We start from the raw sequence: 57,671 nt of genomic DNA on the forward strand, positions 1-57,671 counted from the left end.
CATGAGTGTGTGAATTTTTGAAATAATCTGAATTGTGTTGAAAAAGTCGCTCTTCTAGATTTTCAGTCTGCCCAATGTAATAACGGTCCTTGGAACCTGAATAAAGGATATAAACAAAAAATAATACTGTCATTTGAACAATATAAAACAAAAAAACCACTCGGATTAGCGAGTGGTTTTTGTCGTTTCAGAGCCTCCTATCGGGATCGAACCAATGACCTACTGATTACAAGTCAGTTGCTCTACCAGCTGAGCTAAGGAGGCTTGTTCCTTTAACGTGCTGCAAATATAGGCCATGCTATATTTCGCTCCAAACCCTGTTAAAAGATTTTTTCTATCTCCTTAATTATGAGAGAGAAAAATTTAAAACTCTCTTATGATGGAAAGCTTTTTCTTTAATTTATCGATTTCTTCTTCTGCTTTTTGGATCTTCACATCAAATTGATCTTTCAACTTATCTGCAGTTTTGGAAGCGGCAAAAAACTCAAGATTGTTTTTCCACAAAACAATGTTGTTTTCTAAGTCAGCAATTTGTTTACGGATTCCGTGTTCTTTCTTATTAAGCGTCTTAGAAGCATTAGGATCAGATTGAATCTTGTTCAAGTTCAATCTGAATAAGAAATCTTCCCTGTCAAAATCTGGATCTAACTTCTCCAAATACACGTCCACCGCTGCTTTGAACTGGGCTTGAACTTCCTTCATATTTTTTCTAGGAACAAATCCAAGCTCATTGAACTTACCAACTAAAGCCGTCAGATTATCTTCAGAAGCATCTTTCGCAGATTCAATTTCCTTGATCACTTCTTGTTTCTTCTGCAAATTGGATTCAAACTCCGCATTATTCTGCTTATTGGCATTTCTTCTATTATCAAAGAACGTATCACAAGCGGTCTTAAACTTCCTGTATAGGGCATCTCTACTCTTTTCTGGAGTCGGACCTAACTTTTTCCAATCTTGCTGCAATTTGACCAATTGATTAGCTGTATTTTGCCAATCTGTATTATTCATCAACGCCTCTGCTTTTGTTATTAACTCTTCCGCTTTGGCTTGATTGGTAGCTCTGATTTCGTCAAGTTCCTTGAAAAATAGATTCTTATTATGAAAGAATTGCTTAAATGAACTCCAGAAAGACTTGTTGATTTCTTTTCCTGATTCTTTTGGAACCGGACCGATTTTTTCCCAAGATTTCTGAATTTCCAGAATTTCTTTTGTCTTCGTATTCCAATCCTTGATACGCTCCGCTTTAAAATCAGTAAACGCTTCCAGTTTCTTGATTAAGGCCTCTTTCTCTACCTGGTTCTTTTGGAAAACTTCTTTTTGACCTTCGTAATATTCCTTTCTTCTATCATAAACTGCATCAGAGGCAGCTTTGAATCGTTGCCAAAGATCTTCTTGTTCATCTCTAGGAACAGGTCCTATGTGCTTGAATTCCTCATGAAGCTCATTTAAAGATTTGATAGCATCTTTTAAGTCCTTCACATCTTTCAAAGCTTCCGCTTTTTCGCAAAGCTCAATTTTACTTTCTAGGTTCTTTTTACGATCAAGCTCTTTTAATTCAAAATAAATGCTTCGGTTATCGTAAAAACGGTCCATTAAGGCATTATAGCTTGCCCATAGGCTTCTATTTTGGGAAGATGGAACAGGACCAATAGACTTCCATTCTTCTTGAATCGCTTTGATAGAGGCCATGCTCAGAGTAGTCTCCTCTCCATCTACATGCTCTCTCAACTTATTCAGCAATTCATTTTTAGCAGCTAAATTTTCCTCTTTTTGCTTTTCAGCATCTTTTCGGATTGTATTTACCTGCTTTTTAAACTCGTAATAAAATTTATTGAATTCTTTTTCTTCCTCGCTAGGTCTGAAGTCAAAATCATCCTCAGTTCCTCCCTCTTCTTTAAATTTCGCTAAAGCTTCATCTCTTTCCTTATGGATAAATTCATCAAATGCAGCTTTAATTTCATGCACCAATTTATCCAGTTTCAACACATTACCTTGTTGAGACTTTTCTTTGATTAGTTTTACTAATTGAATTTTGGAAAGTGAAGAAAGATCTATTTCCTCTTCATGCTCTTCTTCCTCCTGGTCTTCCTCATCCTCATCCTCTGCAGTAGCTTCTTCTACTTTTGCAGTCTCTTCAACTTTCTCTTCAGAACCGATGATTTCAGGTGCTGACTCACTAACGGGCTCAGCCGTAGCAGGGGGATTACTTTCGGTAGTTTTTTCTTCAGCTTTCACCTCTTCGCTAGTCTCTGCTTCAGCAGTAACAGGCTCTTCAGAAGTTTCTTCTGTAGATTCTACTTTTGTTTCTTTTTCAATACCCTTTACCTCTTCATTTTTGGAGGTTTGGGTCACCTTGTCCTTGCCGGACAAATCATTACTTTTCTCAGTCATAAAAAACGCTACTATTTCAAGGCAATATGGGCAAAAGTAAGGATTTTGCCTAATTTAATCTTGGGTCCAGAGGATAATTTGCGATTACCTTAAACTCTCCTCCCATATTTTTCAAAAGCTTTCTCCAAAGCTCATCTGGAGTATATTCAAATGTCTGATAATCGACCTCTTCCTTACACACAATCCAAGTTTTATCTTCTAATTCTTCTTCTAATTGATTCAATCCCCAGCCACTATAACCAATAAAAAACCTAACCCTTTCAGGATCAATCAATCCTGTTTTCAATTTCTCCACTAATTGCCCATAATCCCCTCCCCACCATAAATCCTTTCCAATTTGTATACTTCTATCCAATTCTTTTTCTCCAAGGTATATGTAATGAAGCGTATTTTGTTCGACTGGTCCGCCAACAAACACATCAGAATCCAAAAACTCCAGATCCTCAACTAATTCTGCCAGTTTTAGAATAGAAACCTTGTTTATTACTAATCCAAAGCTTCCTTCCTCGTTGTGTTCACAAAGCAAAACAACTGATCTGACAAAATTTTCATCTTGCAAGAATGGCTCAGAAATTAGTAAATCTCCTGCCTTTGGTGTTATTTTCTCATTTTGATTCATTAACTAGTTGGTATAATTAAAAGAAAAATATAGATCATAATTTTTTAAAATCAATAGCCATAGTACATTTATCGCAAAATTTTTATTGAAATTAAATTAAAGATGAATATTTCAGCAATACGTAAGGATTACAGCCTAAAAACATTGAATATCAATGATTTATACACAAATCCTATAGACCAATTTAATTTATGGTTTCAAGAAGCACTGGCATCAAAAGTTATTGAAATTAATGCCATGACCTTATCTACTATTGGGGAAGATGGCTTTCCAAATGGCAGAATTGTACTATTAAAGGAAGTTGATTCAGGCTTTGTGTTTTTTACAAATTACCAAAGCCAAAAAGGAAGAGAACTTGCAAAAAACCCAGCTGCTTCACTGACGTTCTTTTGGCCTGAACTTGAAAGGCAAGTTAGAATAAAAGGGGAAATAGAAAAGGTTTCATCAAAATTGTCTGATGAATATTTCTTTTCCAGACCAAAAGGTTCTCAAATCGGAGCTTGGACCTCTCCCCAAAGTCAGAAATTAAAATCTAAGGAGGAGTTAGAGCGAAAGCAAAAAGAGATCGAAGAAAAATTTGAAAATACCCCAATGACAAGACCTCCGCACTGGGGAGGTTATAGGCTTACTCCTTCTTACATGGAATTTTGGCAAGGAAGACCTAGCAGACTTCATGACAGAGTTTGCTACGAAGAGAGAAATGGAACATGGGAGCTATCATTATTAGCCCCCTAATTCTTATTTAAGGTCAAATAAATCATCTACTCCAATAAATCTTTCTACCGTAAAACCTTCCCCATAGGTCTTTAAAATCCTATGGCCAAATTCTCTGGCTCTAGATTCTATGAATGGAAGAAATTCAGGATCAGAAATAAAACTTGCCGGCTCCTGGCTATTTGGATCAAAAAACTGAGACTTATATGCTTTGATACTCGCCACTTTTTCCTCCCAATAAGGAGTGATATCGACTATAAAGTCTGGCTTGATATAATTATTTTGAATGTAATGGTAGACGAATTTTGGTCTCCAAGCTTCTTGGCTTTCCCCTTCCAAGCTGGTTTCTATTTTCCTTAAACCACTCATAAAACAGGCTTTGGTAACTAAATCAGCCCCTTTTCCATGATCTGGATGTCTATCAGTAATCGCATTGGCCAAAACAATTTCAGGTTGATATTTCCTGATAACCTCAATCAAACGAAGCTGATGAGCTTCATCGTTAGTAAAATAAATATCCTTGAAACCCAAATTTTCACGAGCGGATAGTTTCAATATTTTGCCAGCAGCATTGGCTTCCTGTAAACGAAGTTCAGGAGTACCTCTGGTACCCATTTCACCTTGGGTCAAGTCTACTATTCCTACTTTATATCCTTTTGCTACTTGAGATAAAATGGTTCCTGAACAGCCCAATTCAGCATCATCGGGATGAGCTGCAATCACTAAAATATCAAGTTTTGTCATCGTTTACTTCATTATTATCTAACCCTTAGATTTTGTCCAATCCGGAGAATGCTTCGGGTAGAAATTCCGTTAAGTCTGGTTAATGTATTGATTGAAACCCCGTATCTCCTAGCAATTGCTCCTAAGGTTTCCCCTTTTCTTACTCGGTGATAGGCAGCAGTTCTTGCTTTTACTACATGAGAAAAGGTATTGGGGGTGATTAAATAATTTGGCCCAATGATTTTTTCTTCATCAAACTCATACACATCCTGAGGATCAAAAGGCAATCCTCGATACCTCAATTCATAATGTAAATGAGATCCGGTACTTCTACCTGTACTTCCTCCTTTGGCAATGATATCACCGGCTTTTACTTCTTGGCCAACATCCACCAAAAATTTAGATAAATGGCCATACAAGGTCTCTAGCCCGTTTTTATGTCGAATCACCAGGAAATATCCATAGCCATAGCGGTCATAGGAACGAACCCTTACGATTCCATCAAAACCACTATAAACAGGATCTCCTGTGACCAAGTCTAAGTCGGTACCATAATGCCATCTACCCCATCTGGAACCAAAGGAAGAGGTAACAGGATTTTTACTTAAAGGCATTTTCCATTCGTAACCAAAGAAAGGATCATACAACCTTATATTAACTGAATCCTGAAAAGTCTTCGGGTCGAAATTATAAATATCAATTTTCTTACTATCCCAATTGGAATAGTATTCATAGGCAGTAATCCAAATACTATCAATTTGAATTTGCTCTGAGATCTTTACCAATTGATTTGTGGGTGCCCAAATCATTACATTAGGATCCTCACTCACGATGGACCGTACTTTTCCAAGATTGACATTATTCTCGAAAATAATCGAGTCAGTCAAGGAAGAAAGGGTCCTCAAATAGGAATCCTGGTCAAAACTTCTAAGCTCTATGTTTCTACGCTCTTGAGAACCTGAAGCATTGGTAGTTGTATTATTTTTCTTAATAATCTTAGGAAAAACTTGAGCATTAGCTTCAAAGAAACCAATGCTCAAACAAATTCCTAAAACTATTTTTAGAATGAAAGACCTCATGAATTGGGTTTATGGATTCTCGATTTCGGCCAAATACCGCTCCGCATCCAAGGCTGCCATACATCCAGTTCCTGCAGCTGTTACAGCTTGTCTATATACATTGTCCTGTGCATCACCACAAGCGAATACACCTTCAATGTTTGTTTTAGAACTGCCCGGAATGGTGGTTATATAACCTGAATTATCCATATGGATATACTCCTTGAAAATCTCGGTGTTTGGTTGATGTCCAATAGCAACAAAGAAGCCAGAAATCGCTATTTCGGATTTTTCTCCGGTTTTATTGTTAAAAATTCTTACTCCATTTACTTCTTCCTCACCTAAAATCTCATCAGTCTCTGTATTCCACAAAACCTCAATCTTAGGGTTATTCATTACACGTTTTTGCATGATCTGAGATGCCCTCATTTCATCTTTTCTTACCAACATGTAAACTTTACTACAAATATTGGCCAAATAAGTGGCTTCTTCACATGCGGTATCACCAGCTCCAACTATTGCAACTTCTTGATTTCTAAAGAAGAATCCATCACAAACAGCACAAGCAGAAACCCCTTTTCCATTCAATCTTGTTTCACTTTCCAAACCCAACCATTTTGCCGAAGCACCGGTGGAAATAATGACAGTTTCGGCATGGATAGTTACTTGTTCATCTACAGTCACCACTTTTGGACTAACAGAGAAATCCACGTTGGTTACTAAACCATAACGAACACTAGTACCAAATCTTTCAGCCTGCTTACGAAAATCTTCCATCATTTGCGGTCCCATTACACCATCAGGATAGCCTGGGTAATTTTCCACATCATTTGTAATGGTTAACTGGCCACCTGGTTGTCCTCCAGTATAAAGAACAGGAGAAAGACCTGCTCTAGAAGCATAAATCGCCGCAGTATAACCTGCTGGTCCGGATCCAATGATCAAAACACGAACCTTTTCAATTTCTTGACTCATTAATAGCTTGTATTAAATCGGTTAAATTTTATCAATATTCTTAGGTAAACAATAACAGCACCTCTTAAAATTCCTTAAAAGAAAAAAAGATTGTCAGAGGATTTTTACTTTAAAAAACAGCAAAAAAACCCTCACATCTTTATAACAAAAAAGGGGCTTAAAAGCCCCTCTTGATATGCTTGACTTTTATCCCAAGTAGGGCTTCAACGTCTTACTTCTAGAAGTATGTCTCAATCTCCTGATGGCTTTCTCTTTAATCTGCCTTACTCTTTCCCTGGTTAGATTGAATTTTTCACCAATTTCTTCCAAGGTCATTGCATGCTCCCCATTAAGTCCGAAATAAAGGGTGATCACGTCGGCCTCACGTTGGGTTAAAGTAGAAAGTGCTCTCTGAACTTCCTTTCTAAGAGAGTCATTCATCAATCCATCATCTGGCTTCTCATCCCCATCATTTTCCAAAACATCCAAAAGGCTGTTTTCTTCGCCTTGAACGAATGGAGCATCCATAGAAACGTGACGACCAGAAATTTTCATTGTATCCACTACTTCACTAGCAGTTACTTCAAGTACTTCAGCCAATTCTTCTGGAGAAGGCTCTCTTTCAAACCTCTGTTCTAATTCGCTAAAAGTCTTGCTGATTTTATTCAAAGAACCAACTCTGTTCAAAGGCAAACGAACAATTCTAGACTGTTCTGCCAATGCTTGAAGGATTGATTGTCTAATCCACCAAACAGCGTAGGAAATAAACTTAAAACCACGGGTTTCATCGAATCTCTGAGCAGCTTTAATCAAACCTAAGTTTCCTTCATTGATCAAATCACCTAGGGAAAGACCTTGATTTTGGTATTGCTTAGCTACTGAAACGACAAATCGAAGGTTGGCTTTAGTCAATTTCTCCAATGCCAATTGGTCACCTTCTCTGATTCTTTTGGCCAGAACTACCTCTTCATCTGCTGTTAACAGGTCTACCTTACCGATCTCCTGAAGATATTTATCCAGTGACTGGCTTTCTCTGTTGGTAATCTGTTTGCTAATTTTTAGCTGCCTCATTCAGAATTATGATTTGTGAATTTTTAATTTATATCTATTGTCAAAATAATCAATTACTCAATTAACCTTGTTCTTTCGAAGAAGGTTTTTCTGGTTTTGGCAATAAAGCCTTTCTCGAAAGCTTGAATTTACCAGTCTTTTTATCGATATCGATTAATTTAACCATTATTTCTTCTCCTGGTTCAAGAACGCCATCCATATTCTCTACACGTTCCCATTTAATCTCTGAGATATGTAGTAAACCATCTTTACCCGGCATAAATTCCACAAATGCACCAAATGGTTGAATATTTTTTACTTTTCCTGTATAAGTCTCTCCAATTTCAGGTTGCGCAACGATGGATTTGATTCTGCTGATGGCAGCATCCATGTTGTTCTGATTAGCAGAGTAAATACTGATTTTTCCTTGGTTATCCACTTCCTCAATCACAATGGTAGTAGAAGTGTCTTTTTGGATTTCTTGAATCACTTTACCGCCTGGACCAATAACAGCACCGATCAACTCTTTAGGAATCATCATCATAAATGATCTAGGAGTATGTGGCTTCAATTCAGCTTTAGGTTCAGCCAATGTTTTGGTAATTTCATCCAAAATATGAAGTCTTCCTTCTTTGGCCTGCAATAATGCTTCCTTCAATACAGAATAATCAAGACCTTCCACTTTCAAGTCCATCTGACAAGCAGTGATTCCCTTGGAAGTTCCGGTTACTTTGAAATCCATATCGCCTAGGTGATCCTCATCTCCCAAAATATCAGATAAGATAGAATATTTACCTGTTTTTGCATCAGAGATCATCCCCATCGCAATTCCTGTAACAGCAGATTTAATTTGAATACCTGCGTCCATCAAAGCCAAGGACCCTGCACATACAGTTGCCATGGATGAAGAACCATTAGATTCCAATATATCAGATACGATTCTAATCGTGTATGGGTTCTTATCTTCAGGAGGAAGTACTTTTTTCAAAGCTCTCATAGCCAAGTTGCCATGACCTACCTCTCTTCTACCTGGTCCTCTATTAGGTTTTACCTCTCCAGTAGAGAATCCTGGGAAATTATAGTGAAGATAGAATTTGTTATATCCTGAAATGGTCGCCCCATCTACCATCATCTCATCCATCTTGGTACCTAAGGTACAAGTAGTAAGAGATTGAGTTTCACCTCTCGTAAATACCGCAGAACCATGAGCAGAAGGTAAATAATCAACAACAGACCAAATAGGTCTCACTTCGTTCAATTTTCTACCATCCAATCTTTTCTTCTCATCTAAGGTCAAATTTCTTGCAGCTTCTTTGTGAATTTTGCTAAAATAAGGACCGATCAGACTAGCTTCATACTCATGCTCCTCACCTAAACTCGCAACGAACTCATCTTTGATTTCTTTGATCAAAGCAGAACGCTCAGATTTATTGGCAATTTGCTTGCTTACAGAAGCATATAATTTATCATATAATTCAGCCTTCATCTTATCGAAAAGGGCTGGATCAGATTTTTCGTGATTGTATTCTCTTTTTACTTCTTTACCAACCATCTTGGTCAGTTCAATCTGCGCCTGGCAATGTCTCTTGATCTCCTCATGAGCAAATTGCATAGCTTCAAGCATTTCCTCTTCTTGAATTTCATTAGCTTCTCCTTCCACCATCAAAATGTAATCCAAAGAACCTGCTACAATAAACTCTAAAGAAGCTGATTCCAACTCGGTTGGAGTCGGGTTGATTTTTAATTTTCCATCTATTTTAGCCACTCTCACTTCAGAAATCGGACCATTGAATGGAATGTCGGATACTGCTAAAGCAGCAGACGCTGCCAATCCAGCCAAAGCATCTGGAAGTACCTCTTCATCCCCACTGACTAAAGTGATGGCAATCTGAGTATCAGCATGGTAATCATCTGGAAAAATCGGACGAATAGCTCTATCTACGATTCGGCTAATCAAAATTTCGTAATCGGAAAGTCTTCCTTCTCTCTTCAAAAATCCTCCTGGAATTTTTCCTGAGGAAGCAAATTTCTCTTGGTAGTCTACGGACATAGGTAAAAAATCCACCCCTTCGCCTGCTTCTTTCTTGGATACTACAGTAGCCAAAAGCATAGCTTTTCCCATCTTCACTACAACAGAACCATCAGCTTGTTTGGCTAATGCACCTGTCTCAATAATTATTTCTCTTCCATCTTCTAGTTTGATGGATTTGGTGATCAAGTTTGGTAACATAAATGCGTGTTAGTATGAAAGCGTCAAAATATAAAAATATATATGTACTACCCTAAAAAAAGAAAAAGTAAGGTTCTCTATTCTAGAGAACCTTACAAAAGGGTTATTTTCTAATTCCTAAATCGGCGATGATAGCTCTATAACGCTCGATTTCTTTTTTATGAAGATAGTCAAGAAGAGATCTTCTCTTACCTACTAACTTCAATAGACCAAGTCTGGAAGAGTGATCCTTCTTATTTGACTTCAAATGCTCAGTCAAATGCTTGATTCTGTGTGTAAAGAGGGCAATCTGAGACTCAGGAGATCCTGTGTCTTTTTCAGATTTTAACCGTCCATGATTCTTAAACAACTCTTGTTTCTTCTCTGAATTTAAATACATGTTTAGCTAAATTTTATAAAACAACCACAAAGGTAAGGCTAATATTCAAATAATAAAAGGTCAGACAGATTTTGGACGAATAACTTTAAACCGTTCTTTCAGCTTTTTCCAAATATTCTGATAAAAATCCGGCTCAAATAATCGGGCGTCTTTTCTAGCCTGCTTCAAAAAGAACAATCCAAATGGCAAAAGGCATAAATTAGAGAACCAAGTTCCAAACAAAGGGTCTACTATCCCTTCTTTGGCCCATTTTTCTCCGGAGATGGTCAACATGTAATATAAAATAAAGAAGATGATGGAAAGCAATACTGGCATTCCCAATCCTCCTTTTTTTATAATTGCCCCCAAAGGCGCACCTATTAAAAACATCACAAAGCATGCAAAAGCTTGCGTATATTTTTGGTACCAAGCAATTTCATACCTTCTAAATTCCCGCTCATCCGTATCAATTTGAGCCTTCTTAATATTAAAGGAATTCTTAAGGTTTCTGGAATTATTCATCGCCATGGTCATGGCATTGGTGATGTAGCCTTTTCCATAAACAAGGGAATCTATTTTAGACTTTTCTTCCTCAGTCAATGGAGCAACACGTTCTTTTTTGGGTTCTATCACTGCGGCCTTAATAGGAATGGATGAAGTATCAGATTCCTCTTTCTCTTCGATACTTTCCCTATTGATTAATCTTTTTTGTAAAAACAAAGAGTCATTTGGCAAAGATTTACTAGAAGAATTTGTCATTCTCCCTTTCAATTGCCTCCCATTTTCTACTGGATTATCTGACCTACTGTCCATTATCTCAGCCCTTCTCAAGCTATCTTGCTTATCCTTTATCCTTCCCAAGGAATCCGCAACTGCCCGTTCTTTCTTCATTTTAATTTGACGAAGAGAGTCATCCAATGCCCTTCGTTCTTTAATATGAGGTAAAGGTTCCAATTTCCTATCCCGGGTAAAAAAAGGAAAGGTAGCCTCTGCGGATTGATAATTCTGATACACTTTATCATTCACCAAGGTATTAATGGAATCCAATCCTTTTTTGATTCCTGAAATATCTTTAATGGCTCTATTGGTAGACCAAAGATCCTCAGGGGTCCTACTCATCTGAAAAGCATCCAAGTTGAAAATAATCACATTCTCCTGAAAAGTAGCTCTGTTAAAGCCTACAGGTTTTTCAGAAATGCCCCTTGTTGCTCGATCTTCTTTATAATTTGTCCCATTATACAGGGTCAACCTCATGTAGTTATCATTAAAAAAAGGCTCCATTCTTCCCGAATCGGCCAACGTAACACTAAGATTTCCTTGTCCTTGATTGTGATTGTAAATGATGATATCCCTTAACCGTACATCATCTAGCTTTCTATTCACTTTTATGCTATAACCTGGTATCCCATCATAAAATACTCCCTCTTTGATATCCAATGCAGGAGACTTCATTCTGATATCATACAACAAGCTGAAGGTTTTCAAGTTTACTTTTGGAACCAAATGGTTATTGGATAAGTAGGCTGCAAATGCCAACACTACCACAAATACTCCAATTGGTCTCAATGCGCGGACCAGTGAGATCCCACTACTTTTTATGGCTGTTAGCTCAAAATGTTCCCCAAGATTTCCGAAAGTCATTAAACTGGAAAGCAACACGGCAAGTGGTAGCGCCATGGGAGAAATACTAATCAAGAAATAGGAAATAAGCTCCATATAGATCAAAAAGCCCAGACCTTTCCCAAAGATCTCATCGAAGTATTTCAACATGTTGACAGTCAACAGGATGAAATCCACTACTAAAAATGTTAATAAAAATGGGCCTATAAAAGACCCTAGAATTAGCTTATCAAGTTTTTTCATGTGACAACTTACTTCCAAGCGGATTTACGTCCTTTTAGAAATGAAGTTCAAAAATGGTGATTTGTATTCAAATTACCCACCAATTATTTCTTTCAATGTCCCGATCAAACCTTCCCAAATGGCAGTGAGCTCCTCATCATCATATCCATCAGAATAATCGATCACTTTCAAAAACAAGGTTTGGGTCAATTCATTCTCTTCTAATTTAAATTCTATGTAAGAATGGTCCGTACTTTCCGGAGCATTGGGATCATAGAATTCAAATTTTACATGAGAATTGGACCGAATGGATGCAAGCTTGGCATAGTGATCTTCATTATCGAAATTGAAAATATAATTTTTATCCTCGTTAATCCGGACTTCATCGGCAAACCACTCTTCTAAACCACTTGCAGTACTTAAATATTGGAAAACTATTTTTTTGGAGGCATTGATTTGATAATCAGCAACAAACTTATTTTTGACCATGATATCTTCTTTTTCTTTGCGAAAAATTTACTTTTTTAAAGAACTGTAACTTGCATTTCACAGTACAAGACCTCATATTTGCATTCCCATTCGGAAGGGAGGTTTTCGGGTTTAAATATAATTCACATTTAAGCCTAAGATATTTGATCTTCGACGGCGGTTTAATATAGCCATTAATTTCAAATATCAATACCTGAAAAAGTTTATCAGGTATTTAAAAAACCTAAATATTGAAATTAGACCAATTTAACAATACCTGGCGAGGTAGCTCAGTTGGTTAGAGCGCAGGATTCATAACCCTGAGGTCACGGGTTCAACTCCCGTCCTCGCTACAAAGGCTTTCAGAAATGGAAGCCTTTTTTATTTTTACCCTATGGATAATTTTGTGGTTTATATACTTTTTTCAAAATCCTCTGGTAAAACATACACCGGGATGACCTCCGATTTGATTACTAGGTTCCATTTTCACAACACTAAATCTACCAAAGGATTTACAACTAGATACAGACCTTGGATAGTAATTCATGTTGAGTTTTTCAAATCCAAAAAAGAAGCAATGCTGAGAGAGAAAGAATTAAAAACAGGAAAAGGAAGAGACTGGATAAAACAGTTTCTGCTTCCACATTACAAATTATGAGCAAAGGATTCATATCCGCCGCGGCGGACACGGGCATGCTTGCAGAAGGCAAGTTCAACTCCCTCCCAATCATTATCGGGACTAGCTTACAAAGGCTTTCAGAAAGGGAAGCCTTTTTTATTTTTACCCTATGGATAATTTTGTGGTTTATATACTTTTTTCAAAATCCTCTGGTAAAACATACACCGGGATGACCTCCGATTTGATTACTAGGTTCCATTTTCACAACACTAAATCTACCAAAGGATTTACAACTAGATACAGACCTTGGATATTAATTCATGTTGAGTTTTTCAAATCCAAAAAAGAAGCAATGCTGAGAGAGAAAGAATTAAAAACAGGAAAAGGAAGAGACTGGATAAAACAGTTTCTACTTCCACATTACAAATTATGAGCAAAGGATTCATATCCGCCGCGGCGGACACGGGCATGCTTGCAGAAGGTAAGTTCAACTCCCTCCCAATCATTATCGGGACTCGCTACAAAGGCTTTCAGAAATGGAAGCCTTTTTTATTTTTATCCTATGGATAATTTTATGGTTTATATACTTTTTTCAAAATCCTCTGGTAAAACATACAGCGAGCTAAATCTTCTTCTATTTAGTTCTTTCTGATTCGAATTTCTTAGATGAGTTGATCACTTAAGGCCATGACTTTTGACTAGGAAACTTTCTAGGAATAATTTTCCTATTTTTAGTTGATGACATCTCCCAAAATAAAAGACCCACCTAGCCTACTTTTTGAAAAAATAAAATTTCTTGGTCCTGGCTTCATACTTTCCGCATCCATAGTAGGGTCTGGAGAACTAATAGCAACTACCGTTCTTGGAGCAGAAGGTGGTTTCATCACCTTTTGGGTCATTATAGTAAGTTGTCTGGTAAAAGTTGCTATCCAACTGGAATTTGGGAAAAATGCCATCATCACAGGCAAACCGCTTATGGTTTCTTTTGCCAGCCTCCCAGGACCAAAGAACTGGGCTATCTGGGGAACCTTCGTATTGACTCTTTTTAAAATAGTCCAGGTCGGTGGAATGATAGGTGGAGCTGCCATCGCACTCAATATGCTTTTCCCCTACCTCTCTCCTTACTTGTTAGTATTTATTCTGGGAGTTATTACCAGCCTTTTAATTTTTAAAAACTACTATCATGTAGTAGAGCGAACTTCGATATTGTTAGTTTTTGCGTTTACGCTCTTCACTCTTGCCTCACTGATCGCTGTCAACTTCAGCCCTTATAGTTTTTCTTTAGGAGATATTCTTTCAGGACTTCATTTTGAATTGCCACCTCATTTGATTTTTGTGGCAATCGGTGCATTTGGGATAACAGGAGTCGCTAGCGATGAAATCATAGCCTATACTTATTGGTGCTTAGAAAAAGGGTATGCAACCTACACCGGAGAAAATGATGGCAGTGAAGCATGGAAAACTAGAGCAACAGCTTGGATCAAAATCATGTATCTGGATGCTTTTGTAGCAATGGTAATTTACACCCTCGTGACTGCTTCATTTTATTTGCTAGGTGCAGCTATTCTACATGGAAATGAGCTAATTCCTTCCGGGAATGAATTAATCGAAACCCTTGCAGCTATCTATACGCAAACGTTAGGAGAAAATGCTCGAATCGCCTACCTCACAGGGGCTTTCTTTGTGCTTTATTCCAGTGTGTTTGCTACACTTGCTTATTGGACCCGCTTGTTTCCTGATATTTTCGGCGAATTAGGTTGGATCAATTGGAATAATCTAAAAGACCGTAAAAAATGGGTGGCCATATTGGCATGGGTTTTTCCTTTGTTGTGGGCCTTTACATTTGTTTTTGTCAAGCTTCCCGCATTTATGGTTCTTTTTGGAGGGGTGATAGGGTCAATTCTCTTATTGTTGGTAGTCTATGCTGCAATTCACTTTCAGCAGAAAAACAAAGCTCTTAATTTGGCCTCGGGAACTTTCTCTCAATTCATGTTTTGGATAAGTGTCCTATCTATTGGACTTGTTTCCCTTTATGGTATTATTCAACTATTTTGATTCCTAGGAATCCTATGGAATCAATCCCTCACTTTCTCTAAAACCAAAATAGCATCTTCTTCAAAGGGACTTTCAAATTGTAAATCTCCCATTCCTGACACTCTCCCCGCGTCTAAGTATCTATTGAATTTGGGATCGAACCATTTTGCCTGATAAGCTGTGCCATTCAATGGGAACAACTGCAGTGATTGTTGGACTGGTGTATAAACCAATACCATAGATTGGTCTGCACCTGAAAGAATACTTACAAATTGATTAAATGTGCTGTCCCCCGGCTGATGCCTCAATAAATCGGATGCAGGCTTCAAATTCCACCATTCCAACCCATTGAAAAATTCATTCAAATATCCCATCTGAATGCTTCCATCTAACTCCAAACTTTCTTTCCAACGGCTGACATTTCCAGAAGGGCCATGGTTTTCGATGTCCTCCCCCTCTCTCAGCCAAGGCCAAATCCCATTGGCTCCATAGGTAATTCCTGCCACAGGGGCAGAGAAAATACTCCAATACCATGCATTCCGAAGATCCTGAGCTGTGGCATCCGCACGAATTTCCTCATAAAGAGGCTCTGTGTTGATAAAAGGCAAAGGCCTTAAGTTTGACCAACGTTCAGAAACAGGTCCTTTCGTGATCCAATCCACTGTATTCTGAGCTTTTGAATGAGAAGATTGATAGGTATAAAGATCATACCAACCCTGGTCCTCATACAGATCCCCAATCCAGGAAGTCCCATGCGGGTGTAGCGTGACTAATCCCTGATGCTTTCCTTCTCCAAAAACCGCTGCTCCGATTGTTTTCCAGCGATCTTCCAAGTCTCCATAATACTTCCCATCTCCTCCTAGGTTCCATACCACATGATTTCCCTGATACCTAGCAACAATATATTTCGCCAATAATACCGCTTCCCGTATGGGTAGATAATAACCTGGGCTAAACTCAGTTCCCTGCCCAAATGGCAAGGCCCATAAAACCACAGGTGACACTAACAAACCTTTTTGATTGGCTTCCTCAATTTTCTGGTCAATTCTTTGAAAGAATGTTGGGTTTAGGGTGATTCTTCCTGATCCTGTAAACGCAACCTCTCCTTCTGCATTGGTGGTCCCTCCTCTCCATTGGGTAGTTACCAATTGGATCGTATTGTAGTGGTGAGTGACCCGGTGATTCAGGTAAAAATCCCATTCTTCATCCGTGGATTTTAAAGCGCCATTCCAAGCAGTACCTGCAGTCCAAAAAAATGGAGAGCCATCCAAATGACTTAAATGGTAAGATCCTTTTTGATGAAGGATGGGACCCTTTTGAAACAGATCATGTTCACTATCATTCTCCACACAATCAAATTCCCCTTTTACTCCATGCAAACCTGAATTGCTCTGATCTGAAGAGGAACTTTCAAAAGTCCATAGTCCTAGTTCATCCGGCATAAACCGAACTTTCCATTTGTTTTCTCCATCCCAAAAGCCTCTGACAGTCTTTTCCCTTCCTGATGGAGAGGTAAACGTAATTTCGAAGGAATTGACCTCGTATAGCGGATTTTCATAGCTTTTGGAGCTTATAAATCCTTTTTCAAAGCGATCAAAAATTTTCGTCTGGGCAACCAAAAGTTGAGTGAGGAGAAAAAACAGGATCAAAAAGCAATAAGGTCTTGGGGTCATAGGATATTCATGTAAGTACCAACAACCAAAAGGTAAAAAAAATGCCAATAATTAGCTGGCAGCCAACAAAAAAAGCCTTCCCAAGGGAAGGCTTCTGCAAAATAAGATAGTGCGACCTTATTTTACTCTTTCAACTACAGCTTTAAATGCTTCTGGGTGATTCATAGCTAAATCAGCGAGAACCTTACGGTTCAATTCGATTTCTGCTTTCTTCAATAATCCCATTAATTGAGAGTAAGACACACCGTGCTCTCTAGCACCGGCGTTGATACGCTGAATCCATAATGCTCTGAATTCTCTTTTCTTCGCTTTACGGTCTCTGTAAGCGTACTGAAGTCCTTTCTCGTACTTGTTTTTGGCTACAGTCCAAACATTGCTACCTCTTCCGAAATAACCTCTAGTGGCCTTTAGCACTTTTTTTCTTCTTGCTCTTGACGCTACCGCGTTTACTGATCTAGGCATAGTTTTTTGTTTTTTGACGCTTGGTGTCTCAGTTTACCCGAGATCTTGTGGACCAAAGTGTCTGGTGAATAAATAAACCTTAATTAATTAATTAATGAAACAGGTTGATCAGATTCTCAACATGTCTTTTACTCTACCTTCGTCAGAAGTGTGAACTAGACCAGTTTTGGTTAATTCTCTCTTTCTTTTAGTAGATTTTTTGGTAAGGATGTGGCTTTTAAAAGCGTGTTTCCTTTTGATCTTGCCGGTTCCCGTTAAAGCGAACCTCTTCTTTGCACCTGATTTGGTTTTTACTTTTGGCATTTTGCTGTATTTATTTAGTTGAAATTTATTTCTTTCCTGCCTTCGGTGCAATAAAGATGTTCATACGCTTTCCTTCCATCTTAGGAAGTTGCTCCACCGCCCCATATTCTTCCAGAGCTTGAACAAATTTCAATAAAAGCATCTCTCCTCTTTCCTTGAAAACAATTGTACGACCTACGAAATGTACGTATGCCTTTACTTTTGCTCCTTCTTTCAGGAAGTTGATCGCATGCTTTACTTTGAAATTAAAGTCATGTTCATCCGTATTAGGACCGAATCTAATTTCTTTCAAAACAACCTTCGCTGCATTGGCCTTGATTTCCTTTTGTTTCTTTTTCTGCTCGTACTTAAACTTTGCGTAATCAAGAATCTTACAAACGGGAGGATCAACATTAGGAGAAATCTCTACAAGGTCCAGGTCATTTTCCTGAGCCAGTTTAATTGCTTTGTCAGTGGGTAGCAGCGCATTGCCGCCCTCTACGAATTCACCAACAACTCTTACTTCACGAGCTCTGATTTTCTGGTTTACTTTATAAGGTTCTTCTTGTCTACCTCTATACGGTTGTCTATTGTTTCTCAAGTTTGATTAGGTTGTTTTTATGAAATTGCCTGCAAATATCGGAAATATTTCTAATTAAGAAAAGCACAATCAATTATTAGCTGTTTCTGATCTGCTTAAAGCAGAAGAAATTATTCCCTGAAAATAATTTATAAACTCCTCCGGAGAGTAGTTACCCAGGTCGCCCTGACCATGTTTCCTCACTGAAAGTTTCCGCTCCTCCTTCTCTTTTTCTCCTACAATTAACATAAACGGCACTTTTTTCACCTCAGAATCACGAATCTTTCGACCGATTTTCTCATCACGATTATCAATTGAACCAGTAATTCCTGCTTCATCCAAGATATTCTTGATTTCCTCAGCATAATCTACATACTTCTCAGAAATAGGCAAAATATTAATTTGCTCAGGAGCAAGCCATAATGGGAAATTACCCGCACAATGTTCTATTAAAACAGCAACAAATCTCTCCAAAGAACCAAAAGGTGCTCTGTGGATCATCACCGGTCTATGCTTTTGATTATCCGACCCAATATATTCCAATTGGAAACGCTCTGGCAACTGATAATCTACCTGGATAGTTCCCAACTGCCATTTTCTACCCAATGCATCTTTGACCATAAAATCAAGTTTAGGGCCATAAAATGCTGCTTCTCCCAATTCAGTGACAGTTTCTAATCCTTTTTCAGCAGCTGCTTCAATAATCGCTGATTCTGCTTTATTCCAAGCTTCATCTCCACCAATATATTTGGTAGGATTTTCTGGATCTCTCAAAGAAATTTGAGCAGTATAGTCTTCAAAACCTAATGCATTGAATACATACAACACCAAATCAATGACTTTGATGAACTCATCTTTTACCTGATCGGGTCTACAGAAAATATGAGCGTCATCTTGAGTAAAGCCTCTTACACGGGTCAATCCGTGCAATTCACCACTTTGCTCGTATCTATAAACTGTTCCAAATTCCGCATACCGAATTGGTAATTCTTTATAAGAATGCGGTTTATGCTTATAAATCTCGCAGTGATGGGGACAGTTCATTGGTTTCAACAAAAACTCCTCTCCTTCGTGTGGAGTGGTAATCGGCTGAAAAGAATCCTTTCCGTACTTCTCATAATGTCCAGAAGTCTCATACAAAACCTTATGGCCAATATGAGGTGTAGTCACTTGTTGGTAACCGGATTTATCCTGCGCCTTCTTCATGAAATTAATCAATCGTTCACGCAATAAAGTTCCCTTTGGCAGCCATAGTGGTAATCCCATGCCTACTTTTTCAGAGAAAGTAAATAATTCCAATTCTCTTCCAAGCTTTCTATGGTCTCGCTTTTTAGCTTCTTCCAATAGGGTCAAATATTCCTGAAGTTCCTTGGCTTTTGGAAAAGTCACCCCATAAATACGAGTGAGCATTTTACGGTTTTCATCCCCTCTCCAGTATGCTCCAGCAATATTGGTCAGCTTTACCGCTTTGATAAAGCCAGTATTGGGAATATGAGGTCCTCTACAAAGATCTGTGAAATTCCCCTGCTCATAGAAGGTAATGGAGCCATCTTCCAAGCCTTCCAAAAGGTCCAGTTTGTACTCGTCTCCCTTTTCTTGGTAATAACGTACCGCATCAGCCTTGGAAATATCCTTTCGAATGTATTCATTCTTTTGTCTGGCCAGCTCCACCATCTTTTTCTCAATGGTTTCCAATTCTGCTCCATCCAAGGTTTTATCTCCGAAATCCACATCATAGTAAAAACCGGTTTCGATCGGAGGACCGATACCGAATTTGATCCCTGGATATAATGCTTCCAATGCTTCGGCCAACAAGTGGGCAGAAGAATGCCAAAAAGTATTTTTTCCTTCTAAATCATTCCAGGTCAATAGTTGAATGCTGGAATCCTGATTGATGGGTCTAGTGGCATCCCAAACTTGACCATTTACTTTTGCAGCTAGAACATTTCTGGCTAAACCCTCGCTGATACTGGCAGCAATCTGTAGTCCTGATGTTCCTTTTTCAAACACCTTCACGGAGCCATCCGGAAGGGTAATGTTGATTTGTTGTGACATGTGTGTTTATTCTCTACCCATACAAGAGGGCATTTGGTTTAAGATGCAAATATGCAAAGAGCAGGTGCAACCAAAAAATATAATGGAAAGGAATCCAAAAAAGAATGCTTATTTCTTCACAGTATAAACAAGCAATGCTAATTTTTTTAGTTTTTTTGGTTTAAAAACTCTTCCCTATACTCAAAACTCCAAAAACTGGTGTAAAAACCCAATCTTCCTTTCCTCTTGAGGGAGGTTTATAAAATGGAGTATATCCTATTCGGAAAAAAAATCCTCCTTTTGGATTCTGGTATCTTTAGCCAATTCTAAAAGGAATATATGCTCCAAAAACCGCCTTTTCGATTGTTTCAAATGTTTCCTAGTCAAAATCTTTACTACTGACTAAGTAAGAAGCAACACCAGCCCCAATTCCAAATGATGATTGGACTTACCAAAGAATGTTGTTAGCTCAACAGGTATAACTGGGAGCTGTCTTGTATTAGAACTTGATCCTTCATGCCACATGGAAAACCCAGCACTAGCCTTAAGCTTTAATTTCCCTTTTTCATGGAAAACTCTCCCATAGGTAAAAGTATACTGGCCTGAATTTCCTCCTATTTCAAAAAAAAACTAAGTTTCGATCCATAAATTTATCCGCTTCGATTTAGGCATAGCTTTCAATAAGGATGGTGAAAAATAAAGCACCAATAATGGATAAAAATGGCTTGAATAAAGGTTTTTTATCCTTCTTTAAACTAAAACACTAAAGAATTATCTGAGCACTTATTTTCACGGCAAAAGGCTTCGCTTCAGGATTATCCAAATAGGTCATTCTATGGAAGAAATCTACCCTGAAAAACTTGAAAATATTTTCGATCCCATAACCTAATTCTACATAGGGAACATAAGGGTCCAAACTCCCAAAAGTTTCCAGTGGATTCCCATTTGGATCCCTGTTTGGGCTATTCTCCACGTTTTTATCCTGTACAGATCCATACAAGAAATTAGCATTAGCCACCGCTCTCCATTTCAACTTTTTAATCAATGGAATCTTATTCAACAGAAACCCTTCAAAAAAGTGACGGTACCGTAAACTCAAATACTGGTCTGAGGCAAATTCATTGAAATTCATGGTATTGAAGGCCGCTGAAGTATAAAACAGGGTCTCATTCCCCAAATGGTTTTTCAAAATGGGATAGGGTACTTCTCCAAAGACCTTTCCTGCATCCAGTTCATACCTTGAAACCCCCAGCATCCCCATATTGAGACGCTGATATAGGTAAAAACTCAGTTTATCGTAGGTGATATCCCCTCCCAGCCATCTCAACCCTCTGGCATAATTCAATTGGACTATTGGCCATTTGGAAGGTCCAAATGAAACCCGCTCGTTATCATTGATGATGACGATTTCATCCCTTCCATAACGAAGAGCAAATCTTGCTTCGGTGGTCTCAAATCTTGACCGGTAATCCCGTGTATCCTTATCCAAATAATAGAAATCATACAAGGGTTCAAACTGAGCCACATTGACAGCAGCACTGAATAAAAAACCTTTGAAAAACTCCCGTTGGAAATTCAATTCATGTTTGGTACTCATATATGCACGTCTAAGCGTACCAAACCTACTTGCGGCAAGGAAAATGCTATTCCCTTCCAAACTCGCAATTTCCAACCCTACCTGCTCTATTTCCCGCTGAGATCCCAAACGCATGGTGGTCCAGCGATTTCGATCCAATACCCGGGTTACTGATCCCGTATATTTAAAACGTTTATCTTTAAAACCATAGGCCAAATACCCTTGCAGCAACCATTTATTAGAGAATTTCAGATTAGTTCTACCGCCAACACCTAATCGTATCCCTTCCACATTATTGTAGTTGAAAAAACCTGGCCAGGGACCCAAATCCATTTTACCTACAGGCAAATACCCCGTAGCAAAGAACTTCAGTCCTTCGGTATAAAAACGGATAACCGGAATTCTTTTGAGCGTATCCACCATTTGCAAAACCGCCAATTCTTCCGAACTCAAAGGATCTTGACGATTGGTTCTCCAGAACTCTTCATCGCCTGTGTTAAAATCTTGATTTAGGACCACCGCTTGATTAAAAAAGGAGGTGGGTGCAGGATCATTTAATTTTAAACTGTCGGAAGAAGTGTAAAATTTGGCCAAAAGTCCGGCTGTTTTAGGAGTCACTTGGCCTATTTTAATTTGGATTCTACTTTTGGAAGGAATCAATGGTCCTGGAGGAGTTGGAACTAGTTCCTGTTGAATTTTGATTCGCTCCACAAAGTTTAGATTTGTCTCTTTTGGAATGGTCAGGTCCACCTGCTTGAGTGCATAAGTTTCCTTATTGATCCAAATGGTTCCACTAAATGCTAGATCCTGTTCTCTTCTTGGATATACCTGCAGCATGTAACAACTGTCTTGTCCCACCAAAACCGAATCCATTAAATCATAGTCATAGAAGGCCTTCCAGCCATCTGCAATGGGAGAAACAAAGTCCTTTTCCAGGATACTTAACCAGTTTTTGTAGAAATTATACTCCTGAAACACCGAACCGGTAATCTGAGAAGTGGTAGATCCATCCGTAATCCCAACACCTGTCACCCGGGACTTCTCCACGATTTCTTTCCGTAATTCAGGATTATTTCGGTAATAAAATTTGGAGAGGGTTTCAGAGAAAAATATCGGTAGAATTTTCTCTCCTTCATCATTGGTCAGTTGCTTGATACTATCCAAAACTGCAGTGACTTTACGAACTGACTTTCGTTGGGCAAATTCCTCTGCTACATGGTCTATATCAATTTCTATCTTGGTATAGTTTTTTGTTTCATAAGCAGTTAAAGAACGTTTATCAAAGTATTTCTTCTTTGCTACTGCCTTTCTGATGATCTCAAATGCCGGGTTTTCTCCAGCCTCAAAAACAAATGCTTCCAATTGAAAATCACTTGGCCTCAACTGAAAATTCAAAGTTTGCTCCGCTTGATCTGATAAGGGTTTGGATTGAGTCAAATATCCTATATAGCTCACCACAATGCTATCAGGCAGTGATTTCGCACTCAATGAATAATTCCCTTCAAAATCTGTATTCATCCCCAAAGTAGTCCCTTTCAGGAGTACAGAGGCAAATGGAATGGGATCTCCTGTCTCAGCATCGGTGACCTTACCTTGAACAATGAATTGTGCAGAGGCTTCAGAAAATAACAGGAAGGTGAATAAAAAAAGAAGGTTGCGGATCATTCGTAGTAGAGTTCCTGGCTCAATTTCAATTGCAAGATAAATTCTCTTATCGGAGTAATTGTCCAAGTTTTGTTAAAAATTCACAAGTTGCTTCATTTGATATGAAATGAAGCTCATGAAAATGAGAAATGGGCTTGTATATTTGCCCCATAAATAAACGACGCATGATTTACGACATTGTCATAGTTGGTGGAGGAATTGTTGGATTGGCTACCGGCCTAAAAATCCAAAAATCAAATCCTGCTCTGAAAATTGCCCTCTTGGAAAAAGAAGATCAACTTGCTAAACACCAAACTGGAAACAACAGTGGTGTGATTCATTCTGGTCTGTATTATAAACCAGGTTCGCTGAAGGCAACCAATTGTATCAATGGCTATCATGAATTAATTCAGTTTTGTGAAGAGGAAAAAATCCCTTTCGAAATTACGGGCAAAGTCGTCGTAGCCACCAAGAATGAACAAATTCCTCTCTTAAATAATCTGCTAGAAAGAGGTCTTCAAAATGGATTGAATGGAACGAGATCTATTACGATTGAAGAATTGAAAGAGTATGAACCTCATTGTATTGGTGTAGCTGCTATCCACGTTCCCCAAACGGGAATCGTAGACTATTATAACGTGGCCATTGCCTATGGAAGAAAAATTGTGCAAGCTGGCGGGGAAATATTTTTAAACCATAAAGTCTTAACTATCAATCACAAAGACAATATCAATTACATCGAAACTTCAAAAGGGGAATTTCAATGCAAATTGGTGATCAACTGTGCGGGACTCTATTCAGATAAGGTAGCCCAGATGAATGAGTCAGATCCCATAGATGTTAAAATCATTCCTTTTAGGGGTGAATATTACAAACTGAAAAAGGAGAAAGAATATTTAGTCAAGAATCTCATTTATCCTGTTCCAGATCCTAATTTCCCATTTTTAGGAGTTCATTATACCCGAATGAAAAAAGGAGGCGTGGAAGCTGGACCAAATGCTGTGCTTGCTTTTAAGAGAGAAGGGTATAAGAAATCCCAAATCAATTTAGCCGAATTGGCCGAAAGTTTAGCATGGCCTGGTTTTCAAAAAGTAGCAGCAAAATACTGGCAAACCGGTTTTGGAGAATTGTATAGATCTTTTTCTAAAGCAGCCTTTACCAAAGCGCTTCAAGAATTGATACCCGAAATTCAAGCTTCTGATTTGGAAGATGGAGGTGCTGGAGTACGAGCTCAAGCCTGCGACAGAACTGGAGGTTTACTGGATGATTTTGCCATCAGGGAGTCTGCACATGCCATCAATGTGTTAAATGCTCCTTCACCGGCAGCTACTAGCTCACTATCCATTGGAGGTACTGTTGCTGAACTGGCTTTAAAACGATTTCAGTAAGAAATTTGAAGTTGCTTACACCTGGGTATTCACCGTATCCGGGAAATATCGATTGGCCAATTTCACCATCTCATCTCCTTTTACCAGGTCATGAATACTGATCTCTGAAGTATGGGTATGGCCAGTAGCTCCTAGTAATTCCTGTACGGCATGTACTGTGTTTTTATGGAAGTTATATACCCTTTCGGATTTATCGCTGACCACCAATCCTTTAGTCAGACTTGCCTTTTGAGTTGCAACTCCCGTAGGGCATTCATTGGTATTGCAACGTAAAGCCTGGATACACCCCAAACTAAACATAAACCCACGGGCAGAATTACATATATCCGCTCCCAGAGCAATATTTTTAAGGATAGAAAAAGCAGATATCGCTTTTCCCGAAGCTATAATTCGGATATGCTCTCTTAGATGATATTTTTCGAGAGTACCATTGACAAAAATCAATGACGGTTCCAAAGGAAGACCAACACTGTCTGAGAATTCCAAAGGCGCTGCGCCCGTTCCGCCTTCTGCTCCATCCACGGTAATAAAATCTGGCCAGGTATGTTGGGCGACCATTTCCTTACAGACATTCACAAATTCTTCTGTTCTGCCTATGCAAAGCTTGAAACCAATGGGTTTTCCACCTGAAAGTTTTCTAAGCTTCCCTACAAACTCCACCAATCCTTTAGGACCAGAAAATGCGGTATGAGCAGGAGGTGATAATATGGTCTCTCCAGCTTTAACTCCCCTGATTTGGGCTATTTCTTCTGTGTTCTTTACCCCAGGTAGCACTCCCCCATGTCCTGGTTTGGCACCTTGGGAAAGTTTGATTTCAATCATTTTGACCTGTGGCCAATTCGCCTTTTCCTTAAATTTTTCAGGATCAAAATTGCCTTCCTCATCCCTGCAACCAAAGTACCCTGTGCCAATTTGCCAAACGAGATCTCCTCCTCCTTCACGATGGTGACTACTGATTCCCCCTTCTCCAGTATTATGAAAGAAACCTCCTTTTTTTGCTCCTTTATTTAGTGCCAAAATAGCGTTGGAACTAAGTGAACCAAAACTCATGGCTGAAATATTAAGAATAGAAGCAGAATAAGGCTGGGTACAAAAATCACTTCCAATGAAAATTCTAGGTTCTTCCTCAATAGGCTTCACGGCGTAAATAGAATGGCGTAAGGCCATATATTCTTCACCTCCAAGATCTCTTTGCGTTCCAAATGGATGTGTGTCATTCACATTTTTGGCTCTCCTATAGACCAAAGACCTCAAATTTCTACTAAAAGGTCTTCCATCTGTATTACTTTCTATAAAATATTGTTGGATCTCTGGAGAAATCGCTTCAAACATGTATCTGAAATGCCCAACAATAGGAAAGTTCTTTAAAATCGCATGTTTTTTTTGAAGCACATCATAAAACCCTACCACCAGCAATATCAAAAGAATGGCTAAAAAACTATATCCGAAGCCAAAGAAATAAATTGATAATGCAGTGACAAAAATCAAGATGAATGCTGCCACAAAAAAAAGGGTTCTCATCGGAGTTACATTAATTTATATCAAAACTAACAATTCCAAGTTTAGTATTCACCTATCAAAAAATCAAGCAGCCTTAATTCTGCCCAGGTAAATTCATTTCCCTTCAATAAAAAACCTGTATGTCCTCCTCTATCAGGCATTTCCAAATAGATTTGGGGCTTTTCCTTTGCCAATTCAACAGGGTAACACTCTGGTCCTAAAAGAGGGTCATTTTTTGCATTGATGATTAAGGTGGGAATAGTAATGTCTCTCATCCAATTATCCGCAGATACTGTTTGATAAAAATCGGAAGCATCCTTAAATCCGTGAAGCTTAGCAGTAAAAAAGGTATCAAAAGAATCAAAATCCTGAACCTTCTCAAGCAATTCTAAATTGATCAGCTCGGGGAATTGAGAAGCTTTAGCAGCAATTTTCTTTTTAAGTTTTCCCAAAAATCGCTTTTTATAAAATGTGTTGGACTTCAACTTTAAAGTTGCCGCGCTGGATGGTAGATTACAGGGAGTAGAATAGACTGCTGCTTTTTTTATTTCCTTGGGAAGATCGCTGGATTTTTCCCCTAAATATTTTAAAGTCTGAGCCCCTCCCATACTGATTCCAGTCAAAAAAATATCAGTATAACCTTGTGTTTTTAAGACATGTTGAATAGATGTATCTAAATCATAACTTGCACCATGATGATATAAAATAGGAAGGTCATTGATTTCCCCTCCACAAGTTCTATTATTCCACACCATGACATCTATTTGGTGTTGATTAAACAGCTTTACCAATCCTTTTACATAGTGCCGGTTGGAATCTCCTTCCAAGCCATGTGAAATGATCAAAAGGCAATTAGACCCTACTTTAGACCAATCCAAATTCAAAAAGTCTCCATCCGGAGTATCTATTCGTTCCCGCTCATACTCCACCTCTTTTACCTTTCTATAAAGACTGGGAACAATGGTTTCCAGATGGCCATTAAATAAAAAGGCTGGAGGGCCAGGATAAGTGGAAGGAACAATGGGCATCGTACTAAATAAGAATTTCTTTACAAGAAGTTCATGCTATGGTAATCAATGGTAAAAAGGACCCCATTACATTTGGGCTTTCTTTATAGGGTAAAAATAATTTAAAAAGTGGAGTTGCAGGTGTGACTCCTTTTTTATTTTAAAAGCAGGCTAACATTATAAATTGCATTGTCCAAAAGACTGTTTAATTGAACCACATGGCTTGTAAAGTGATCTGTAAAACCTTCTGACTCTACTATATCTTTTCCGATTTGCATTTCAATGATCAAATCTTCAAACTCAAACATGGCAAGAGTAGGTTTTAACTTATGTCTGATCTGTTGGATTTTCACCTCATCATGTTCTACAAGGCCTTCCGAATAAACCGTTTTTAATTCAGTCAATCCATTATGAATTGCTTTAGTCAATTCAATCTTGAAATCTTCATCTCCGTCTGCGATTTCAAGAATTTTTTGATTTAACTCTGGGTAAAGTTTGATCATAAACTATTATTTACTGATGAGATTCCAGCTAAATAACCTGTGGACCAGGCAGCCTGAAAATTAAAGCCTCCAGTGATCCCGTCAATATTTAAGATTTCTCCGGCAAAGTATAGATTCGGGTGATACCTACTCTCCATGGTATTAGGATTTACCTCTTGTAAAGCTATACCTCCGGCAGTCACAAACTCCTCTTTGAAGGTAGTCTTGCCATCAATTCTCAAAATATGGCAAAAAAGGTTCTGTACCAACTTATTGTACTGCTTTTTACTCAATCCATTGAAAGTTTGGTTCAATTCAATCTCTGATTGACTACAAAGGTACTCCCATAACCTACTTGGAACTTCAAACAAGGGGTAGTTTATCACTTTCCTATTTGGATGAGATTTAGAATAAGTCAATAAATGTTCCAAATACTTGGATTCATTAAAATCTGAATTCCAATTAATTATGGCTCGGGCATGGTATTTTTTTTCATGGAGCCATTCTGCACCAAATGCTGATAATTTTAGGACCGCAGGGCCCGATACCCCCCAATGGGTAATCAATAATGGGCCTTGATAATTCAGCTTAGTTCCTTCAATTTTCACATGCGCATTCGGCATGGAAATGCCCATCAATTTCTTGATCGGTTCCTGAGGCGTATTAAATGTAAATAAGGAAGGAATAGGACTAACTATGGTATGTTTTAGGTTTTTCAGAAATGAATACCCATCCAGTTTAGGATGACCACCTCCAGCCACGATCACTGCATCAAAGGTTAACTCCCCTTGGTTGGTATTCAACGTAAAGGAATTGCCCTGATCCTGTATTGTTTTGATTCCTGTAGAGGTCCTAATTTGAATTCCCAATTGACCCGATTCCTTCAATAAGGCATCAATAATACTTTGAGAATCATCTGAAACTGGAAACATTCTTCCATCTTCTTCAACTTTCAAAGGAACTGAACGCGATTCAAACCATTGGATAGTATCCTCACTTTTAAAATGAGGGAACACCTTCTTCAGGAATTTCTCACCTCTGGGATAATTCTTGACCAATTTGGAGATTTCTAATGGCCTATGGGTCACATTACACCTACCCCCACCAGAGATTTTAACCTTGGATAATAATTTGGGTGACTTCTCGAAAATAGTAACTGAACTTCCTTTTTTACTGGCATGAATAGCAGCAAAAAAACCTGCAGCACCTCCTCCGATAACAGCTATTTTCAATTTTATAATAAATTAAATATAAGTAACTTATGACTATCTTCTTCTACCAGTAAATGAACCTAGGATTCCTCGTGTCAATTCCCGGAAAATTGTTCTTCCTAACTGTCTCACCATGGTGTTCCTACTCAATTCCTCAAATAGAGATTCTTCTTCTTTCGCCCTGGGTCTGGGTTTTGGAATTGTAGGTTTCGGAAGAGCTGCTTTTTCCTGCTCTTTCTCCACTTGATTCAGTTTCTCTTCCAGCATTTCATACGCACTTTCCCGATCCATGTCTTCATTGTACTTCTTAACCAATTCAGATTGATTAACCAAAGAATCTATTTCTTGATTCGTAAGGATATCCATTCTAGAAATAGGCGCTCTCACTAGCGTTTGAGCCAAAGGAGTAGGAATTCCCTTTTCATTCAAAGAAGTGATCAAAGCTTCTCCTATCCCCATTTGGGTGAGCACTTTTGCGGTGTCGTAATATTCGGAATCAGGATAATTTTCAGCAGTTTTAGTAATGGCCTTTCGATCCTTTGCAGTAAATGCCCTTAAGGCATGTTGCACTTTAAGTCCCAATTGACCCAATATGTTTTCGGGAACATCGGTAGGAGTTTGAGTACAAAAATAAACCCCTACTCCTTTTGAGCGGATCAGTTTTACTATAGCCTCGATTTTTTCCAACAAATCTTTTGAAGCAGTAGAAAATACCAAATGGGCTTCATCAATAAACAGGCAGAGTTTTGGCTGATCTGCATCTCCTTGTTCTGGGAAGGTTTCATAGATTTCAGAAAGCAAGCTTAGCATAAAGGTGGAAAACAATTTAGGCGTGCTTTGAATGTCAGTCAATCGAATCACGGATACCACGCCTTTCCCATCTTTTTGCCTTACAAAGTCCTGAACCTCAAAGGACCGTTCACCAAAGAACCGTTCAGCGCCTTGTTGCTCCAGCTCAATGATTTTACGCATGATGGTATTCACTGAAGCAGAGGAAACCTGCCCAAATTCTTTCTTAATGATCTCTTTCCCCTCATTCGAAATGAATTGAAGTACTCTTTTCAGATCCTTCAAATCCACCAGAGGTAGCAAATTCATATCGCAATAGCGAAAAACTACTGCGATTACTCCTTGTTGGGTATCATTTAGATCTAAAATCTGAGAAATCAATACCGGGCCAAATTCAGATACGGTAGCCTTTAATCTTACGCCTTTCTCTTCTGAAATAGACATTAGCTCTACGGGAACTCCACTGGGCTGGTAGTCTACTCCTATTACATCAGAGCGGTTTTGAATAAAATCATTTAATTGCCCCGGTTGGGCCAGTCCCGAAAGATCTCCTTTCAGGTCCATAACCACAGAAGGTACTCCTTTGAGCGAAAGTTGCTCGGAGATCACTTGCAAAGTCTTCGTCTTCCCAGTTCCCGTAGCCCCTGCAATCAACCCATGTCGGTTCATGGTTTTTAAAGGAACCTTCACCTGAGCATGAGGAACAGGATATCCATCTAAAATACCTGTACCTAAAACAATGAAATCCTTTTTATACACCTGACCTTCAGCAAGGAGCTTTTTAAATGCTTCAATTCTACTCATAGGAGATAAGATTAAGGTTCTAAACTACAAAAAAAACCTTGATGCGATCAGCAAAAAGGTTTTCAATAAAATCAAGATGTTTAAAAAACTTAGTAGGTGACTATTGGCTCAAGGGTTTTAGCATGCTCCACATATTGGGCTACTTGAGAGGCTGCAGGTACAGCTCTTGTCAGGCCTTTTTCCTCTTGAGTTTTCACCAAAGCAGCATGTAGGTTTTCAGGATTTCTGTTTCTGAGTTCCTTCACCGTATCTACTCCTGCAGCTTTTAATAATTCGGCGAACTGACTTCCTACTCCATCTATTCTAAATAGGTCAGCCATATTTACCCAATCCAAAATTTTACCTTCAGCGATTCCAGATGCATCGGCAATTGCTTTTCTTCCTGCCTTCGTTGCGCCTTTTTCCAATAAGCCCTCTACTGAGGAAACTCCTGCAGCCGCCAATTTTTCTTTCATTACCGGACCGATACTTTCAATCATTGTGATTGGTTTTGCCATAATCGTTTGGATTAAATTGTTAAATCAATAAAACTAAAATCATATGAAAATAGATAGGTTTAGCAATACATAATGCTAAACTATCTTCTATTCATAAATTAAAAACAATTTTTAATTTACAAAATCCACTTCCTATAAAATGCTATTACCAAACCACTTAGTAAAGATTAACTTTTACTTTTCAAATCATCTATCTTTATTGCTGCATTAAATGATAGATCCGAAAGTGAATACCAAAACATTCTACACCTATACCTTTTTCTTATTATTCCTTTTCCTTTCTTTGGGTTACGGTGCTACCGCGCAAATTGGACCGAATTTAGGGCAAACGGATAGTTGGATGAAAAGTGCAGTGGCAGCTATTGAACGAAGTGATTATGAAACTGCAAATGGCATATTCAGGAACTTAATCGACTCGGGATTACCTCTTCCGGAGGAAATGCCCTATTACTTTGCAGAAACACTTTACCATTTAGGGCAATATGATAACTCAGCGAATTTCCTGAACAAGTATTTAGAACTGTCAGGATTTACTGGAGATCATTACAAAGGCGCTCAGGAACTTCAAAAGAAATTAGAAAGCCCCTTACGTGATATTCAAACTTGCCAGTTGTGTGATAGAAAAGGATACCGCTACAAGGTATGTTTCACCTGTGATGGCAATAAAGAAATCCAACAGGACTGCGATTATTGCAAAGCCAAAGGCGTGGTGGGCTGTAGTAGATGTGGCGGCACCGGCATGATTACTAAAAGAAATATTTTCAATATTGTCGAATACTTCGAGTGTGAGCGCTGCAGTGGAAAAGGAAGACTTACTTGCCCCGTTTGTGAAGGATCTCTAAAAGAAGTCAGCGCCTGCAGGACTTGCGGTGGTTCTGGAAGATTAGCATCTGAGAATTTATGTGATCATCAAGCTGAAGAACCACATGATCATTCCTAGGAAAATGGGAATAGCCTAAAAAAAGAACATAAAAAAACCGGCCCAAGCCGGTTTTATTTTTATTTACAATACTTGTCCATGGCTTCCTGAGCGCCTGGGTATTCCAATGACCTTGCTAATTGGAAATCTTCACAAGAACTTCCAATATTACCAATAGCAACTTTTAACAAGCCTCTATTGTAATAAGCCTGACCAAAATCTTTATCTCTTTTGATCGCATTCGCATAAGAATTCAAAGCTTCTTCGGATTTCCCCATTTGATGCAATGCTCGAGCTTTGATAAAAGAAGCCATTGCCGGGGCACCTGGAACCTCTTCTGCCCTACTTGAATAAAGCAATGCATTGGTGAAATTTTTCTCCTTATGATGTAGATTTGCCAAACTCAATAATACCTGAATATTATTGGGTTCAATTTCCAATGCCCTTTCAAAATCATTTTTGGCCTTTTCAAAATTATTCTGCTCTTCATATGCTCTACCCCTATTGTAAAGCATACGGACATCATTAGGGTTAAACTTCAAGGTTTCGGAATATTCAGAAACAGCTTCCGCGTAATTTCCTGAATTAAAATACTGATCTCCCGGGTTTTCATCCGGTTTGGAACAAGCCCATAAAACCCCTGACAACGCCGCCATCAAAAGGACTTGATTTAACTTTTTCATTTTAGTTGGTTTAAACTGCTACACTATTATCTCTTAGCGCATCATTCAGTGATGTCTTTAGATCAGTAGAAGCTTTTCTCTTTCCAATGATAATTGCACAAGGAACATGATAAGTTCCCGCAGCAAATTCTTTTGGAAGTGAACCTGGAATCACCACAGATCTTTCTGGAACGATTCCTTTATATTCAACAGGCTCTGGACCCGTAACGTCAATAATTTTTGAACTTGCTGTCAATGTAACTCCTGCTCCAATCACCGCCTCTTTACACACTCTGACTCCTTCTACAATGATCGCTCTGGAACCAATAAATGCTCCATCTTCAATAATGACAGGAGCTGCTTGAACAGGCTCTAAAACTCCACCGATACCTACACCACCACTTAAATGAACATTTTTACCGATCTGCGCACAAGATCCTACCGTAGCCCAAGTATCAACCATCGTGCCACCGTCCACATATGCACCAATATTAACATAACTTGGCATCATCACTACTCCACTTGCTAAGTAAGCACCATATCGGGCAACTGCATGAGGAACCACTCTCACTCCTTGCTTGGCATAATTGGTTTTTAAAGCCATTTTATCATGAAATTCAAAAGGCCCAACCTCAATGGTTTGCATCTTTTGAATCGGGAAGTAAAGAATCACCGCTTTTTTTACCCAGTCATTTACCTTCCAACTTCCATCTTCCATTGGTTCAGCAACACGGGTTTGTCCGGCATCCAAATCAGCAATGACTGTCTTTATAGCAATTTGTGTCTCTTTCTGTGTTAATAGTTCTCGGTTTTCCCAAGCATTTTCGATGATGGTTTTCAGTTCCATTATTTTAATTAGTTTCGTTTATGGGTCAAAGCAAAGCCTCTAAAATTCCCGTTTTAATAGCTTCTAGTCTCAAACCTCTCAAAGATACGAGGGCTTGGGAAAAGCTCGGCAATTCACTGCGCGAATCAAACAAATACACCCTAAACATCATAGGATTTTCCTCTAAAATAGAGGAAAGTATAGCCGAAGTCCGGTTTTTCCCTTCACTTTTAAACCGATACTCAACTTGGGAAAGATTTTTCTCACAATTCAGATTCCTAAAAACCTTGGTCCAAACCCGACCAAAAATCTTAATTGTTTGTACCTATGAATATTTGGCATCGGCAGCTTTTTTGAAAGTAATACTGGGATATAAATTGGTCTATGATGTACAGGAAAACTATGTGTTAAACCTGAAACTAAACCCCGATTTATCCAATTTTAGGCGTTCAAACTTTATTAGAATAATACAAAATTTAGAATCCATTAAAGGGGTGGATTATTACTTTTTAGCAGAGGCATGCTATGTCCCACAAATGCCAGAAAAGAAACCCTTTTTAATTTTGGAGAATAAATTTGCTGGTAATTTAGTACCCGGACCAACGCTGGATTACTCTGAAAAAAGAGCCTTTCAATTCCTCATCTCAGGAACGATCACACCGGCTTTTGGGACCATTCAAGGAATTCAATTCTTCAAACAGATCCAAGAAGTATTCCCAAATTCAAGGCTTATAATTATTGGGCACATCCCCTTACATAGCTTCCGAAAAAAGCTGGAAATGGAAGTAGGATCCCACCCTGGAATCGACTTAAAAATAACCGACACTCCGGTAGATCATAATGAGATTGTAAAGGAAATCAGAGCAGCAGATTTTTGTTTGTTGCCCTATCAATCCCATGAAGCAATCTCCTCCAAAATGCCCACCAAACTTTTTGAAGCAATGGCATTGCATACCCCTGTGTTGATCAGTCCCAATGAGAAATGGAAAGCTTTTATAGATCAATATCAGGGAGGCGCCCAACTAGATTTTGATAAGATGGACGCTGCAATTGTTGAATTCTTAGCCGCTATCCAAAGCCCATTTTTTACAAATCAACCAGGAGAAGAAGTTCTTTGGAGTTCCCAAGAAGAACAAATGCTTTCCTGCCTCGAGCAACTTCTATCATTCTAATCTCTTGTGGATATCCACAAAAGTTATCCACTCCACCCCTTCCAATTACACTGATTTCAGAGAAATGGAAACTCCTTTTTTCCCCAGTCTTCACGGAGAAAATCGTCTTTTCCTTGCTTTAAATAATTATTAACACACTATTTTTCAATAGTTTATATTTTTTATTTTTATAGACTAAATTAATTTTTAGACATTCCTAAATTGATAATCACATTAAAAAATAGCTTATCCACAGTCGATTTAGACATAATCAAATATTTATTTAGCTATATCTAAATTATTTTTTACCTTTACCTTAGATAATTTGGAGTACTATGAATATGACTACAGCTGAAGAGAATTATTTGAAGGCGATCTACCACCTGTCTGACGGTGGTAAGAAGAGTGTGTCCACCAATGATGTCGCAGCAGAGATGAAAACCAAGCCTGCCTCCGTCAGCGATATGCTTAGAAAACTAGGAGACAAGGAAGTCATTGAATACAGAAAGTATTATGGAGTAAACATCACCGAAGAAGGAAAAAAACGAGCCCTCCAAACCATCCGGAAACATCGTCTCTGGGAAGTGTTCTTGGTGGACAAATTGCAGTTCGCCTGGGATGAAGTGCATGAGGTAGCAGAGGAACTCGAACACATTCAATCTCCCCTATTGATCCAACGTCTTGATGCTTATTTGAACTATCCCAAATTCGACCCACATGGAGATCCTATACCTGATGAATATGGTGATGTGAGAGCTAGACCAAGAGTAGCATTGAATGAAATGGAAATAGATCAAACTGGGCAAATTGTAGCAGTAAAAGACAGCTCCGCTGCTTTCCTTCGATACCTGGATAAAGTAGGTGCATACATCGGTGCACGAATAAAAGTTTTGGACAAAGTAGAGTTTGATGGTTCTCTGGAAATTCTAGTTGATCAGAAAAAAACACTCTTTATGTCCAAGGATGTAGCAGCAAATATTCTGGCTATTCAATCATGAGAAAAATCCTATTTCTAATACTGCTCTCGATCGGTCTCCTCTCTTGTAAAAGAGAAGATAAAACCCAACGTCAAAAACCCTTGGTAGTAGCCACCACCAGTATTTTGGCAGATGGTATTCGAAACATGTTAGGAGACAAAGCGGATGTCAGAGCATTAATGCCTGCCGGGGTAGACCCCCATTTATACAAGGCTTCTGTCAGAGACCTGGACTTACTCCAAGAGGCGGATATGGTCGTCTATCACGGTTTATTTTTGGAGGGAAAAATGACCGAGATTTTTGAAAAACTTGCTTACAGTCAAAACCTGATCAATGCTGCTGAAAATTTACCTGAGGAGCTATTATTACGGTCAGGCCCTGAAGCACACAGTGTAGATCCCCACATTTGGTTTGACCTGAAAATTTGGTCCATCGCTTTATCCAATACTTCAAAAGCATTAGCGGCATGGAAGCCAGAATGGAAGCAGGAGATTGAACAAAACACGGCACAATACCTGAACGAATTGAAGACATTGGATCAGGAAATCCAATTCAAAGTAGATCAATTAAAATCCAGTAATCAGGCATTAATCACAGCCCATGATGCATTCGCCTATTTTGGAAAATCCTACCAACTTGAAGTTAAAGGATTACAGGGGCTCTCCACCTTAAGTGAACCAGGATTACGGGACCTGACCGGGTTAATTCAATTTATTGTGGACCGAAATATCCACGCAGTATTTGCCGAACAGACCATCTCCCCCAAAGCGATTGAAGCGGTGGTAGCTGGATGCGCCAACCAAAATCATCAAATTGTAATGGCAGGGCCCTTATTCACCGATAGCCTAGATGCCCCTGATACTCCTGCAGGAACCTATATAGGGATGGTGAGATCAAACCTACAAACCATTTATAAAAACCTGAACCCATGATCACACAAGTAGATAACCCAATTCTTGAAATCCATGATTTAATCGTCAGCTACGACCAAAGCCCCGTGCTCTGGAATGTGGATTTAAGCTTACCCTCAGGAAAGCTCATAGGAATTTTAGGCCCCAACGGTGCCGGAAAGTCCACTTTGATCAAGGCGATCATGGGATTGGTCACTCCTAGCAGCGGCTATGTCAAGATATTTAATGAAACACTAGATCAAGTTCGATCGAGAATAAGTTACGTACCCCAACGAGAGTCAGTGGACTGGAATTTTCCAGCTTCTGTCTTGGATGTAGTGATGATGGGTACCTATGGAAAATTGGGTCTATTCAAAAGACCGGGAAAAAAAGAAAAAGACATCGCGTTAAGCTGCCTTGAAAAAGTAGGGATGATGTCTTTTGTAAACAGACAAATATCGGAATTGTCAGGAGGCCAGCAGCAGCGGGTCTTTATTGCCAGAGCCTTGGCACAGGAAGCGGATCTATATTTAATGGACGAACCATTTGCTGGAGTGGACATGTCTACCGAAACAGCCATTTTCCATTTATTACAAGAAATGGCTGCGCAGGGCAAAACCGTGATTGTCGTGCACCACGATATCCATTCGGCCATGAATTATTTCGATTGGATCATCATGTTGAACCTCCATTTGGTAGCTTCAGGACCCAATGAACATGTGATGTCAGAGGAACTCTTACGCAAAACCTATGGTGGAAAATTAAATCTTTTGACCAAGGTCACAGATTTAATCAAACAAAAAGACTTCAACCCATTGAAAAGCTGATATGGAAGATTTTCTCTACTTCTTTACTTTTCAGGACAGCTCCATCGCCTTTGTGGTGATTGGTATCACCTTGCTTGGCTTAGGCTCTGCCTATGTCGGAACCTATAGCTTTTTGGACAAAAAAGCATTGCTAGGGGACGCTATCTCCCATGCGGTACTTCCAGGGATTTGTCTGGGCTTTATCTTAGCAGGTGAGAAAGATCCAATTTTTATTGTAGGAGGTGCCTTTTTATCAGGAGCCTTGGCCACCTTTCTTACTTCCTGGATTAGAACCAACACCAAATTATCGGAAGATGCCATTATTGCCTCTATCCTATCCATATTCTTTGGCTTTGGCGTAGTACTGCTCACCGTCATTCAGAAATCGGGCAATCCTGAAATGGCCGGGCTCAACCAGTTCATTTTCGGAAACGCAATTGCCATTTTAGAAGAGGACCTTTACATCTATGGAGGACTGGCGGTATTGATCATCATTAGCTTGAGCTTGTTCCAAAAAGAATTTAGCCTTCTGGTCTTTAATCCGGATTATGGTAAAGCGATAGGTTACCCCATGGGCACTATCCGATTAATATTTAATGTGTTAATGATACTGGCAGTCGTGATAGGGATTCAGGCTATTGGCGTGGTATTAATGGCTGCTTTATTGATTACCCCTGGAGCAGCGGCAAGATTCTGGACAGACCGACTACATAAGCTACTGCTTATAGCCGGGCTATTTTCCGTGATTTCCGGCATCATCGGAACCTATATCTCTTTTGTTTTGCCTCAAATGCCTACTGGACCTTGGGTGGTAGTCTGCCTCTCATTACTGGCACTTATCTCCTTTCTTTTTGCACCTAAGAAAGGGGTGCTTTCCCGAAGTATATCACGGAAAAATTACTTAAACAAAACCCATCGGGACCACTTATTAAAGGCGCTGCATCATGGTTTGGAAAATGGTAAAAAATACCTATCCATAGAAGAAATCTATGAGAGCTTTCCTTTCCAAAAACAAAAAAGCAAGCAGTCAATCAATGATTTAATAAAAAAAGGTTTAATCACTAAAAATCAGAACCTTATAATATTAACAAATGAAGGAAAATCAGAATCAAAACGAATCGTAAGACTACATCGACTATGGGAATTATACCTCAATGAGTACATGAATATTGCTCCGGATCATGTGCACGATACGGCCGAAAAACTGGAACATATCCTAACTCCTGAAGTAGAAGCATTGCTGGAGAAAAAAATGAATTTCCCAAAACTGGATCCTCATCAAGAAAACATACCAAGAGACTATGATGACCTTTGATCAAAACGCATTCTTAATCATTTTCACCGCTTCCTTGATAGCAATCTCCTGTGGTTTATTGGGTGTATTTATGATGCTCCGAAAAATGTCCATGACTGGAGATGCCATTTCCCATGCCGTTTTACCGGGCATTGTCATCGGGTTCTTTATATCCGGAAGTCAGCGAGGGCTGGAAGTAATCATTGGTGCTGGAATTCTGGGCATTTTTGCCACCTTGGTCATTGACTGGCTTCGGCAGAAAGCAAGAGTTCAGCTTGATGCCTCCATCGGAATCACCTTCACCCTACTCTTTGCCATTGGAATTATCCTGATCAACCTGCTTGCCTACAAAGTAGACCTGGATCAGGAATGTGTCCTGTATGGTGAAATCGCTTACCTCCCTATTGATCTATGGATTTCGGATTCGGGATTTAATTATGGGCCAAGAATCACCTATCTCGCTGTCCTCAATGTTGCCTTGGTGGGAGGTTTTATCACCTTATTGTTTAAGGAGTTAACCCTGACCAGCTTCGATGAAAACTTCAGCACCGTGATGGGACTTCCTTCGAAAACAGTCAATCTGGCCTTAATGTCCATGGTATCGTATACTACTGTAAGCAGTTTTGAAGCAGTGGGTGCCATTTTGGTGGTTGCTTTATTGGTAGTACCACCTTCTACTGCATTCTTATGGACCAAAAAATTAATGCCATTGATCAAACTTACTTGTGGATTAGGCATTTTTATTGCACTATCAGGATATTACCTTGCTTACCTAGTGGATAGTTCAATTGCTGGAATGATGGTAGCCGTTTCCGGCGTCCTATTTTTGGCCAGTGTACTAATTAAAGGTAAAAGACCTAAATTTACATTTGAACTTCCAAGGAGCAAGAATGGTTTATCCCTCGAAGACAAACAATTATGAGAAAGATAGTTCTAATCGCATTCACTTTATTCTTAGGCTTTGCCGCACAGGCTCAGGAAGAGATCAAGTGGATGAAATTTGAAGACGCGGTAGCAGCAAATCAAGAAAACCCAAAAATGCTATTAGTGGACGTGTACACCGATTGGTGTGGATGGTGCAAAAAAATGGATGCCTTGACTTTTAAGGATCCAAGTGTCATCGAATACGTCAACGATCAATTTTACGCAGTGAAATTAAATGCGGAGGATGATAACCGCACCTTTGATTTCATGGGTAAAAAATATTCTGAAGCGGAAATGGCTGCGGTGATGCGCGTGCGTTCTTTTCCGAATTTCGTGATCATCGACCCTACCCTAAAAAATATCACCCAGCTTCCAGGCTATAGAGAACCGGAGCAATTTTTAGAAGGATTGGGATACATCGTCAAAAAAGGTTTTAGAGGACAATGAGTTTTTCACTTTCCGAAGGGAATGATACCATCATTGCTTTGGCAACCCCTCAAGGGGTGGGTGCCATTGCAGTCATCCGACTTTCTGGCAAAGATGCTATCAAACTTTGCAATGAAGTCTTTTTCGGAAAGAATCTGGAAAAGCAGGAAAGTCATACCATCCATTTTGGGACCATACGAGATGGAAACAAAATCATCGATGAGGTGTTGGTCTCCTTATTTATCGCGCCCAAATCATTTACCAAGGAAAATGTAGTGGAAATCTCCACTCACGGATCCTCTTACATTATCAATCAGGTCATCAAGCTTTTCCTAAAGAAAGGTGCAAGACCAGCAAAACCAGGAGAATTCACCCAACGAGCCTTTTTAAACGGGCAATTTGATCTGGCTCAAGCAGAAGCCGTGGCAGATTTGATCCATGCTGATTCAGAAAGCAGTCATCAAGCAGCCTTAAGTCAAATGCGTGGAGGATTCAGCAGCGAAATCCAACAGCTGCGTGAAAAACTGATTCATTTTGCCTCCATGATTGAATTAGAACTCGATTTTGGGGAGGAAGATGTGGAATTCGCAAGTAGAACCGAATTGCAGGAATTGGTAGAGCGACTCTTGAGAGTGATCGAAGAATTGATCCTCAGCTTTGACTTAGGGAATGTCATCAAAAATGGAGTTCCTACGGTAATTGCCGGAAAACCCAATGCCGGAAAGTCCACCCTATTGAATGCCCTTCTCAATGAAGAAAAGGCCATTGTATCGGATATAGCTGGAACTACCCGTGATTTTATTGAAGATGAAATCAATTTAGGGGGGGTGATCTTCCGTTTCATCGATACGGCGGGATTGAGAGAAACCACCGATACCATAGAAGCCATTGGGGTCAGCAGAACCCAAGAGAAAATGAAAACTGCTTCCTTGATCCTATATTTATTTGATTTGGGAGATACTGATTTAGTAGAGATTAACCGGGATGTGAATAAGCTAGAAAATCTGGGTGTTCCCTTTCTGAAAATCGCCAATAAGATAGATAAGGCGAATCCGGAATTGGTTTCTGAACTTCAGTCAAAACATCCGGATACTATTTTTATTTCTGCTGGAAAGAAGGAAAACCTGGAAGAATTGAAAGCCAGAATCCTGGAACTGGTGAATCTGGATAAGTTTAAAACCGGAAACACCATCGTGACCAATGTGCGTCATTATGATTCTTTAATCAAAACCCGTGATTCCTTATTGGATATTTTAAGAGGAATTGACGAGCAAATCACCAATGACTTTGTGGCCATGGATATCCGACGTTCCTTGCATTACTTAGGAGAAATTACTGGAGAGATTACTACGGATGATTTGCTGGCTAATATCTTTAGCAAGTTTTGTATCGGGAAGTAACTCCCACTATTTAAAAAACTTAAAATAAACTAGAACATTTATAAATACATTTTCTTTTAGATATATGATAATTACTATTCATGTATATTAGATCTAATTATGTTCCAGACATTTAACTTTATTTATTATTTTAAATAAAAATACAGATGGCTAATCAAGAACAATTAGAGATATTAAAAAAAGGCATTGGTGAATGGAACGAATGGAGAAAAAATAATCCTGAAATTTATCTTGATTTAAGTTATGCCAACTTGAAAGATTACCTTTTTGTTGATAGTTCAAACCAATCAGGAATGTATGGAATTAACTTAAAAGGTGTCAACCTTCAAGGAGTTGATTTATCCAATGCTCAAGGTTGGAAATGCAATTTTGAGAACGCTAATCTATGTGATACTATCTTTTGTGGAGCATCATTTGCACAAAGTAATTTTGAGAATGCAAATCTCTCGAAATCCAATCTTTCAAATGGAATGTTTGGAAAATCCTCTTTTAAAACCGCAAATCTCTCAAGTGCAAATCTCTCAAGTGCAAATTTTTTTAATGTTGAATTCATACAAGCTATTCTGAATAATGCAAATCTTTCTTACGCAAATCTAGAGAGGTCCAACTTAATGTACGGTAACTTTGTAAACGCTGACTTATCAAATGCCAAAATTATTGATGCTAACCTTGCGAATGCAGACTTTTCAAATGCAATTTTAAAGGAAGCTTTTCTTTCCTATTCAGATTTAACAGAAACCAACTTTAGAGGAGCAGATCTATCTGGCTCTGACCTTACAGTGACTTCATGCGTCCAAACTATTTTTGAAAATGCAAATATTAATAATTCACGTATTTATGGGGCGTCAGTCTGGAACTTAAAAACTGAAGGATTAAAACAAAATAATCTTATTTTTTCAAGACGTACTGAGGCAGAATTAATGGTTGATGATATTGAAGTTGCACAATTCATTTACTTAATTTTAAATAATAATAAGATAAGAAATGTGCTTGGCACTATTGCAAATAAAGGTGTCCTAATTTTAGGAAGATTTACTTCAGAAAGGAAAAAAATATTGGATGCAATACGTGATAAATTACGACATCTTGGTTATCTCCCCATGATGTTTGATTTTGAAAAAGTTTCTTCAAAAGATTTTACTGAAACCATTAAGATTTTAGCAGGTATGTCACGTTTCGTTATTGCCGATATAAGTAATCCAAGTAGTAGCCCACTTGAATTACAAGCCACTTTGCCTGATTATAAAATTCCTTTTGTTCCAATAATTGAAGCTGGACAACATCCTTTTGCAATGTTTAAGGACTTGACTGTTTATCCGTGGTGTTTAGATGTTATTCAATATGATTCAGAAGAGTCTTTGATAAGAGGATTTCAAAAAGGAATTATAGATAGAGCAATTGAGGCGGAAAAAAGAATTTTAGAAGGAAAAACAAATTCTATTTCAACGAAAAATATAAATGAGTTCTTATGAAGCTTAAGATGCCAAAAATTAATTTTTAGACTTCCTGTAAAATCTCCATTGATAAAAGTAAGGATCACTGGTGTCCACCATTGAGTTTGGAATAACAGCTTTAAAAACACCTGATTTTTGCATTTTTCTTAAAAATTGATTGAATTCCTTGCCAGTCCTAAACTGTTCCCTTATAAACTCTTTCTTTTTTAGATAATCGTAAATATCTGTTGACCTTGTTTCTGCATTAGAATTTGGAGCTTTGAAATATTCGTCAATTTCATTTGATATCTTTTTTAATAAATTATAATCTTCGTTTGTTACCTTAATTGCCATTAAAATTTCAAATTTTCGGTTTATTTATCTCTGTTACTTCTTAAAATTCTCCACCTGCTCAAATGAGTTCTAATTCTATTTTTGATAGTGAGATAAAAACTAAAAAGTTTTTTGAGCACTTATTTTAGTACAAAAATTATTAAAATCGTCCATTTCTTCAAAAATGAGTTTTTCCTTATTGTTCAAACTAATATCTTTAGATACCTTTTTAATTTTCCATTCCTTAAAACAAAAGCTTTTACAGCTTAATTGACAAATGTTCGAACAAACCTTTAAAAACGTTGACGATATCCTTCACAAAGACGCGGGCTGTGGCTCAGAGCTGGATTATGTGGAGCAGACTTCTTGGGTGCTTTTCCTAAAATACCTGGATGATCTTGATCAAGATCGGGCTACTGCTGCCGAACTGGAAGGCAAAACTTATACCTCCATCATCAGTCCGGAATATCAGTGGAGTACTTGGGCTGCACCCAAACTTCCAAACGGAGAACTCGATCACCATAATGCAAAGACTGGGGATGATCTCAATGATTTTGTGAATATCAAACTCTGGCCTTACCTCAAAAGCTTCAAGCTTTCTGCAGCCAGTCCAGCTACCATAGAATACAAAATCGGAGAAATATTCAGCGAACTCAAAAATCGAATCCAAAGTGGCTACAACCTTCGGGAAGTCATCAATCTGATCGATTCCCTACGATTCCGAACCTATGCCGAAAAGCATGAAATGTCCCATCTCTATGAGGGGAAAATCAAAAACATGGGTAATGCCGGACGTAACGGTGGAGAATACTACACCCCTCGCCCACTGATCACCACGATCATCAAAGTGGTCAATCCACAAATCGGCGAAACCGTCTATGATGGCGCGGTGGGTTCGGCAGGTTTCCTCTGCGAGGCATTCGACTACATGCGAAACTCCAAGTCACTGACTACTGCTGAATCTGAAATCCTTCAGAAGCGTACCTTCTACGGAAAGGAAAAGAAATCACTGGCCTACATTATCGGGATTATGAATATGATCCTGCACGGTGTGGAAGCTCCGAACATCATCCACACCAATACACTTGCCGAGAATATCGCAGATATTCAGGAAAAGGATAGATACGATGTGGTACTTGCCAACCCTCCCTTCGGAGGAAAAGAAAGAGCGGAAGTGCAAGAGAACTTCCCGATCCGAACCGGAGAAACCGCCTCCTTATTCCTTCAGCACTTTATAAAAATCCTCAGAGCTGGTGGTCGTGCAGGTGTGGTCATCAAAAACACCTTCCTGAGTAATACCGATAATGCTTCTATCGCCTTACGAAAGCAACTCTTGGAAAACTGCAACCTGCATACCGTCTTGGATCTTCCCGGAGGAACCTTCACCGGTGCAGGGGTAAAAACCGTCGTGCTCTTCTTCGAAAAAGGAAGCGCCACAAAAAAAGTCTGGTTCTATTCCCTCAATCTGGATCGCAACTTAGGCAAAACCAATCCACTAAATGAAAATGATCTTGCGGAGTTTGTGGAATTACAAAAAACCTTCGCGGATAGCGAAAACTCCTGGACTGTAAATATCAAGGACGTAGACCAAAACACCTTCGACCTTTCAGTCAAGAACCCAAATAAAAAAGAAGAAGTAGCACTTCGTTCTCCACAAAATATTCTAGAGGAAATGAAAGCATTGGACGAAGAAACTGCAGAGATCTTAAAATCAATCTTGGAATTGATATGAAAGAAGGTTGGCAATTAAAACAGTTGGGTGAGGTTTGTACCTTTATTAATGGAAGGGCATATTCAAAAAATGAACTTTTAGATTCTGGAAAATATCCAGTTTTAAGAGTTGGGAATTTCTTTACTAATAGAGGATGGTATTATTCTGATTTAGAATTAGATGAAGATAAATATTGTGAAAATGGTGACTTGCTTTATGCATGGTCGGCATCATTTGGCCCAAGAATTTGGAATGGAGGAAAGGTAATTTACCATTATCATATTTGGAAAGTTGTTCCTGATTTAAATTATGTAACAAAGGAATACTTATATCAATTATTAGAGTGGGATACTGAAGCTATTAAAACTGCACATGGAACAGGTACTACTATGATGCATGTAGGAAAAGGTTCTATTGAAAAACGAATTGTACCTATCCCTCCCCTCCCCGAACAACAACGCATTGTTTCCATTTTAGACGAGTGCTTTACGGCGATAGACAAGGCCAAATCCAATGCCGAACAAAACCTCAAAAACGCCAAAGAACTTTTCGAAAGCTATTTGCAGGGGGTGTTTGAGAATGGGGATTGGGAAACGAAAACCCTCAATGAAATTGCCGAAAATCTTGACAGTAAAAGAGTTCCGATAACAAAAAGCAAAAGAGATAGTGGAGACATTCCTTACTATGGTGCTTCAGGAATTGTAGATTATGTTGCAGATTATCTTTTTGATGAAGACTTACTGTGTATTTCAGAAGATGGAGCAAATCTTTTAGCGCGTACATATCCAATTGCATTTTCAATTTCGGGCAAGACTTGGGTAAACAATCATGCCCACGTCTTAAAGTTCTCTGAGTTGACAACTCAGAAATTTATTGAAACATACATTAATTCAATTAGGATTGATGAGTATGTAAGTGGTATGGCTCAACCAAAGTTAAACCAAAGAATGCTCAACAAAATCCCCATTCCATTGCCAACTATCGAAGAACAAGAAGCTATAGTGGATAAGATTGATGCCCTGCAAGTAGAAACTGAAAAGCTGGAAACGATCTACAAGCAGAAACTAGATGACTTAGATGAGTTGAAGAAAAGTGTTTTGAAGAAGGCGTTTAGTGGGGAATTGAAAACAATAAAATTAATAAAAGCGGTATAATGATTACCAAAATTACATTGAATGGCGTTGCCAGTTACAAGAAACCTGCTTCCTTGGAAACAGACATGAAGGTAAATCTTGTATATGGCTTAAATGGAACTGGTAAAAGCACATTTTCTGATTATCTATACAAACAAGCCGAACAAGATTTTAAAGCATGCTCCATTGAAGGTCTGAATTCGGATGAAGAAATTATCGTTTATAATCAATCATTCGTTCAAGACAACTTTTTTCAGCCCGATGCTTTAAAAGGCATATTCACTTTGTCAAAAGAGAACAAGGAAGCAAAAACAAAAATTTTAAATGCAGAAAAGGAAATTAAAAGACTTGATGCAGAAAAGATTCAGAAAACTGCGGACTTAAAAAAGGAATCCGACGCAATATCTTTAAAACACGAAAAAGCAAAAGACAAAGTTTGGGAAATCAAAAAAAACTATACAGGTGGCGACCGAGTATTAGAATTTTGTCTTGAAGGCTACAGAAATGATGGAAAAAAGCTATTGAGCTACATTGAAAGTTTAAAGAAGCCAGATAGTAAGCCAACCAAAACAACAGACCAAATAAAGGAAGAAGTACAGGCTCTATCAGGCGAGAATGCTCAAAAGTATATTTTACTCGACCCTATTGATTTTGATGTCGCTGATATTGAAACAGAGCTAATATTTAAAAAGGAGATCGTTGGTAATGAAAATAGCACGGTTTCGGGTTTAATAAACAAACTTGAAAATTCGGATTGGGTAAAAGATGGATTAAAATACTTGCCAACCAAACTTGAAACCAAGAATGAAACTTGCCCTTTCTGTCAAGAGCAAACTATTTCAAGTCAATTACTTCAAAGCATCAAAGAATATTTTGATGAATCGTATGAAGCAGATCTGGCAGCATTAAAGGAATTTCGTAGGCAATACGCAGAAGCCATTCAGCTAATTCCTGACAAATCAACATACGATAGCAATCCGAAGTTTGAAAATCACAAAAAAGACTTTGAAATAAAATACAATGTATTCACTAAGGTTGCAACAGAGAACCTACAGCTAATTGATGATAAAATCAAAACGCCAAGCGTTCAAATCACTTTAAAAAGTTCAGTTGCTTTTTTGACTGCAATCAATGGAATAATTGAAAACATCAATAAGCAAGTAAAAGAACACAACAAAAAAATCGACCAAAAGGAAACGGCTTTACTCGACCTAAAAACTGACTTTTGGAATATTATGCGTTGGGAATACGACCAAACATTAAGTTCTTACATTTCTGATAAAGCTCAATACCAAAAAAAGATTGCCGGATTAAATCAAGCAATTGAAAAATTGGATACAGATATTCAGAAACAAAGAGAAATAATTGTAATACAGCAAAAGCAAACCGTAAATATTGAAGAAGCAATTGCTAACATCAATAACGGTCTTTTAGAACTTGGCATTCATGACTTCAAGATTAAACAACATGCTGATAATCTTTACAAAATAGTTCGAGAGCAAAACGATAACAAAGTTTTTCTTTCACTAAGTGAAGGCGAAAAAATGATAATTAGCTTTTTGTATTTCTTGGAACTGTGTCGTGGAAAAAAGGACGCAACAGAAGCTGCAAAGAAGAAGATTATTGTCATCGATGACCCCATTTCCAGTCTATCACATATTTATGTTTTTAATGTTGGTAGACTGATTAAGAATGAATTTTTCGGAAAAAAAGAAAAGAAGAATGGCATTACTACTTGGAATTACAAGTATGAACAAGTCTTTATATTAACACACAGCCTTTATTTTTTCTATGAAATAACCGAAACCAAGCATGATGAAAGAAAAGAGACACAAAAGCTCTTTAGACTAATTAAAAATGATGTTGGCAGTTACTTTGAAAAACTGACTTATGAATCAATAAAGAATGATTATCAGGCCTATTGGTATGTAATTAAAGACCAAAATCAACATCCTGCGTTAATAGCCAATTGCATGAGAAATATTATTGAGTATTTCTTCAACTTTATTGAAAACAAAGACCTGAATAATTTCTTTAATCAACCTACTATGCAGGAAATTCGCTTTCAGGCATTTTATAGATACATAAATCGGGAATCGCATTCCTTAGGACAGAATATTTTTGATTTTAAAGAGTTCAACTACCAAGACTTTAAAGATGCTTTTTCAGAACTTTTCAAGGTGGCAGGTTACGAAGAACATTATAAAAAAATGATTTCATGAACGAATCCGAAACCCGTGCAGAACTAATTGACCCAAAGCTAAAAGAAGCGGGTTGGGGAATTGTGGAAGGATCAAAAGTCCTTCGAGAGTATCATATCACCGCGGGTAAGATTCAAGTTGGCGGGCGAGGAAAAAAGCAAATCGCTGATTACGTTCTAGTTTATAAAGGCACTAAACTAGCAATCATCGAAGCCAAAAGTGCAGACTTGTCTGTTGGTGAAGGGGTGTTGCAAGCCAAGCTATATGCTGAGAAATTAAAGCTCGCTACCACCTACTCCACCAATGGAAATCATGTTTACCAGATCTGCATGGAATCAGGATTGGAAGGATTGGTGGATGATTTTTTAAGTCCCGATGAGTTATGGGAAAAGACTTTCCCAACAACCCAATCTGATGCGAAAGAGGATTTTTCAGGAGAATGGAGAGAACGATTTGCTGCTGTCCCTTTTGAAGATAAATCGGGAACATGGGAACTTCGATACTATCAGGAAATCGCAGTTGCCAGAACACTAGAAACCATAGCTAAACAAAAGGATCGCGCTTTATTAACTCTTGCGACAGGAACAGGAAAGACTGCCATCTCTTTTCAAATTGCATGGAAACTGTTTCAAACAAGATGGAATCTAAATGATCGATCCAAGCATCCTGACGAAGCCAGCCGCAGACCAAGAATTTTGTTTTTGGCAGATAGGAATATTCTGGCGAATCAAGCCTTTAATTCATTTTCTGCATTTCCAGATGATGCACTCGTTCGAATTAAACCCTCAGAAATAAAGAAAAGTGGCAAAGTACCCACCAATGGATCTTTGTTCTTTACCATCTTCCAGACTTTTATGTCAGGAACAGATGAACACGGAAAGCCTGCTCCCTATTTTGGAGAATATCCAAAAGACTACTTTGATTTAATTATCATAGACGAGTGTCATAGAGGTGGTGCAAATGATGAGAGCAATTGGCGGGCGATTATGGAGTACTTCTCTCCTGCTGTCCAATTGGGTTTGACTGCTACACCCAAGCGAAAGGATAACGTAGATACCTACCGCTATTTCGGCGAACCGATTTATGTGTATTCGCTGAAGGAAGGAATCAATGATGGTTTCTTAACTCCTTTCAAAGTAAAACGAGTTCAGACCACACTGGATGATTACATCTATACTTCTGATGATGAAGTTCTGGAGGGAGAAATCGAAGATGGAAAACGCTACGAGGAAAAGGATTTTAACAGAACCATAGAGATAGAAGAGCGAGAGCGTAAGCGAGTGCAAATCTATCTGGGAGATAGTAATCAAAAAGAAAAAGCAATTGTCTTCTGTGCGAATCAGGCACATGCAGCACTGATCCGAGATCTAATCAATCAGGAAAGTAAGAGCAAAGACCCTTTCTATTGCGTTCGTGTGACCGCTAACGATGGAGCAGAAGGTGAATCACAGCTGAAAAAGTTTCAGGATAACGAAAACTCTATCCCTACCATCCTGACTACTTCCCAAAAGCTATCAACCGGTGTGGATGCCAGGAATGTCAGGAATATTGTGTTGTTACGGCCTGTTAATTCCATGATTGAGTTTAAACAGATTGTAGGTCGAGGAACACGGGTTTTCGATGGAAAAGAATTTTTTACCATTTACGATTATGTAAATGCAAACCATCATTTCGCTGATCCAGAATGGGATGGAGAACCCGCTGAGCCAGAAGTGGTACTTGGTGATCCCCCTTTGGATACGCCATGCAAAGAGTGCGGAGAACTGATTTGTGTTTGCGTCAAAGAGCCAGCAGCCCCTTGCCTTGTTTGTGGTGAATCGCCTTGCACCTGTGATAAGAAGTCAAAGAAAGTAAAAGTCAAGTTAGCCAGAGGAAAAGACCGGACGATCCAGCACATGATGTCTACCTCTTTTTGGAGTGCAGATGGAAAGCCTATTTCATCAGAAGAATTTATGGCAGAATTATTCGGAGAACTTCCAAAGCTATTTAAAGACGAAGAAGAGTTAAGAGCTATTTGGGGCAATCCAGTAACCAGACGAACATTTTTGGAGAGTTTGGATGAAATGGGTTTTCCTAAGGATGACCTTCTCACACTTCAGAAGCTGGTAAATATGGAGAAGAGTGATCTTTTTGATGTATTGGAGTATGTCTTCAATGGAGACTTTATCGCTAAATCCAGAGCCGAACGCGCTCAATTAGCCAAACAAGCTGTTGTTCCCTTATTGAATACCAACCAGCGAGAATTTATTGATTTTGTCCTTGAAAAATATGTGGAAGTTGGAATTGAAGAACTCGACGATTCCAAGTTAAAATCCTTAATCGAAAATAAATACCAAAGCTTACCCGATGGCTTAAGTGTTTTAGGTAATGCCGGAGAGGTAAGGAAGATGTTTATAGAATTTCAGCAGTATTTGTACAAGGATGTAGTGGCTTAATTATGAAAAAATTTAACACATCATTATTTCAAATAAAAAATGGAATTCGAAGTAATATTCTTTGGGATTATACAGATTTATATTTTTCACCAATAATTGGTGAAAGGTGGGACTACTATGATGTTTATGATTTCAATAATTCATTTAGCTTTTATTTCAAATTTGATTTTGAAGATGATTTCATTTTAGAGAAATTTGAAGAGGTTTATAGAGAAAAATTTAAATTAGAAATTTTTCATTTTCCTGAACCTTGGTTAACAATACCATATTTAAGATTTTACCACCCTTTCATTAATATCACAAGTATAAGTTTCCAATATATTCATCCAATTCATGATATTTATGTCATTAATAGACATGGAGAAAATTTAAGGATTTCTGATTATTTAATATTATTGTTCCAAGAGGATATAAAATTATATTTTGAAATAGAAGAAAATGAAAAAATATCCGATGAAATAGCAATTGAGTATTTAGAGGAAGTTTACCCAGATTTATTTTTTGAATTGTCTAATAGACATATGCTTAACGAACATGGCTACTACGCTGAAATTTATAATGAAATAATTAATCAGATTTTTAATTAGTTTTTAAACTTACTGTCACTTTATAAATGATTACTTCTTCACTTATTTCAGCTTTTGCACAAGGTTGTCTTTTCAAGATTGTTAATCGGATTATACTTCAGCTTCAGGGAATTAAAGAATCCCTTTCTGGAGATTATTCTGGTTTAGAAAATACCTGGGATGAAATCTGCGTACAAATTCAAGACGAGTATTCTATTCATTGGAATATGTATGAGGAAATTGTGCTGAATCTTATCGAAGTAGAAGTTAACAAAATACCTCCTCATGAGCAGCAGGCAATTTGGTTGGAAACAGATTCGGCCTATTCCTATGATGAGGATGAGGATGAGGATGAATTAGAGTCCAAGTATGATCCTTCTGATGTTTATCACCACATTAAAAGTATCATCTTTCAAAAGGCTGGGGATTGGAGTAATAAGAGGATTAGGAGTTATTTGGAAAGAGGATGAATATAAGTTTTGTCTCCAAACTTTTAATTTAAATAAGATGGCTATAAAAAGTAGATTACAATTATTTAAGGATTTGAGCGTGCATCCCAAAAACCCCTATTGGGCATGGTGCGCTAAAAATGAATCTATCAAACGAGCAATTTTTACGGTTTGGGAGGACTTGGAATTGCCAGACAAAACATGGTTTTTGCATGAGGATAATAGTACATTTCAAAGAAGGAATGGTTTTAAAGATCAAAAGGAAACTATTGACCTAGCAATTCAAGAAAACTATGAAATTTTTGGAATTATATGCGTGGCTAAAGACCCATACTTAGACCCAAGGACTATTAAGGAAGTAGAAGGAGATTTTGTTTACAAATTAGAGTTCATAGAAAAAAGTGACCAAATCTATGTAAAGGCTAAAAAAAGAGTTCCTACAGTTGAAATCATGCGCAACGATCAAAGGAAACTTTCCGGCTACAGTGGACTACAAGACCTAGACACTACCAGTCTTGGTACAGATAACCCTGACCGCACGAAATCCATGGGTTACATTATTAAAAGAGATAATAATGTAAGAAAAGCAGTAATTAACAGAGCAAATGGAAAATGTGAATACTGTGGAAAAGAGACATTCGTAACCCTTTCAGGTAAAAATTATCTTGAGGCACATCATATTATTTCCCTCGCGCAAAAGGGTACCGATAGAATGGATAATGTGATTGCATTATGCTCAGAACATCACAGAGAAGCACATTTTGGTGTGAATTCTGAAGCACTTGAAAAAGAGTTTATAGAAATTTTAGAAAATAAAAAAATGTAAATTTTCTGGATAAAAAGTTCGTCTCAAATCATCTACTGATTTCATATTGATTTTTATTATAATTAAACAGAAAATTATATTAAACCTTCCAAAAGAAATACTACTGAAAAACCTGCTTGATCAGGTAAAGGAATTTTATTGGATCCATAATAAAATATGTGCTTTAATATTTGCATTTCGGTAATTTTTCCTTCCTCATGCTTCCTAAGAGATACAAGCATGCTGGCGACCTTTAATCGATATTCATCGGTTTGTGGCAAACTATATTTTTTTAAAACCCCTTCAACTAATGGTTTTATTTGACTTATTGAGGGATTCCCAATAAACACAGCTTCCATCATTTCATATGGGTCAGGATCACCAAATTCATTGTCTAATATTGATTCTGATTCTTTAATTAAATCATAGATTTCAAATTGAATATCCATATTTTCATTCATATTGAAATTAGAGGATTGTGTTAGCAGAAAAATAAGTACGAATACTTTCATGAAATTTAGTTTTAAGGAGTTAAATCTATTTTTTAAACCTTCAAGCCGAAGAATTTTAAGAAAATTCTGTCATAAGTGAAAACTTAAAAGTTAATAAACTAATTTAAATTGAAGTAATAATACCCAGTACTGGGTATTTTTAACCTACTCCCTACCCTAAGCGTAGACCACCATACCTATCGGGTGAATCTAAGCTTTCCTATTCACCAGGAATTTGTAAATCCACCACCACCAAGGTATCCCTACCATCCTTCGAGGTCCCCTAGGGGGGGCAAAAGGGTATCCGGTTCTCCTTTTTGCATACTCAGTTACTCTTTTCGGTTACTGAGTTATTCTTTTTTGATACGGAGTTATTCTCTTTGGTGAACTAGTGGTGTTCAGAGAGTAACCGAGTATACTATTTGATTAACTAGGTATTCTTTTTGGTGACAGTTTTACTCTAATTGAATACCTGGTTACTTTTTGAGAATAACGGGGTATTCTCTTTTGGTATCTTGTTGGCTTTTTAGTTTAACCTTTTGTTCTCTAGGCGTACCGCGGTATTCAAATTGAATACTTGATTAGATGATTTCATGAGGATTTTGATATGGTAATTCTCTGTAATGCTTTTGTGGTTTCTTTGGCTTTGCGGTTAAGAAAATTGAATCTCCGATCACATCCGTTTACATGCCTATCGGTAGGAAGACATCCTCCCGCACCGGCGTTTTGAATTCCTAAAATAGATTTGCTCGGGAGGCGAATTTTATGGTTATTCTTTACCCCAGGTTAAAACCTGGGGCTTTATATTTCGCTGCTCGGGAGCTTTTTTAAAAATAATCTTCTTCTCGTATCCATTACCTGCTTCGCGGCTTTGCGAGAGAAAATTAATAAATCCCCTACTAAACGTAGACTAGGATACCTATCGAGTGCATCTACGCTTTCCTATTCTTTTGGGGTTTGTAACTCCTTCTTCTATTCCTCCTTGTACCGAATTTGTACCGTTTTTTATCTATCATTTTAAATACCACATAATTACACATTCTGTATCGAAAAATATACCATAAAAATACTTTATACATTTCATATAAAATATAAACCATTTTTAATACCTAAAACTGTAACCTTATCTCATAGGTCTTTCGTTATATGGGTTAATGAGAAAAATTGCCACAATATCCTCAGTTCTACTGCTCAATCTGATTTTCCTTACATCAGGAACAATTGAGAGCGGATTGGTAAATTCTCTAAGTTTTCAAGGTGAAGGGATTCAGGAAACTGAAATAGTAAATACTAGAGTTCAGAGCTATCATTTTACTTCTGCCACCAAACAGAGCGAAATCTCAGCTAATCCTAAAACCGAAACCTTTACCCTTTTCTCCTCAGTACTTCCAAAGAGAATTTCTTTAGAATTTGTCAGTGGTAAAAATCCCCTTTTTATTAGACACTGTAGTTTTTTGATCTGAAAGCCTGCTGAGATCTATACCTAGATCCAATCAGTTTCAAGTTTCTAAAATTTAATCTTTCAACTTTTCAATTCATTTCTTATGAAGAAGGGAAAAACTATGCTCGATTACTGCAAAACCATTCTAAAAGCTGTCTCATTTAATCAAAAGCTATTTAAAAAAGAATATCGAAAGGCATTGCTTTGGCTATCACCTGATGAGGGCAGAGAGCTTAAATACTGGTTACGTAGCGAGATTATTAGGCCAAAAATGAAAACAAAAACCCAGAACAACGAAAGGTATCTGAATAGCTACTCTATGTCTATTTAAGATCTACAGATTCTAGATTAAAGACTATTAGCATTAAGATACAGCCGCCGTTCGTGTCTTCACGAACGGCGATTTCTATTTGTTGAGAATGAATTAATATACCTATGCTCCCAACAAGGCGGGTGTTCCTCCTCCCGCACAGGCGCTTTGAATTCTTAAAATAAATTTGCACGGGAGGCGAATTTTATGGTTATTCTTTACCCCAGGTTAAAACCTGGAGCTATATATTTCGCTGCTCGGGAGGTAATTTTTTGGGGTTCTTTTTACCATGGATTTACCCAGATAACTATCGGGGCCATGGCCCCGCCACGGCGGGCAGGATATTAACCTAACGCTCCTCCGGAGCTTATTCTGAAATAATCTTCTTAGCGATATACTTTGAGTTCTGTGGGGCTTTGCGAAAGAAAATAGATTTCTCCTTTCAGTCGAAATGACACTGGAATCCTCCCGCAAAAATGAAATTATTTCCAAAAGATGTTTCTGGGCGGGAGTCAACTATTTTGGTTTATTAATAGCCCCGGGTTTAAACCCAGGGCTAGATTATTTTTCATTTAAAATTATAAGCTACTGGTCATCACGGGTTACTATTTTTTCAGATGTTTTACTAGGGGTACCTGCTGGTGAGCTTAGGCTAATTTTTTTAGATTTGCTTCAGATGAAAGTTTGTATTGCCGAAAAACCAAGCGTTGCCCGTGAAATAGCGGCTGTACTTGGAGCCACTTCTAAGCATGATGGGTATTACGAAGGAAACGGATACATCGTCACCTATACGTTTGGTCACTTTTGCACTTTATTTGAACCGAACGATTATCAAGCCCATTGGAAAGGTTGGCATCTCAGTCACCTCCCCATGCTGCCCGAAAAGTTCAAAACCAAAGTGGTAGACAATGCCGGGATCCAAAAGCAATTTAACATTGTAAAAAAGCTATTTGAAACAGCCACTGAGGTGATTAACTGTGGTGATGCTGGCCAAGAAGGAGAGCTGATTCAACGATGGGTCATAGAACAGGCCGAGTACAAAGGAGAAGTCAAACGCTTATGGATCTCTTCTTTGACCACTGAAGCAATCAAAGAAGGCTTCGAAAAGCTACAACCCTCTTCTAGGTACGACAATTTATATTATGCGGGATATTCCAGGGCCATAGGCGATTGGTTATTAGGGATCAACGCCACACGCTTGTATACCGTCAAATATGGTGGATACCAACAAGTATTGTCCATCGGGAGGGTTCAAACGCCCACACTGGCGATGATTGTAAACCGCTTTAAAGAAATCCAAAACTTTCAACCTCAACCCTATTGGGAATTACAAACAGTTTATAGAGAGACTACCTTTAATTGTGAAGAGGGGAAATTTTTAAAGAAAGAAGATGGGGAAGCTTTTGCAAACCAGGTGAAAGCGCATGACTTTGAAGTAGTCTCCATTGAAAAGAAAAATGGAAAGGAATATGCTCCGAAGCTTTTTGATTTGACTGGTTTACAAGTGTATTGCAACAATAAGTTTGGGCTTTCTGCCGATGAAACACTCAAAATAGCACAGCAGCTATACGAGCAAAAAGTCATAACCTACCCAAGGGTAGATACCACGTTTTTGCCCAACGACATCTATCCAAAAGCACCAGGAATACTGGAGAAACTCACCCAATATGAGGCTTTGATTCGCCCTGTTTTGGGTAAAAAATTAAAAAAATCCACCAAGGTTTTTAATGATAAAAAGGTAACCGATCACCACGCCATCATCCCTACTGGGGTTCATGGAAATTTGCACGGGAATTACCTTAGAGTATATGATATCATTGCAAGGCGATTTGTCGCCATATTTTATGAGGATTGCTCAGTGGCCAATACTACAGTTATAGGAAAGGTGGATACCGTTTCTTTCAAAGCAACCGGGAAGGTAATCTTGGAAAAAGGCTGGAAAGTTGTTTTTGAAACTGCGGACGGAAAAGATAAAAAGGAGAAAGATGAGCTCCCCATCTTCAAAAAAGGAGAAAAAGGGCCCCATGAACCTTCATTCCTGGAGAAAGAAACCAAACCTCCTAAGCATTATACGGAAGCGACTTTGCTGAGAGGTATGGAAACTGCCGGCAAACAGGTGGACGATGAAGAGATGCGGGAATTAATGAAAGAGAATGGCATAGGACGTCCTTCCACCCGGGCAAGTATCATTGAAACGCTTTTTAAACGGCAGTACATTGAACGGAACAAAAAGCAGATTTTGCCCACTGAAACCGGGATTCAATTGATCGAGATCATTCGGAACGAGCTATTGACCTCGGCTGAGCTGACAGGGCAATGGGAGAAACAATTGAGGGAAATTGAAAAAGGGAAGTTTCATGCAGGTTCTTTTGTCAAAAACATGAAGCTCATGGTGGAACATCTGGTCTATGAAGTGATGCGGGAGCAAAGCCAAACTATCATATCCCCTCCTACCGAATCCAAAGCTCCTGAAAAGGGAAAAACTTCAGAAAAAGAAACAGCATCCACTGCTGTGGTGGGATATGTTTGCCCGAAATGCAAGGAAGGCTCATTGCTGAAAGGCAAATCGAGTTACGGATGCAGTGCCTATAAAAAGGGCTGCAACTTTTTACTTCCTTTTTCATTTGAAGGAAAGAAAATCTCAGAGAAACAGTATGTACGGTTGCTCCAAAAAGGGGCTACTGTCAACTTAAAGGGCTTTAAAACCCAAACAGGTGACAAAGAAGGATTGATTCGCTTCGATGATCAGTTTAAACTCGTTTTAGAGGCAAAGAAAGAAGCGAGTCCGCAGGCTTCTAAAAAACCTTCTTCTGTCATCCCATGTCCCTTATGCAAAAAAGGCACGATTATCAGAGGTAAAAAAGCCTATGGATGCAGTGCCTACAAAGAAGGTTGTGATTTTAGATACCCTTTTGACACCTTGCGGGAAAAAGCAAACAAGAGACCCTTAACCGAAGAGCTAGTAATATCCCTATTTAAGGAAAGTGTGGGGGATTAATCTCATTTTCGTATTCATTACGTGCTTTGCTTTTTTTGCCCATGTGAGTGTCTTCACTCTCATTCCATTTTTGTTTGGAGACACAAATTTTGCTGAAAATC

The 57,671-nt window shown here is 38.4% G+C and carries 51 protein-coding genes and 2 tRNA genes; 25 read left to right on the top strand and 28 right to left on the bottom strand.

Annotated elements, in window-relative coordinates; genetic code table 11:
* The 4 genes from JYB62_RS04600 to JYB62_RS04615 form a co-directional block, all read right to left on the bottom strand.
* The coding region (locus JYB62_RS04600) for a GIY-YIG nuclease family protein (protein WP_205645413.1) at window positions 1-133 on the bottom strand (133 nt) is incomplete at its 3' end.
* A 58-nt stretch (window positions 134-191) separates the two neighbouring features.
* A tRNA-Thr gene (locus tag JYB62_RS04605) sits at window positions 192-264 on the bottom strand.
* A gap of 99 nt (window positions 265-363) precedes the next feature.
* On the bottom strand, window positions 364-2,391 hold the full coding sequence (locus tag JYB62_RS04610; RefSeq protein ID WP_205644247.1) for a DUF349 domain-containing protein: 2,028 nt from the start codon (window positions 2,389-2,391) through the stop codon (window positions 364-366).
* A 49-nt stretch (window positions 2,392-2,440) separates the two neighbouring features.
* Window positions 2,441-3,010, bottom strand: a complete 570-nt coding sequence (locus JYB62_RS04615; RefSeq protein WP_205644248.1) for a YqgE/AlgH family protein — start codon at window positions 3,008-3,010, stop codon at window positions 2,441-2,443.
* Window positions 3,011-3,112: 102 nt separating this feature from the next.
* Between JYB62_RS04615 and pdxH the strand changes: the two genes are divergently transcribed.
* The gene (gene pdxH, locus JYB62_RS04620; protein ID WP_205644249.1) at window positions 3,113-3,745 is read left to right on the top strand and encodes a pyridoxamine 5'-phosphate oxidase; all 633 of its coding nucleotides are present in this window, start codon (window positions 3,113-3,115) and stop codon (window positions 3,743-3,745) included.
* Window positions 3,746-3,748: 3 nt separating this feature from the next.
* Here the strand turns inward: pdxH and bshB1 are convergent, their stop codons facing one another.
* From bshB1 to JYB62_RS04660, 8 genes are all read right to left on the bottom strand, one after another.
* Window positions 3,749-4,468 (bottom strand): bacillithiol biosynthesis deacetylase BshB1, encoded by a 720-nt coding sequence (bshB1, locus tag JYB62_RS04625; RefSeq protein WP_205644250.1) that lies wholly within the window; start codon window positions 4,466-4,468, stop codon window positions 3,749-3,751.
* Window positions 4,469-4,482: 14 nt separating this feature from the next.
* Entirely contained in the window at window positions 4,483-5,526 is a 1,044-nt protein-coding gene (locus JYB62_RS04630; protein WP_205644251.1) for a peptidoglycan DD-metalloendopeptidase family protein, read from the bottom strand.
* A gap of 9 nt (window positions 5,527-5,535) precedes the next feature.
* Window positions 5,536-6,480 (bottom strand): thioredoxin-disulfide reductase, encoded by a 945-nt coding sequence (gene trxB, locus JYB62_RS04635; protein ID WP_205644252.1) that lies wholly within the window; start codon window positions 6,478-6,480, stop codon window positions 5,536-5,538.
* Between the two features lie 186 nt (window positions 6,481-6,666).
* Window positions 6,667-7,530 carry a sigma-70 family RNA polymerase sigma factor gene (locus JYB62_RS04640; protein ID WP_074224021.1) on the bottom strand — a complete coding sequence of 288 codons (864 nt, stop codon included), beginning with the start codon at window positions 7,528-7,530 and terminating at the stop codon, window positions 6,667-6,669.
* Window positions 7,531-7,591: 61 nt separating this feature from the next.
* Entirely contained in the window at window positions 7,592-9,739 is a 2,148-nt protein-coding gene (pnp, locus tag JYB62_RS04645) for a polyribonucleotide nucleotidyltransferase (RefSeq protein ID WP_205644253.1), read from the bottom strand.
* 103 nt (window positions 9,740-9,842) lie between these two features.
* Window positions 9,843-10,118: a 30S ribosomal protein S15 gene (gene rpsO / locus JYB62_RS04650; protein ID WP_074224019.1), complete on the bottom strand. Its 276-nt coding sequence runs from the start codon at window positions 10,116-10,118 to the stop codon at window positions 9,843-9,845.
* Window positions 10,119-10,178: 60 nt separating this feature from the next.
* Complete coding sequence (locus tag JYB62_RS04655; protein ID WP_205644254.1) at window positions 10,179-11,960, bottom strand: LptF/LptG family permease; 1,782 nt, start codon at window positions 11,958-11,960, stop codon at window positions 10,179-10,181.
* A gap of 72 nt (window positions 11,961-12,032) precedes the next feature.
* Window positions 12,033-12,428 carry an START-like domain-containing protein gene (locus JYB62_RS04660; RefSeq protein WP_205644255.1) on the bottom strand — a complete coding sequence of 132 codons (396 nt, stop codon included), beginning with the start codon at window positions 12,426-12,428 and terminating at the stop codon, window positions 12,033-12,035.
* Between the two features lie 258 nt (window positions 12,429-12,686).
* Between JYB62_RS04660 and JYB62_RS04665 the strand changes: the two genes are divergently transcribed.
* The 5 genes from JYB62_RS04665 to JYB62_RS04685 all read left to right on the top strand — a co-directional run bounded on the left by JYB62_RS04665 (window position 12,687) and on the right by JYB62_RS04685 (window position 15,081).
* A tRNA-Met gene (locus tag JYB62_RS04665) sits at window positions 12,687-12,760 on the top strand.
* Between the two features lie 41 nt (window positions 12,761-12,801).
* The gene (locus tag JYB62_RS04670; RefSeq protein ID WP_205644256.1) at window positions 12,802-13,065 is read left to right on the top strand and encodes a GIY-YIG nuclease family protein; all 264 of its coding nucleotides are present in this window, start codon (window positions 12,802-12,804) and stop codon (window positions 13,063-13,065) included.
* Between the two features lie 130 nt (window positions 13,066-13,195).
* A complete protein-coding gene (locus tag JYB62_RS04675; protein ID WP_205644257.1) occupies window positions 13,196-13,459 on the top strand; it encodes a GIY-YIG nuclease family protein in 264 nt (87 codons plus the stop codon).
* Entirely contained in the window at window positions 13,456-13,596 is a 141-nt protein-coding gene (locus tag JYB62_RS04680) for a hypothetical protein (protein ID WP_205644258.1), read from the top strand. Before JYB62_RS04675 ends, JYB62_RS04680 begins: the two co-directional genes overlap by 4 nt.
* 168 nt (window positions 13,597-13,764) lie before the next feature.
* Window positions 13,765-15,081 (top strand): Nramp family divalent metal transporter, encoded by a 1,317-nt coding sequence (locus JYB62_RS04685; protein ID WP_205644259.1) that lies wholly within the window; start codon window positions 13,765-13,767, stop codon window positions 15,079-15,081.
* 20 nt (window positions 15,082-15,101) lie between these two features.
* Here JYB62_RS04685 and JYB62_RS04690 read toward each other — a convergent pair whose 3' ends face one another.
* The 6 genes from JYB62_RS04690 to JYB62_RS04715 all read right to left on the bottom strand — a co-directional run bounded on the left by JYB62_RS04690 (window position 15,102) and on the right by JYB62_RS04715 (window position 23,332).
* Window positions 15,102-16,733, bottom strand: a complete 1,632-nt coding sequence (locus JYB62_RS04690) for an apiosidase-like domain-containing protein (RefSeq protein WP_205644260.1) — start codon at window positions 16,731-16,733, stop codon at window positions 15,102-15,104.
* A gap of 117 nt (window positions 16,734-16,850) precedes the next feature.
* Window positions 16,851-17,195: a 50S ribosomal protein L20 gene (rplT, locus tag JYB62_RS04695; protein ID WP_026951716.1), complete on the bottom strand. Its 345-nt coding sequence runs from the start codon at window positions 17,193-17,195 to the stop codon at window positions 16,851-16,853.
* Window positions 17,196-17,303: 108 nt separating this feature from the next.
* Window positions 17,304-17,498 carry a 50S ribosomal protein L35 gene (rpmI, locus tag JYB62_RS04700; protein ID WP_205644261.1) on the bottom strand — a complete coding sequence of 65 codons (195 nt, stop codon included), beginning with the start codon at window positions 17,496-17,498 and terminating at the stop codon, window positions 17,304-17,306.
* A gap of 25 nt (window positions 17,499-17,523) precedes the next feature.
* Window positions 17,524-18,078, bottom strand: coding sequence for a translation initiation factor IF-3 (gene infC, locus JYB62_RS04705; RefSeq protein ID WP_074224012.1), 555 nt, complete (start codon window positions 18,076-18,078; stop codon window positions 17,524-17,526).
* A 69-nt stretch (window positions 18,079-18,147) separates the two neighbouring features.
* Window positions 18,148-20,112 (bottom strand): threonine--tRNA ligase, encoded by a 1,965-nt coding sequence (thrS, locus tag JYB62_RS04710; protein ID WP_205644262.1) that lies wholly within the window; start codon window positions 20,110-20,112, stop codon window positions 18,148-18,150.
* A 742-nt stretch (window positions 20,113-20,854) separates the two neighbouring features.
* On the bottom strand, window positions 20,855-23,332 hold the full coding sequence (locus tag JYB62_RS04715) for a DUF5686 and carboxypeptidase-like regulatory domain-containing protein (protein WP_205644263.1): 2,478 nt from the start codon (window positions 23,330-23,332) through the stop codon (window positions 20,855-20,857).
* 164 nt (window positions 23,333-23,496) lie between these two features.
* On the opposite strand from JYB62_RS04715, the gene lhgO reads away from it, so the two are divergent.
* Window positions 23,497-24,699, top strand: a complete 1,203-nt coding sequence (gene lhgO, locus JYB62_RS04720; RefSeq protein WP_205644264.1) for an L-2-hydroxyglutarate oxidase — start codon at window positions 23,497-23,499, stop codon at window positions 24,697-24,699.
* A 15-nt stretch (window positions 24,700-24,714) separates the two neighbouring features.
* Here the strand turns inward: lhgO and JYB62_RS04725 are convergent, their stop codons facing one another.
* The 6 genes from JYB62_RS04725 to JYB62_RS04750 form a co-directional block, all read right to left on the bottom strand.
* On the bottom strand, window positions 24,715-26,202 hold the full coding sequence (locus JYB62_RS04725) for an FMN-binding glutamate synthase family protein (RefSeq protein WP_317194627.1): 1,488 nt from the start codon (window positions 26,200-26,202) through the stop codon (window positions 24,715-24,717).
* Between the two features lie 59 nt (window positions 26,203-26,261).
* A complete protein-coding gene (locus JYB62_RS04730; RefSeq protein ID WP_205644266.1) occupies window positions 26,262-27,227 on the bottom strand; it encodes a YheT family hydrolase in 966 nt (321 codons plus the stop codon).
* Window positions 27,228-27,361: 134 nt separating this feature from the next.
* Window positions 27,362-27,709 (bottom strand): hypothetical protein, encoded by a 348-nt coding sequence (locus tag JYB62_RS04735; protein ID WP_205644267.1) that lies wholly within the window; start codon window positions 27,707-27,709, stop codon window positions 27,362-27,364.
* Window positions 27,706-28,920, bottom strand: a complete 1,215-nt coding sequence (locus tag JYB62_RS04740; protein ID WP_205644268.1) for a BaiN/RdsA family NAD(P)/FAD-dependent oxidoreductase — start codon at window positions 28,918-28,920, stop codon at window positions 27,706-27,708. Before JYB62_RS04740 ends, JYB62_RS04735 begins: the two co-directional genes overlap by 4 nt.
* Before the next feature lie 33 nt (window positions 28,921-28,953).
* On the bottom strand, window positions 28,954-30,492 hold the full coding sequence (locus JYB62_RS04745; protein ID WP_205644269.1) for a helicase HerA-like domain-containing protein: 1,539 nt from the start codon (window positions 30,490-30,492) through the stop codon (window positions 28,954-28,956).
* An 89-nt stretch (window positions 30,493-30,581) separates the two neighbouring features.
* On the bottom strand, window positions 30,582-30,989 hold the full coding sequence (locus tag JYB62_RS04750; RefSeq protein WP_205644270.1) for a DUF4332 domain-containing protein: 408 nt from the start codon (window positions 30,987-30,989) through the stop codon (window positions 30,582-30,584).
* A 211-nt stretch (window positions 30,990-31,200) separates the two neighbouring features.
* Between JYB62_RS04750 and JYB62_RS04755 the strand changes: the two genes are divergently transcribed.
* Window positions 31,201-31,929: a molecular chaperone DnaJ gene (locus JYB62_RS04755; protein ID WP_205644271.1), complete on the top strand. Its 729-nt coding sequence runs from the start codon at window positions 31,201-31,203 to the stop codon at window positions 31,927-31,929.
* A 59-nt stretch (window positions 31,930-31,988) separates the two neighbouring features.
* On the opposite strand, the gene JYB62_RS04760 is transcribed toward JYB62_RS04755, so the two are convergent.
* Window positions 31,989-32,591 (bottom strand): tetratricopeptide repeat protein, encoded by a 603-nt coding sequence (locus JYB62_RS04760; protein ID WP_205644272.1) that lies wholly within the window; start codon window positions 32,589-32,591, stop codon window positions 31,989-31,991.
* A 10-nt stretch (window positions 32,592-32,601) separates the two neighbouring features.
* The gene (locus JYB62_RS04765; RefSeq protein ID WP_205644273.1) at window positions 32,602-33,417 is read right to left on the bottom strand and encodes a 2,3,4,5-tetrahydropyridine-2,6-dicarboxylate N-succinyltransferase; all 816 of its coding nucleotides are present in this window, start codon (window positions 33,415-33,417) and stop codon (window positions 32,602-32,604) included.
* Between the two features lie 20 nt (window positions 33,418-33,437).
* Between JYB62_RS04765 and JYB62_RS04770 the strand changes: the two genes are divergently transcribed.
* The 9 genes from JYB62_RS04770 to JYB62_RS04810 all read left to right on the top strand — a co-directional run bounded on the left by JYB62_RS04770 (window position 33,438) and on the right by JYB62_RS04810 (window position 42,736).
* Window positions 33,438-34,568: a glycosyltransferase gene (locus JYB62_RS04770; RefSeq protein WP_205644274.1), complete on the top strand. Its 1,131-nt coding sequence runs from the start codon at window positions 33,438-33,440 to the stop codon at window positions 34,566-34,568.
* A 314-nt stretch (window positions 34,569-34,882) separates the two neighbouring features.
* Window positions 34,883-35,545 carry a metal-dependent transcriptional regulator gene (locus JYB62_RS04775; RefSeq protein WP_074223998.1) on the top strand — a complete coding sequence of 221 codons (663 nt, stop codon included), beginning with the start codon at window positions 34,883-34,885 and terminating at the stop codon, window positions 35,543-35,545.
* Window positions 35,542-36,456: a metal ABC transporter solute-binding protein, Zn/Mn family gene (locus JYB62_RS04780; protein WP_205644275.1), complete on the top strand. Its 915-nt coding sequence runs from the start codon at window positions 35,542-35,544 to the stop codon at window positions 36,454-36,456. Before JYB62_RS04775 ends, JYB62_RS04780 begins: the two co-directional genes overlap by 4 nt.
* Window positions 36,453-37,241, top strand: a complete 789-nt coding sequence (locus tag JYB62_RS04785; RefSeq protein WP_074223995.1) for a metal ABC transporter ATP-binding protein — start codon at window positions 36,453-36,455, stop codon at window positions 37,239-37,241. Before JYB62_RS04780 ends, JYB62_RS04785 begins: the two co-directional genes overlap by 4 nt.
* Window position 37,242: 1 nt before the next feature.
* A complete protein-coding gene (locus JYB62_RS04790; protein WP_074223994.1) occupies window positions 37,243-38,535 on the top strand; it encodes a metal ABC transporter permease in 1,293 nt (430 codons plus the stop codon).
* Window positions 38,522-39,436 carry a metal ABC transporter permease gene (locus tag JYB62_RS04795; RefSeq protein WP_234982114.1) on the top strand — a complete coding sequence of 305 codons (915 nt, stop codon included), beginning with the start codon at window positions 38,522-38,524 and terminating at the stop codon, window positions 39,434-39,436. The genes JYB62_RS04790 and JYB62_RS04795 overlap by 14 nt, the downstream gene beginning before the upstream one ends.
* Window positions 39,433-39,885, top strand: a complete 453-nt coding sequence (locus JYB62_RS04800; RefSeq protein ID WP_205644276.1) for a thioredoxin family protein — start codon at window positions 39,433-39,435, stop codon at window positions 39,883-39,885. Before JYB62_RS04795 ends, JYB62_RS04800 begins: the two co-directional genes overlap by 4 nt.
* Window positions 39,882-41,264 carry a tRNA uridine-5-carboxymethylaminomethyl(34) synthesis GTPase MnmE gene (mnmE, locus tag JYB62_RS04805; RefSeq protein ID WP_205644277.1) on the top strand — a complete coding sequence of 461 codons (1,383 nt, stop codon included), beginning with the start codon at window positions 39,882-39,884 and terminating at the stop codon, window positions 41,262-41,264. The genes JYB62_RS04800 and mnmE overlap by 4 nt, the downstream gene beginning before the upstream one ends.
* 146 nt (window positions 41,265-41,410) lie before the next feature.
* Window positions 41,411-42,736, top strand: a complete 1,326-nt coding sequence (locus JYB62_RS04810) for a pentapeptide repeat-containing protein (RefSeq protein ID WP_205644278.1) — start codon at window positions 41,411-41,413, stop codon at window positions 42,734-42,736.
* 18 nt (window positions 42,737-42,754) lie between these two features.
* Here JYB62_RS04810 and JYB62_RS04815 read toward each other — a convergent pair whose 3' ends face one another.
* Window positions 42,755-43,051: a hypothetical protein gene (locus JYB62_RS04815; protein WP_205644279.1), complete on the bottom strand. Its 297-nt coding sequence runs from the start codon at window positions 43,049-43,051 to the stop codon at window positions 42,755-42,757.
* Window positions 43,052-43,307: 256 nt separating this feature from the next.
* Between JYB62_RS04815 and JYB62_RS04820 the strand changes: the two genes are divergently transcribed.
* Genes JYB62_RS04820 through JYB62_RS04850 form a run of 7 tightly spaced genes read left to right on the top strand, consistent with a single transcriptional unit; the run spans window position 43,308 to window position 52,351 of the window.
* Window positions 43,308-44,762 (top strand): class I SAM-dependent DNA methyltransferase, encoded by a 1,455-nt coding sequence (locus tag JYB62_RS04820; RefSeq protein WP_205644280.1) that lies wholly within the window; start codon window positions 43,308-43,310, stop codon window positions 44,760-44,762.
* Complete coding sequence (locus JYB62_RS04825; RefSeq protein ID WP_205644281.1) at window positions 44,759-45,895, top strand: restriction endonuclease subunit S; 1,137 nt, start codon at window positions 44,759-44,761, stop codon at window positions 45,893-45,895. The genes JYB62_RS04820 and JYB62_RS04825 overlap by 4 nt, the downstream gene beginning before the upstream one ends.
* Window positions 45,895-48,096 (top strand): AAA family ATPase, encoded by a 2,202-nt coding sequence (locus JYB62_RS04830; protein WP_205644282.1) that lies wholly within the window; start codon window positions 45,895-45,897, stop codon window positions 48,094-48,096. The genes JYB62_RS04825 and JYB62_RS04830 overlap by 1 nt, the downstream gene beginning before the upstream one ends.
* Entirely contained in the window at window positions 48,093-50,510 is a 2,418-nt protein-coding gene (gene hsdR / locus JYB62_RS04835) for an EcoAI/FtnUII family type I restriction enzme subunit R (RefSeq protein ID WP_205644283.1), read from the top strand. The genes JYB62_RS04830 and hsdR overlap by 4 nt, the downstream gene beginning before the upstream one ends.
* 2 nt (window positions 50,511-50,512) lie before the next feature.
* Complete coding sequence (locus JYB62_RS04840) at window positions 50,513-51,097, top strand: hypothetical protein (RefSeq protein WP_205644284.1); 585 nt, start codon at window positions 50,513-50,515, stop codon at window positions 51,095-51,097.
* A 26-nt stretch (window positions 51,098-51,123) separates the two neighbouring features.
* Window positions 51,124-51,546: a hypothetical protein gene (locus tag JYB62_RS04845; RefSeq protein ID WP_205644285.1), complete on the top strand. Its 423-nt coding sequence runs from the start codon at window positions 51,124-51,126 to the stop codon at window positions 51,544-51,546.
* A complete protein-coding gene (locus JYB62_RS04850) occupies window positions 51,458-52,351 on the top strand; it encodes an HNH endonuclease (RefSeq protein WP_205644286.1) in 894 nt (297 codons plus the stop codon). The genes JYB62_RS04845 and JYB62_RS04850 overlap by 89 nt, the downstream gene beginning before the upstream one ends.
* Before the next feature lie 74 nt (window positions 52,352-52,425).
* On the opposite strand, the gene JYB62_RS04855 is transcribed toward JYB62_RS04850, so the two are convergent.
* Window positions 52,426-52,842 carry a hypothetical protein gene (locus tag JYB62_RS04855; RefSeq protein ID WP_205644287.1) on the bottom strand — a complete coding sequence of 139 codons (417 nt, stop codon included), beginning with the start codon at window positions 52,840-52,842 and terminating at the stop codon, window positions 52,426-52,428.
* Window positions 52,843-55,248: 2,406 nt separating this feature from the next.
* Here JYB62_RS04855 and JYB62_RS04860 point away from each other — a divergent pair.
* Window positions 55,249-57,570, top strand: a complete 2,322-nt coding sequence (locus tag JYB62_RS04860) for a type IA DNA topoisomerase (protein WP_205644288.1) — start codon at window positions 55,249-55,251, stop codon at window positions 57,568-57,570.
* Window positions 57,571-57,671: the final 101 nt, after the last annotated feature.

The organism is Algoriphagus lutimaris, assembly GCF_017051705.1.
Lineage (GTDB): Bacteria > Bacteroidota > Bacteroidia > Cytophagales > Cyclobacteriaceae > Algoriphagus > Algoriphagus lutimaris.

Bases quoted from the DNA above. Each gene is read 5' to 3' on its own strand.
- JYB62_RS04610 (WP_205644247.1), bottom strand. From the start codon at position 2,391: ATGACTGAGAAAAGTAATGATTTGTCCGGCAAGGACAAGGTGACCCAA.
- JYB62_RS04615 (WP_205644248.1), bottom strand. From the start codon at position 3,010: ATGAATCAAAATGAGAAAATAACACCAAAGGCAGGAGATTTACTAATT.
- pdxH (WP_205644249.1), top strand. From the start codon at position 3,113: ATGAATATTTCAGCAATACGTAAGGATTACAGCCTAAAAACATTGAAT.
- bshB1 (WP_205644250.1), bottom strand. From the start codon at position 4,468: ATGACAAAACTTGATATTTTAGTGATTGCAGCTCATCCCGATGATGCT.
- JYB62_RS04630 (WP_205644251.1), bottom strand. From the start codon at position 5,526: ATGAGGTCTTTCATTCTAAAAATAGTTTTAGGAATTTGTTTGAGCATT.
- trxB (WP_205644252.1), bottom strand. From the start codon at position 6,480: ATGAGTCAAGAAATTGAAAAGGTTCGTGTTTTGATCATTGGATCCGGA.
- JYB62_RS04640 (WP_074224021.1), bottom strand. From the start codon at position 7,530: ATGAGGCAGCTAAAAATTAGCAAACAGATTACCAACAGAGAAAGCCAG.
- pnp (WP_205644253.1), bottom strand. From the start codon at position 9,739: ATGTTACCAAACTTGATCACCAAATCCATCAAACTAGAAGATGGAAGA.
- rpsO (WP_074224019.1), bottom strand. From the start codon at position 10,118: ATGTATTTAAATTCAGAGAAGAAACAAGAGTTGTTTAAGAATCATGGA.
- JYB62_RS04655 (WP_205644254.1), bottom strand. From the start codon at position 11,960: ATGAAAAAACTTGATAAGCTAATTCTAGGGTCTTTTATAGGCCCATTT.
- JYB62_RS04660 (WP_205644255.1), bottom strand. From the start codon at position 12,428: ATGGTCAAAAATAAGTTTGTTGCTGATTATCAAATCAATGCCTCCAAA.
- JYB62_RS04670 (WP_205644256.1), top strand. From the start codon at position 12,802: ATGGATAATTTTGTGGTTTATATACTTTTTTCAAAATCCTCTGGTAAA.
- JYB62_RS04675 (WP_205644257.1), top strand. From the start codon at position 13,196: ATGGATAATTTTGTGGTTTATATACTTTTTTCAAAATCCTCTGGTAAA.
- JYB62_RS04680 (WP_205644258.1), top strand. From the start codon at position 13,456: ATGAGCAAAGGATTCATATCCGCCGCGGCGGACACGGGCATGCTTGCA.
- JYB62_RS04685 (WP_205644259.1), top strand. From the start codon at position 13,765: ATGACATCTCCCAAAATAAAAGACCCACCTAGCCTACTTTTTGAAAAA.
- JYB62_RS04690 (WP_205644260.1), bottom strand. From the start codon at position 16,733: ATGACCCCAAGACCTTATTGCTTTTTGATCCTGTTTTTTCTCCTCACT.
- rplT (WP_026951716.1), bottom strand. From the start codon at position 17,195: ATGCCTAGATCAGTAAACGCGGTAGCGTCAAGAGCAAGAAGAAAAAAA.
- rpmI (WP_205644261.1), bottom strand. From the start codon at position 17,498: ATGCCAAAAGTAAAAACCAAATCAGGTGCAAAGAAGAGGTTCGCTTTA.
- thrS (WP_205644262.1), bottom strand. From the start codon at position 20,112: ATGTCACAACAAATCAACATTACCCTTCCGGATGGCTCCGTGAAGGTG.
- JYB62_RS04715 (WP_205644263.1), bottom strand. From the start codon at position 23,332: ATGATCCGCAACCTTCTTTTTTTATTCACCTTCCTGTTATTTTCTGAA.
- lhgO (WP_205644264.1), top strand. From the start codon at position 23,497: ATGATTTACGACATTGTCATAGTTGGTGGAGGAATTGTTGGATTGGCT.
- JYB62_RS04730 (WP_205644266.1), bottom strand. From the start codon at position 27,227: ATGCCCATTGTTCCTTCCACTTATCCTGGCCCTCCAGCCTTTTTATTT.
- JYB62_RS04735 (WP_205644267.1), bottom strand. From the start codon at position 27,709: ATGATCAAACTTTACCCAGAGTTAAATCAAAAAATTCTTGAAATCGCA.
- JYB62_RS04745 (WP_205644269.1), bottom strand. From the start codon at position 30,492: ATGAGTAGAATTGAAGCATTTAAAAAGCTCCTTGCTGAAGGTCAGGTG.
- JYB62_RS04750 (WP_205644270.1), bottom strand. From the start codon at position 30,989: ATGGCAAAACCAATCACAATGATTGAAAGTATCGGTCCGGTAATGAAA.
- JYB62_RS04755 (WP_205644271.1), top strand. From the start codon at position 31,201: ATGATAGATCCGAAAGTGAATACCAAAACATTCTACACCTATACCTTT.
- JYB62_RS04760 (WP_205644272.1), bottom strand. From the start codon at position 32,591: ATGAAAAAGTTAAATCAAGTCCTTTTGATGGCGGCGTTGTCAGGGGTT.
- JYB62_RS04765 (WP_205644273.1), bottom strand. From the start codon at position 33,417: ATGGAACTGAAAACCATCATCGAAAATGCTTGGGAAAACCGAGAACTA.
- JYB62_RS04770 (WP_205644274.1), top strand. From the start codon at position 33,438: ATGGGTCAAAGCAAAGCCTCTAAAATTCCCGTTTTAATAGCTTCTAGT.
- JYB62_RS04775 (WP_074223998.1), top strand. From the start codon at position 34,883: ATGAATATGACTACAGCTGAAGAGAATTATTTGAAGGCGATCTACCAC.
- JYB62_RS04780 (WP_205644275.1), top strand. From the start codon at position 35,542: ATGAGAAAAATCCTATTTCTAATACTGCTCTCGATCGGTCTCCTCTCT.
- JYB62_RS04785 (WP_074223995.1), top strand. From the start codon at position 36,453: ATGATCACACAAGTAGATAACCCAATTCTTGAAATCCATGATTTAATC.
- JYB62_RS04790 (WP_074223994.1), top strand. From the start codon at position 37,243: ATGGAAGATTTTCTCTACTTCTTTACTTTTCAGGACAGCTCCATCGCC.
- JYB62_RS04795 (WP_234982114.1), top strand. From the start codon at position 38,522: ATGATGACCTTTGATCAAAACGCATTCTTAATCATTTTCACCGCTTCC.
- JYB62_RS04800 (WP_205644276.1), top strand. From the start codon at position 39,433: ATGAGAAAGATAGTTCTAATCGCATTCACTTTATTCTTAGGCTTTGCC.
- mnmE (WP_205644277.1), top strand. From the start codon at position 39,882: ATGAGTTTTTCACTTTCCGAAGGGAATGATACCATCATTGCTTTGGCA.
- JYB62_RS04810 (WP_205644278.1), top strand. From the start codon at position 41,411: ATGGCTAATCAAGAACAATTAGAGATATTAAAAAAAGGCATTGGTGAA.
- JYB62_RS04815 (WP_205644279.1), bottom strand. From the start codon at position 43,051: ATGGCAATTAAGGTAACAAACGAAGATTATAATTTATTAAAAAAGATA.
- JYB62_RS04820 (WP_205644280.1), top strand. From the start codon at position 43,308: ATGTTCGAACAAACCTTTAAAAACGTTGACGATATCCTTCACAAAGAC.
- JYB62_RS04825 (WP_205644281.1), top strand. From the start codon at position 44,759: ATGAAAGAAGGTTGGCAATTAAAACAGTTGGGTGAGGTTTGTACCTTT.
- JYB62_RS04830 (WP_205644282.1), top strand. From the start codon at position 45,895: ATGATTACCAAAATTACATTGAATGGCGTTGCCAGTTACAAGAAACCT.
- hsdR (WP_205644283.1), top strand. From the start codon at position 48,093: ATGAACGAATCCGAAACCCGTGCAGAACTAATTGACCCAAAGCTAAAA.
- JYB62_RS04840 (WP_205644284.1), top strand. From the start codon at position 50,513: ATGAAAAAATTTAACACATCATTATTTCAAATAAAAAATGGAATTCGA.
- JYB62_RS04845 (WP_205644285.1), top strand. From the start codon at position 51,124: ATGATTACTTCTTCACTTATTTCAGCTTTTGCACAAGGTTGTCTTTTC.
- JYB62_RS04850 (WP_205644286.1), top strand. From the start codon at position 51,458: ATGTTTATCACCACATTAAAAGTATCATCTTTCAAAAGGCTGGGGATT.
- JYB62_RS04855 (WP_205644287.1), bottom strand. From the start codon at position 52,842: ATGAAAGTATTCGTACTTATTTTTCTGCTAACACAATCCTCTAATTTC.
- JYB62_RS04860 (WP_205644288.1), top strand. From the start codon at position 55,249: ATGAAAGTTTGTATTGCCGAAAAACCAAGCGTTGCCCGTGAAATAGCG.